This window comes from Ruegeria sp. YTSC199 (assembly GCF_059609725.1).
This window is the reverse complement of record NZ_JBXWMF010000036.1, coordinates 1-53,955: the sequence shown is the minus strand read 5'-3', so window position 1 is coordinate 53,955 and position 53,955 is coordinate 1. Positions and strand designations below refer to the sequence as shown.

At 56.3% G+C, this 53,955-nt stretch carries 50 protein-coding genes and 1 pseudogene; 29 read left to right on the top strand and 22 right to left on the bottom strand.

Annotated elements, in window-relative coordinates; genetic code table 11:
- Window positions 1-376 precede the first annotated feature (376 nt).
- From AC2FEE_RS23340 to AC2FEE_RS23300, 9 genes are read right to left on the bottom strand one after another with little or no spacing between them, the layout of a single operon-like run.
- On the bottom strand, window positions 377-1,105 hold the full coding sequence (locus tag AC2FEE_RS23340; RefSeq protein WP_496867844.1) for a metallophosphoesterase family protein: 729 nt from the start codon (window positions 1,103-1,105) through the stop codon (window positions 377-379).
- Window positions 1,106-1,117: 12 nt separating this feature from the next.
- Window positions 1,118-2,173: an aldolase/citrate lyase family protein gene (locus AC2FEE_RS23335; protein ID WP_496867843.1), complete on the bottom strand. Its 1,056-nt coding sequence runs from the start codon at window positions 2,171-2,173 to the stop codon at window positions 1,118-1,120.
- Window positions 2,174-2,187: 14 nt separating this feature from the next.
- Complete coding sequence (gene hpaH / locus AC2FEE_RS23330; protein WP_496867842.1) at window positions 2,188-2,988, bottom strand: 2-oxo-hept-4-ene-1,7-dioate hydratase; 801 nt, start codon at window positions 2,986-2,988, stop codon at window positions 2,188-2,190.
- Entirely contained in the window at window positions 2,985-3,839 is an 855-nt protein-coding gene (locus AC2FEE_RS23325) for a fumarylacetoacetate hydrolase family protein (RefSeq protein ID WP_496867841.1), read from the bottom strand. The genes hpaH and AC2FEE_RS23325 overlap by 4 nt, the downstream gene beginning before the upstream one ends.
- Entirely contained in the window at window positions 3,839-5,320 is a 1,482-nt protein-coding gene (locus tag AC2FEE_RS23320; RefSeq protein WP_496867840.1) for an NAD-dependent succinate-semialdehyde dehydrogenase, read from the bottom strand. Before AC2FEE_RS23320 ends, AC2FEE_RS23325 begins: the two co-directional genes overlap by 1 nt.
- A 24-nt stretch (window positions 5,321-5,344) precedes the next feature.
- Entirely contained in the window at window positions 5,345-6,187 is an 843-nt protein-coding gene (gene hpaD / locus AC2FEE_RS23315; RefSeq protein ID WP_496867839.1) for a 3,4-dihydroxyphenylacetate 2,3-dioxygenase, read from the bottom strand.
- Between the two features lie 43 nt (window positions 6,188-6,230).
- The gene (gene hpaD, locus AC2FEE_RS23310) at window positions 6,231-7,085 is read right to left on the bottom strand and encodes a 3,4-dihydroxyphenylacetate 2,3-dioxygenase (RefSeq protein ID WP_496867838.1); all 855 of its coding nucleotides are present in this window, start codon (window positions 7,083-7,085) and stop codon (window positions 6,231-6,233) included.
- A gap of 56 nt (window positions 7,086-7,141) precedes the next feature.
- Window positions 7,142-8,653 (bottom strand): 5-carboxymethyl-2-hydroxymuconate semialdehyde dehydrogenase, encoded by a 1,512-nt coding sequence (gene hpaE, locus AC2FEE_RS23305; RefSeq protein ID WP_496867837.1) that lies wholly within the window; start codon window positions 8,651-8,653, stop codon window positions 7,142-7,144.
- A 3-nt stretch (window positions 8,654-8,656) separates the two neighbouring features.
- On the bottom strand, window positions 8,657-9,055 hold the full coding sequence (locus AC2FEE_RS23300; protein ID WP_496867836.1) for a 5-carboxymethyl-2-hydroxymuconate Delta-isomerase: 399 nt from the start codon (window positions 9,053-9,055) through the stop codon (window positions 8,657-8,659).
- Window positions 9,056-9,160: 105 nt separating this feature from the next.
- Here AC2FEE_RS23300 and hpaR point away from each other — a divergent pair, with 105 nt between their 5' ends.
- Window positions 9,161-9,601, top strand: coding sequence for a homoprotocatechuate degradation operon regulator HpaR (gene hpaR, locus AC2FEE_RS23295; protein WP_496867835.1), 441 nt, complete (start codon window positions 9,161-9,163; stop codon window positions 9,599-9,601).
- 67 nt (window positions 9,602-9,668) lie between these two features.
- Here the strand turns inward: hpaR and AC2FEE_RS23290 are convergent, their stop codons facing one another.
- Window positions 9,669-11,021 (bottom strand): aminotransferase class III-fold pyridoxal phosphate-dependent enzyme, encoded by a 1,353-nt coding sequence (locus AC2FEE_RS23290; protein WP_496867834.1) that lies wholly within the window; start codon window positions 11,019-11,021, stop codon window positions 9,669-9,671.
- Between the two features lie 32 nt (window positions 11,022-11,053).
- A complete protein-coding gene (locus AC2FEE_RS23285; protein WP_496867833.1) occupies window positions 11,054-11,833 on the bottom strand; it encodes an IclR family transcriptional regulator in 780 nt (259 codons plus the stop codon).
- A gap of 108 nt (window positions 11,834-11,941) precedes the next feature.
- Here AC2FEE_RS23285 and AC2FEE_RS23280 point away from each other — a divergent pair, with 108 nt between their 5' ends.
- The 16 genes from AC2FEE_RS23280 to fahA all read left to right on the top strand — a co-directional run bounded on the left by AC2FEE_RS23280 (window position 11,942) and on the right by fahA (window position 29,021).
- Window positions 11,942-12,871, top strand: coding sequence for a tripartite tricarboxylate transporter substrate binding protein (locus AC2FEE_RS23280; RefSeq protein WP_496867832.1), 930 nt, complete (start codon window positions 11,942-11,944; stop codon window positions 12,869-12,871).
- Between the two features lie 63 nt (window positions 12,872-12,934).
- Window positions 12,935-13,471 (top strand): tripartite tricarboxylate transporter TctB family protein, encoded by a 537-nt coding sequence (locus tag AC2FEE_RS23275; RefSeq protein WP_496867831.1) that lies wholly within the window; start codon window positions 12,935-12,937, stop codon window positions 13,469-13,471.
- Between the two features lie 8 nt (window positions 13,472-13,479).
- Complete coding sequence (locus tag AC2FEE_RS23270; RefSeq protein WP_496867830.1) at window positions 13,480-15,012, top strand: tripartite tricarboxylate transporter permease; 1,533 nt, start codon at window positions 13,480-13,482, stop codon at window positions 15,010-15,012.
- A gap of 7 nt (window positions 15,013-15,019) precedes the next feature.
- Window positions 15,020-16,504, top strand: a complete 1,485-nt coding sequence (locus AC2FEE_RS23265) for an aldehyde dehydrogenase (protein WP_496867829.1) — start codon at window positions 15,020-15,022, stop codon at window positions 16,502-16,504.
- Between the two features lie 15 nt (window positions 16,505-16,519).
- On the top strand, window positions 16,520-17,815 hold the full coding sequence (locus AC2FEE_RS23260) for an aspartate aminotransferase family protein (RefSeq protein WP_496867828.1): 1,296 nt from the start codon (window positions 16,520-16,522) through the stop codon (window positions 17,813-17,815).
- On the top strand, window positions 17,812-18,744 hold the full coding sequence (locus AC2FEE_RS23255) for a phosphotransferase enzyme family protein (RefSeq protein ID WP_496867827.1): 933 nt from the start codon (window positions 17,812-17,814) through the stop codon (window positions 18,742-18,744). Before AC2FEE_RS23260 ends, AC2FEE_RS23255 begins: the two co-directional genes overlap by 4 nt.
- 22 nt (window positions 18,745-18,766) lie before the next feature.
- Window positions 18,767-20,002: a Tm-1-like ATP-binding domain-containing protein gene (locus tag AC2FEE_RS23250; protein ID WP_496867826.1), complete on the top strand. Its 1,236-nt coding sequence runs from the start codon at window positions 18,767-18,769 to the stop codon at window positions 20,000-20,002.
- Between the two features lie 696 nt (window positions 20,003-20,698).
- Window positions 20,699-21,649 carry an MBL fold metallo-hydrolase gene (locus tag AC2FEE_RS23245; RefSeq protein WP_496867825.1) on the top strand — a complete coding sequence of 317 codons (951 nt, stop codon included), beginning with the start codon at window positions 20,699-20,701 and terminating at the stop codon, window positions 21,647-21,649.
- A 70-nt stretch (window positions 21,650-21,719) separates the two neighbouring features.
- A complete protein-coding gene (locus AC2FEE_RS23240) occupies window positions 21,720-23,342 on the top strand; it encodes an FAD-dependent oxidoreductase (protein WP_496867824.1) in 1,623 nt (540 codons plus the stop codon).
- 5 nt (window positions 23,343-23,347) lie between these two features.
- On the top strand, window positions 23,348-23,536 hold the full coding sequence (locus AC2FEE_RS23235; RefSeq protein WP_496867823.1) for a DUF2783 domain-containing protein: 189 nt from the start codon (window positions 23,348-23,350) through the stop codon (window positions 23,534-23,536).
- Between the two features lie 20 nt (window positions 23,537-23,556).
- On the top strand, window positions 23,557-24,591 hold the full coding sequence (locus AC2FEE_RS23230; protein WP_496867822.1) for a TRAP transporter substrate-binding protein: 1,035 nt from the start codon (window positions 23,557-23,559) through the stop codon (window positions 24,589-24,591).
- 3 nt (window positions 24,592-24,594) lie between these two features.
- Window positions 24,595-25,143, top strand: coding sequence for a TRAP transporter small permease (locus AC2FEE_RS23225; protein ID WP_496867821.1), 549 nt, complete (start codon window positions 24,595-24,597; stop codon window positions 25,141-25,143).
- A complete protein-coding gene (locus AC2FEE_RS23220) occupies window positions 25,140-26,456 on the top strand; it encodes a TRAP transporter large permease (protein ID WP_496867820.1) in 1,317 nt (438 codons plus the stop codon). The genes AC2FEE_RS23225 and AC2FEE_RS23220 overlap by 4 nt, the downstream gene beginning before the upstream one ends.
- Window positions 26,457-26,493: 37 nt before the next feature.
- Complete coding sequence (locus AC2FEE_RS23215; protein WP_170516642.1) at window positions 26,494-27,039, top strand: VOC family protein; 546 nt, start codon at window positions 26,494-26,496, stop codon at window positions 27,037-27,039.
- An 88-nt stretch (window positions 27,040-27,127) separates the two neighbouring features.
- Entirely contained in the window at window positions 27,128-27,760 is a 633-nt protein-coding gene (gene maiA / locus AC2FEE_RS23210; RefSeq protein WP_496867819.1) for a maleylacetoacetate isomerase, read from the top strand.
- Between the two features lie 10 nt (window positions 27,761-27,770).
- Window positions 27,771-29,021 (top strand): fumarylacetoacetase, encoded by a 1,251-nt coding sequence (fahA, locus tag AC2FEE_RS23205; RefSeq protein WP_496867818.1) that lies wholly within the window; start codon window positions 27,771-27,773, stop codon window positions 29,019-29,021.
- A 39-nt stretch (window positions 29,022-29,060) separates the two neighbouring features.
- Here fahA and AC2FEE_RS23200 read toward each other — a convergent pair whose 3' ends face one another.
- The 6 genes from AC2FEE_RS23200 to xylF all read right to left on the bottom strand — a co-directional run bounded on the left by AC2FEE_RS23200 (window position 29,061) and on the right by xylF (window position 34,678).
- Complete coding sequence (locus tag AC2FEE_RS23200) at window positions 29,061-29,489, bottom strand: MarR family winged helix-turn-helix transcriptional regulator (protein ID WP_496867817.1); 429 nt, start codon at window positions 29,487-29,489, stop codon at window positions 29,061-29,063.
- Window positions 29,490-29,541: 52 nt separating this feature from the next.
- On the bottom strand, window positions 29,542-29,847 hold the full coding sequence (locus tag AC2FEE_RS23195; protein WP_496867816.1) for a hypothetical protein: 306 nt from the start codon (window positions 29,845-29,847) through the stop codon (window positions 29,542-29,544).
- Window positions 29,848-30,179: 332 nt separating this feature from the next.
- Complete coding sequence (xylA, locus tag AC2FEE_RS23190) at window positions 30,180-31,487, bottom strand: xylose isomerase (RefSeq protein ID WP_496867815.1); 1,308 nt, start codon at window positions 31,485-31,487, stop codon at window positions 30,180-30,182.
- Window positions 31,488-31,496: 9 nt separating this feature from the next.
- Window positions 31,497-32,300, bottom strand: coding sequence for an ATP-binding cassette domain-containing protein (locus tag AC2FEE_RS23185; protein ID WP_496867846.1), 804 nt, complete (start codon window positions 32,298-32,300; stop codon window positions 31,497-31,499).
- On the bottom strand, window positions 32,300-33,598 hold the full coding sequence (locus tag AC2FEE_RS23180; RefSeq protein ID WP_496867814.1) for a sugar ABC transporter permease: 1,299 nt from the start codon (window positions 33,596-33,598) through the stop codon (window positions 32,300-32,302). Before AC2FEE_RS23180 ends, AC2FEE_RS23185 begins: the two co-directional genes overlap by 1 nt.
- Before the next feature lie 60 nt (window positions 33,599-33,658).
- Entirely contained in the window at window positions 33,659-34,678 is a 1,020-nt protein-coding gene (xylF, locus tag AC2FEE_RS23175; protein ID WP_496867813.1) for a D-xylose ABC transporter substrate-binding protein, read from the bottom strand.
- A 151-nt stretch (window positions 34,679-34,829) separates the two neighbouring features.
- Here xylF and AC2FEE_RS23170 point away from each other — a divergent pair, with 151 nt between their 5' ends.
- Together AC2FEE_RS23170 and AC2FEE_RS23165 are read left to right on the top strand one after the other, a co-directional pair.
- Complete coding sequence (locus tag AC2FEE_RS23170) at window positions 34,830-36,047, top strand: ROK family protein (protein WP_496867812.1); 1,218 nt, start codon at window positions 34,830-34,832, stop codon at window positions 36,045-36,047.
- On the top strand, window positions 36,037-37,548 hold the full coding sequence (locus tag AC2FEE_RS23165; RefSeq protein ID WP_496867811.1) for a CRTAC1 family protein: 1,512 nt from the start codon (window positions 36,037-36,039) through the stop codon (window positions 37,546-37,548). Before AC2FEE_RS23170 ends, AC2FEE_RS23165 begins: the two co-directional genes overlap by 11 nt.
- Here the strand turns inward: AC2FEE_RS23165 and AC2FEE_RS23160 are convergent, their stop codons facing one another.
- From AC2FEE_RS23160 to AC2FEE_RS23145, 4 genes are all read right to left on the bottom strand, one after another.
- Window positions 37,549-38,850 carry a cytochrome-c peroxidase gene (locus AC2FEE_RS23160; protein WP_496867810.1) on the bottom strand — a complete coding sequence of 434 codons (1,302 nt, stop codon included), beginning with the start codon at window positions 38,848-38,850 and terminating at the stop codon, window positions 37,549-37,551. It abuts the gene before it with no gap.
- Window positions 38,840-39,799 (bottom strand): aldose epimerase family protein, encoded by a 960-nt coding sequence (locus AC2FEE_RS23155; RefSeq protein WP_496867809.1) that lies wholly within the window; start codon window positions 39,797-39,799, stop codon window positions 38,840-38,842. The genes AC2FEE_RS23160 and AC2FEE_RS23155 overlap by 11 nt, the downstream gene beginning before the upstream one ends.
- On the bottom strand, window positions 39,796-41,253 hold the full coding sequence (gene xylB, locus AC2FEE_RS23150) for a xylulokinase (RefSeq protein ID WP_496867845.1): 1,458 nt from the start codon (window positions 41,251-41,253) through the stop codon (window positions 39,796-39,798). Before xylB ends, AC2FEE_RS23155 begins: the two co-directional genes overlap by 4 nt.
- A gap of 261 nt (window positions 41,254-41,514) precedes the next feature.
- Window positions 41,515-42,483: a LysR family transcriptional regulator gene (locus AC2FEE_RS23145; protein WP_496867808.1), complete on the bottom strand. Its 969-nt coding sequence runs from the start codon at window positions 42,481-42,483 to the stop codon at window positions 41,515-41,517.
- Between the two features lie 128 nt (window positions 42,484-42,611).
- Between AC2FEE_RS23145 and AC2FEE_RS23140 the strand changes: the two genes are divergently transcribed.
- The 9 genes from AC2FEE_RS23140 to AC2FEE_RS23100 all read left to right on the top strand — a co-directional run bounded on the left by AC2FEE_RS23140 (window position 42,612) and on the right by AC2FEE_RS23100 (window position 52,136).
- The gene (locus AC2FEE_RS23140; protein WP_496867807.1) at window positions 42,612-43,619 is read left to right on the top strand and encodes a TAXI family TRAP transporter solute-binding subunit; all 1,008 of its coding nucleotides are present in this window, start codon (window positions 42,612-42,614) and stop codon (window positions 43,617-43,619) included.
- Window positions 43,620-43,699: 80 nt separating this feature from the next.
- Window positions 43,700-45,913: a TRAP transporter permease gene (locus AC2FEE_RS23135; protein WP_496867806.1), complete on the top strand. Its 2,214-nt coding sequence runs from the start codon at window positions 43,700-43,702 to the stop codon at window positions 45,911-45,913.
- A 4-nt stretch (window positions 45,914-45,917) separates the two neighbouring features.
- Window positions 45,918-47,156 carry an NAD(P)/FAD-dependent oxidoreductase gene (locus AC2FEE_RS23130; protein ID WP_496867805.1) on the top strand — a complete coding sequence of 413 codons (1,239 nt, stop codon included), beginning with the start codon at window positions 45,918-45,920 and terminating at the stop codon, window positions 47,154-47,156.
- 27 nt (window positions 47,157-47,183) lie between these two features.
- Window positions 47,184-47,924 (top strand): aspartate/glutamate racemase family protein, encoded by a 741-nt coding sequence (locus AC2FEE_RS23125; RefSeq protein ID WP_496867804.1) that lies wholly within the window; start codon window positions 47,184-47,186, stop codon window positions 47,922-47,924.
- Between the two features lie 37 nt (window positions 47,925-47,961).
- Window positions 47,962-48,690, top strand: coding sequence for a TSUP family transporter (locus AC2FEE_RS23120; protein WP_496867803.1), 729 nt, complete (start codon window positions 47,962-47,964; stop codon window positions 48,688-48,690).
- A 61-nt stretch (window positions 48,691-48,751) separates the two neighbouring features.
- Window positions 48,752-49,723: a D-cysteine desulfhydrase family protein gene (locus AC2FEE_RS23115; protein WP_496867802.1), complete on the top strand. Its 972-nt coding sequence runs from the start codon at window positions 48,752-48,754 to the stop codon at window positions 49,721-49,723.
- 346 nt (window positions 49,724-50,069) lie between these two features.
- Window positions 50,070-50,744 carry a phosphatidylserine decarboxylase gene (locus AC2FEE_RS23110; RefSeq protein ID WP_496867801.1) on the top strand — a complete coding sequence of 225 codons (675 nt, stop codon included), beginning with the start codon at window positions 50,070-50,072 and terminating at the stop codon, window positions 50,742-50,744.
- Between the two features lie 12 nt (window positions 50,745-50,756).
- Window positions 50,757-51,503 carry a CDP-diacylglycerol--serine O-phosphatidyltransferase gene (pssA, locus tag AC2FEE_RS23105; RefSeq protein ID WP_496867800.1) on the top strand — a complete coding sequence of 249 codons (747 nt, stop codon included), beginning with the start codon at window positions 50,757-50,759 and terminating at the stop codon, window positions 51,501-51,503.
- A gap of 9 nt (window positions 51,504-51,512) precedes the next feature.
- On the top strand, window positions 51,513-52,136 hold the full coding sequence (locus AC2FEE_RS23100) for a class I SAM-dependent methyltransferase (protein ID WP_496867799.1): 624 nt from the start codon (window positions 51,513-51,515) through the stop codon (window positions 52,134-52,136).
- Between the two features lie 242 nt (window positions 52,137-52,378).
- On the opposite strand, the gene bfr is transcribed toward AC2FEE_RS23100, so the two are convergent.
- A complete protein-coding gene (bfr, locus tag AC2FEE_RS23095; protein WP_496867798.1) occupies window positions 52,379-52,864 on the bottom strand; it encodes a bacterioferritin in 486 nt (161 codons plus the stop codon).
- Between the two features lie 735 nt (window positions 52,865-53,599).
- Between bfr and AC2FEE_RS23090 the strand changes: the two are divergent.
- Window positions 53,600-53,955: pseudogene (locus tag AC2FEE_RS23090) on the top strand (transposase); the annotation flags it as partial.

Sequence of the window (53,955 nt, the reverse complement as noted above, 5' to 3'; positions counted from 1 at the left end):
CAATCTTGTCGCCAAAACTGAAGGATTCGCCAAACTCAAACCTCACTGATTGCGATATCTGATTGCAGAAAACGACATAACCCACCTGAAACCGGCTGCGGGCATTCGCTACAAAGAAGAAAGGTTGGGTCTACCGTAAACCTATGACAGAACTGTTTAACGAGAAATCAGCATGTATGTTGCTCCCGATATTCGAGAGGGGTCGAACTGGGCAACGTTGCCGATCATGAGACCTTGATCCAATGAAGCGTCATATGCTCCTCTGATTGCGGAATGAATGGCTGTGATCGCTACTGTCGCATGAGCGAGCGCTTGAACGGCGACCGGATTTTTTAGTAACGCGCTGTCAACAAATACTGAATAATCTTCGAAAAACTCAAGGCGTCAGGGAAGTTCGGCCCTTGTCCTGCAAAATCCAACACTCTGATCCTTCAAAAACCACGGCGGTCAACGATCTGCAATAACCTGCTCCGGTGTCGATGTTTATACGGTTTCCGTGGTGTTCCGGTTTAGCGACGTGGGTATGGCCGTGAACAACCAGCCACGGGTATGGGTCTACGCAGTTCAGAAACTCTTCTCGAATCCAGATCAGGTCATCCTGATCCTGTCGATCTAAAGGAATGCCGGGCCGTATACCTGCATGAACAAACAACAGGTTTTCGTTCAGATGGTAGGGGACCAGCCCTGCCAGAAAATCGATATGTGCCTGCGGAACAGCGGCCTTGGCTTTGTCGTGGACCTGATAGGTTCGATCCCCTTCACTCACCTCAACGCCATAGGATTTCAGCGTTTCAACACCACCTATTCGGGGATGCAGCCAATGATACCCGACCAACAAACGCGCATCATTGCGCGGATAGTTCTCAAGAAACATTGCGCACATCTGGTCGTGGTTGCCGCGCAGGAATGTCCAGTTTCTACCTTCGGATTGCCCTTTTGTCAGAAGATCCAGAACCTCGCGACTGTGCGCGCCGCGATCCGTGTAGTCACCGATAAAAACGATTTGGGCATCAGGCCCGCCGTCTTTTTCTATGCGGGCCAGAGTGTCCTCTAACATGTGCAACTGACCGTGGATGTCGCCTATGGCGTAGATGGGATCAGACATTTTTTGGTGCTTTTATTCAGACCAATTGATGCGGAACTCTTCGCGAAAGGCGAAACGCACCAGATGAGCTTCGATTACATCTTTCCAACGCGCCAAATCGCCTCGCGGACCAGTCACTGCGGTGAGAGTCAGGGTGGTATCGTCCGCTTCGAGGATCACACTGTCTCCATCTGCAAAGATCACGCTGCCCTGCTTTTCATCAAAACTGGCCTCGGCCTTGTGCGACCAGTGCTTGCAGAGCTGCTGCAGGTATTTGCTGGCTGCAGCGGTTTGGGCCGCGCCCGAGGCGATCTGATCCGGCAACAGGCTCAGCCCTGCTTTCGCAGCATTGCGCATTGCTGTTGCAAACAGTGTAACGTCAATACTCGTGGCCACAAAGCTGGCCCCCAAGTCCAGACATTTGCGCTGCATCACCGGATCAAGGGTCAGTATACCCGCCGCCTTGCCCGAAGCCACGATGCGGGTCAGCGCGTCCAACACGGCCTCAACAACATCGGGGTGGCCAGCATTGCCGATATGGCCCATGTCGGCGGCCAGATCGGAGGGGCCGATAAACACCCCATCCACATCGGTCGCCAGAATATCGTCCAGCGCCGCCAGACCATTTTGGTTTTCCACCTGCACCAGCAGGCAAATCTGTTCGTCCGCTGTCTTTAGATAGTCCGGGATTGCGGCAAACCGCGAGGCCCGCGCCAGCGCCGAGCCCACGCCCCGCACTCCGTGCGGCGGGTATTGCACCGCCCGCACCAGTTCACGAGCCTGATCGCCACTTTCGACCATGGGCACCAGAAGGTTTTGCACTCCGGCGTCCAGATATTGCTTGATCATCCAGGTCTCGCCAATCGGCAGGCGCGCAACAGGTGTGCTGCCCGATCCTTCGATCACCTGCACTTGTTCAAGGAGCGAGCGCAGATCGTTCGGCGCGTGTTCACCGTCGACCAATAGCCAGTCGAACTGCGCGGTTGCTGCTATCTCGGCCGTATAGGCGTTGGCCATCCCAACCCAACAACCGATCTGGGGCCGCCCGGCCTTGAGAGCGGCTTTGAACGTGTTCTTCGGCGCAGGCATGTGCAGCGTTCCTTTCAGGCAAATTTGATTTCGACCGAGCCAAACGGCCCGAAGTCGGCATGGATTTCAGTGCCGGGTGGGCATTCGACCGGGCGGATAAAGCTGCCAGACAAGATGACCTGACCGGAATCGATACTTTGGCCGTATTGCGCCATGCGGCGAGCCAACCAAACGACGCTTTCGACCGGGTCGTTCAAAACGCCTGCACCCAGACCGGTTTCCTCGATCTCGCCATTGCGGAAGGTCAACGCACCGACCCAACGCAGATCAAAAGCATCCACAGAGTGCCGTTCCGCGCCCAGCACAAGGCCTGCATTGGCCGCGTTGTCGCTGATCGTATCGAACACCGTGCGTGCTTTGCCAGATTGGGGATCGACCCGTTGAATACGGGTGTCGAGGATTTCGATCGAGGGGGCGACGTAATCCGTTGCGGCGATGATCTCGTCGCGGGTGACGTTTTCGCCGCCAACTGCGGATTTCATGACAAAGGCAATCTCAGCTTCGATCCGCGGCTGGATGAAGCGGCCAGCCGGGACAATTCCGCCATTGTCAAAAGCCATGTCGTCGAACAGGATGCCACTGTCGGGAATGTCGATGTTCAACGCATATTGCATGGCCTTCGAGGTCAGACCGATCTTCCAGCCAATTACCTTGCGCCCTTCTGCCAATCTCTGACGATAGATGGCGTTTTGCACCTCATAGGCGTCATCCATCCCCATCTCGGGGTGGCGCAGAGTCAAAAGGCCGATCTGCTCACGAGTACGCTCTGCCTGCAGCAGATCAGCAGCTGCGCGGTTGTGATCCTCGGGGGTCATACCTGTTCGTCCTCGACAGTGTTGCGCAGCGTGCCGATACCTTCGACCGACACCTCGACCACGTCGCCCGGGGCCAGGTATTTCGGAGGATCGAACCGGGCTCCTGCCCCGGTAGGCGTTCCGGTGACGATGATATCGCCCGGCTGCAGGGTCATGAAGGTCGAGATGTATTCGATCTCGCGCCGGATCGGGAACATCATGCGGTTCAGGGTGTCGTCCTGGCGCAGTTCGCCATTCACGTGGGTCTGGATGCGGGCGTCATCCAGTTGCGCCGCATCGGTGAACGGCACCAGCCACGGGCCGATTGCCCCCGAGTTATCCCAGTTCTTGCCCTGGGTGACGTTAAACTTCGCATGCCGGACCCAATCGCGGATCGTGCCTTCGTTGCACAGGGTCAGGGCCGCGATGTGGCCATAGGCGTCGTCCTGTGAAATCCGACGCCCGGTTTTGCCGATTACGATGGCCACTTCGCCTTCGTAATCCAGCGTGTGGTTTTCCGGCGGACGGATCAGCGGGCGGTCATGGCCGGTGAATCCGCTGGCAAAGCGCGGGAACAGCGACATGTATTTGGGCTGCGCGCTGCCATCCTTGTATTCCGCATTGCGATCGGGAAAGTTCACCCCAACGCAGAGGATGCGGCGGGCATCGGGCATGACCATCTCATAGGTGAGGTCTTTGTGCGTCACCTCTCGGCCCTCGGCAGCCGCGGCCAATTGATCGAACATTCCGGCGGCGATCACCTGGTGCAGGCTGCCGTGATCGGGAAAGGCGTCATTCAGCGCGATCGCGCCTTCATCGGTGATTGCGCCAAAATAGGTTGCGCCATCGGCGGTGTAGGTTGCAAAGCGCATTAGGCCTCCTCGGCGGCATCGATGCCACCCATGCAGATGTATTTGAGTTCCATGAAGTCATCGAGCCCATAGCGGGACCCTTCGCGCCCCAGCCCCGACATCTTGACGCCGCCGAAAGGCGCTTCGGCCGTCGAGATCAGCCCGGTATTTACGCCAACCATCCCGTATTCCAGCGCCTCGGACACACGCCAGACACGAGCCAAATCCCGGGAGTAGAAATACGAGGCCAGGCCAAACTCGGTGTCATTGGCGGCAGCCACGACCTCGTTTTCGCTGTCGAACCTGAACAAGGGCGCGACAGGGCCAAAGGTCTCCTCGGTCGCCACTGCCATGTCCGAGGTCACACCGGTCAGGATGGTGGGCTCAAAGAAGGTGCCGCCAAGCGCGTGGGGTTTGCCCCCAAGCGCAACCCTGGCACCTTTGGAAGTTGCGTCGCCGACATGTTCGGCCACCTTGTCCACGGCGGCCCGGTCGATCAGCGGGCCAAAAATGACGCCCTCGTCAAACCCGTTGCCGGTCGGCAGGGTCGCTATCCTGGCAGCCAGTTTTTCGGCAAAGGCATCATAAACACCGGCCTGCACATAGACGCGGTTGGCACAGACACAGGTTTGGCCGTTGTTGCGGAACTTGGCGATCACGGCCCCTTCGACGGCAGCATCCAGATCGGCATCGTCGAACACGATGAATGGCGCATTGCCGCCCAGTTCCAAACCCAGTTTCTTGATGGTCGGGGCGCATTGGGCGTAAAGCATCGCGCCAATCTCTGTCGAGCCGGTGAAGGTCAGTTTTTGCACGATCGGGCTCGAGGTCATCTCACCCCCGATGTCGCGCGCCGAGCCGGTAATGACCGAGAACAGACCGGCCGGCAGCCCCGCACGTTCGGCCAGAACAGCCAGCGCAATGGCAGAAAACGGCGTTTGGCTGGCGGGTTTCAGCACCATCGAACAGCCCGCAGCAAAGGCCGGACCGGCCTTGCGGGTGATCATGGCGTTGGGAAAATTCCAGGGTGTGATCGCGGCCACCACGCCGATAGGCTGCTTGACGGTAATGATCCGTTTATCCGGCGCATGACCGGGCGTGACATCGCCGTAAGCACGACGCGCTTCTTCGGCGAACCATTCGATGAAACTGGCACCATAGGCGATCTCGCCCTTCGCCTCAGTCAGCGGCTTGCCCTGTTCGGCGGTCAGGATGGCGCCCAGATCGTCCTGATTTTCCATCATCAGATCGTACCACCGTCGCAGAATCTGGCTGCGGTCTTTCGCAGTGCGTTTGGCCCAGACTTTCTGGGCGCGCTGCGCATCGGCAATCGCCTCGGCAGTTTCCGCAGCACCCAGACTGGGGACCCGTCCGATCAGCTCACCTGTTGCCGGGTTGGTAACATCTATCGCGTTCGCAACCCCGGACGCACCCACCCATCTGGACCCGACCAGCGCCTTTTCGGCAAGCAGAGTAGGATCGTTGAGACGTAGTTCAGTCATTCGAATTTCCCTGTGATTCTGGCCTTAAACCGAGAAGCTGATATTGGCCTGCCCCGTTCCCGAACTTCCGAAATACGGGGTGTAGATGTCGATCTCGCCCTTGTAGCTGCCCCAACCAAGGGCCCCGAACAGCAGCGCAGTGTCGTTCATCGCGCATTCACCCGCGCATTTCTTGGCGTAGTCAGGCAGAAGTTCGAGAAATTCCTCAAACCGCCCTTGTTCCCACAGATCCAGCACGCGCATGTCCATCTGGCGGTTGAACTCTCCGTTCACCGTATTCAGACCATCGACCGAACGTTCATTGGGTGTGAAATCATGACTCAGCGAACCCGAGGCCAGGATCGAGACATTCCGGTCAGAGCGCCGGATTCCCTCAGCAATGGCCTCACCCCAGACCCTGTTTTCGGCGATCGACGAGAATTGGTTGACGGCCACAGGCAGAACCCGTGCGTTTACGCCTTCATTGATGAAATACATCGGCAGCAGCGTGCCATATTCCATCCCCATATCGGGATGAGAATGTCCCAGCGCCCGTTCGCCACGCTCACGCAAAACATCGAGGATGGCTTCTCCCAGCTCGTGGTCCCCGCGATAGTCGAACTCCATATCCGCCAGCATGTGCGGCAGTTCGTGGCTGATGAAACGGCCCTTGTGATGCTCTTTCGTGTTCAGGTGAAACCCCTGATTGGTGATCCAGTGGGTGTCGAAAACGACGAAGGTATCGACCTTGCGGTCGATCGCATCCTGACGAAGGCGCGCATAACCATCAATGGCAGGCTGGCGGATGCCCTTGTATTTCGGCATCGTGTGGGACATCCAGATACTTGGCACATGCGTAATCTTCGCGGCCTGTACAATCTTTCCCATGATCGTCTCCTCTCCAAAATAGGTTACGCGCCTGTCGGCCGGTTCAGTTCACCGGGAAGATCACATTTGTTTGCCCGGTCCCGGATGACGGGAAATACTCGGTGACGACCTCGCATTTCGCATCGTAGGCGTCCCATCCCAGCGCACCATAAAGCATGGCGGTGTCATGCATCGACCCTTCGCCACAGCAGAAATTGGCATATTCCCCCAGCATTTTCAGGAATGTGGCGTGATCTCCGGCTTGCCACATGTCCAGAACATGCAGATCCACCTGGCGGTTGAATTCCGAACTGATGGTGAATGTACCATTGTTTGCGGCATAATCCTTGTTCGGCCAGATCTTGTGGCTCAGTGATCCGGACGCGACCAGCAGAACCTTGCTGTCGCTGGCCTTCACCGCCTCGCGGATGGCCTCGCCAACAAGGCGGCTTTCGTCGTGGCTGTGAACGGTACACCAGGCGGCAATCGACACCACTTTGAAGTCCGCCTCGCGGCTCATGAAGCGCATCGGAACAAGGGTGCCGTATTCCAGTTCAAGGCTGTCCACCTGATGGCTGAGCGTATGCACGCCCTTTTTCGTGGCAATGTCGGCAATGGCATCCCCAAGCGCCGGATCGCCATCATATTTATAAGGCAGGTCCTTGATGAATTGCGGGAACTCATTCGAGGTGAAAAGACCTTCGAAATGCTTGTTCGCATTGATGTGGAAACCCGCGTTGACAACCCAGTGCGTGTCACAGATCACCACCGTATCGGCACCCAGTTCCCTTGCGCGCCTTGCGATCTCCCTATGCCCATCAATCGCGCCTTGGCGCGCGCCTTTGACCGGGCCTTCCTGCTCGGACATCAGCATTGTCGGCACATGGGTCATTTTGGCTGCGAGAACGATTTCTCCCATTTTCTCCTCCTGGAGGTTGAGGTGAGCGCGTTTCCAGAACTTGTAAGGGCAGGCTGTTACAGCTTGCCCAACTGCATGATCATGTGCTGACCGGTGGCAAAGCCGACGTGTTTTTGTTCCATATAGAACTCGAACGACCAGTCGCCGCCGTCCCGGCCGATGCCTGATGCTTTTACACCGCCGAATGGCGTGGGCAGATGGCGGACGTTTTCCGAGTTCACCCAGATCATTCCGGCCTCAAGCTTGTCGGTAAAGCGCAGCGCCCGTGTCAGGTCATTGGTCCAGACATAGCCGGTCAATCCATAAGGCGTGTCATTGGCGATCTGCAGCGCTTCTTCTTCGGTCGAGAATGGGATCGAGGTCAGGACCGGGCCAAAGATCTCTTCACGCGCGATGCGCATCTGGTTGTTGGCGTTAGTGAACAGTGTCGGACGGATGAAGTATCCCTCATCACCCAGTTTCACACCACCGGCTGCAACAGTCGCGCCGTCCTCTTTGGCGATGCCGAAATAGCTGGTGACCTTGTTGTAATGCTCTTCGGTTACCAGCGGGCCGATTTCGGTCGCCGGGTCCAGAGGGTGGCCAACCTTGATGTTGTTGACGCGTTCGATCAGCTTGGCCTCGAACTCTTCCTTTATGCTGTCCTGCACCAGTAGGCGCGAGGACGAGGTGCAGCGCTCGCCGTTGATCGAGTAGATCATGAAGATCACTGCATCCAGCGCGCGGTCCAGATCGGCGTCATCGAACACGATGACCGGGTTTTTGCCACCCAGTTCCAAGTGCATCCGCTTCAACGTGTCCGCACCCTGCTTGGTGATGATGCTACCGGTGCGGCTTTCGCCGACAAACGCGATGGCCTTGATCAGCGGATGCTCAGTCAGCGCCTTGCCCGCATCCGGGCCAAAGCCGTTTACAGTGTTCAGCACACCCTTGGGCAGACCGGCCTCTTCGGCGATTTCGACCAAAAGGCGTGCTGACAAGGGCGAGTCTTCGGCCGGTTTATGGACCACCGTACAGCCTGCGGCCAAAGCGGGTGCTATCTTCCAGGTCGACAGCATGAACGGCGTGTTCCACGGGGTGATCACGCCGACCGGCCCGATCGGCACTCGTGTGGTGATATTCATAAGAGTCGGCGATTTCAGATGCTGACCGTCCCGCGCCTGCACCACCTGATCCGCAAAAAAGCGGAAGTTCTCAGCCCCACGCAGGGCCGCCTTGGACATAAAGCGCAGGGTCTGACCCGTGTCCCAGCATTCGCACAGCGCAATTTCCTCGGCGCGCGCTTCTATCGCATCGGCCACGTTCAATAAAATGCGGCGGCGCTCGGTGGCGGGCATGTCGAGCCATTCGGCAAAGGCCGCATTGGCCGCTTTAGCTGCGGTGTCGATGTCATCCGCCGTGCCGTGGGCAACGTCGCAGATCACCGACTTGTCGACCGGTGAGGTAGTTTGAAACACACCGCCAGACCCGGCAACGTCTTCGCCCCCGATACGGTTCTTGATGCCCGTCTTTTCAAACCGCGCCAGAAATCCCGCCAGTTTCTCGATGTTTGTGTCCAGTGCGCTCATGGTTCAGGTCTCCTGCGTGGACGCGCCAAGGTGATCGCGGATTGTACCGGTCTTGGGCGAAAGCTTCGGGTCGATGTCACGCATCTCAAGCGAGAGTGCGATGGAATACTGCGAGAAGGCGGGGGCCAGATAAACTCTGACCGCCTCGAAAATCCGCTGCGTGGCATCCTGCTTGACGTCGTCGGGCCGACCTGCGCGCAGACGGACCGAGATATCGATGAAGCCGTGCGCCGGGTTGCCGTCTGCAATGGCATAGTGATCAACCCGTACGGCACGAACACGAATGCCTGGCATCGGAAAGCTGTCGATTTCAGCAGCCGTTGCTCGTATACACTCGCACAGGCCGCCCATGTCGACGCTATCCTCCAGATTTCCGGAATATTCGACGTGAAAATGTGGCATGTGCTCGCTCCCATTAATTAACATGTTTAGTATTTTGCGGCCACGCTGTCAAGAACTTGTCTTGTTAATCTTTGCAATTTCAGAATTGGCGCTTTAGAAGGCGGCATGAGCACGCAAAGCCACACAAAAAGTACAGCCCGATCCCTTCCGATTGCACTGTTACGCGCGCGGGAAACCGTTATGGCACCAATCCGGGACATGCTTCACGACATACAACTAACCGAACAAAAGTGGCGTATCCTGAGGGTTTTGGACGAGCTGGGCGAAGTCGAGCAAAGCACGATCGCCCACGAAGCCTGCCTGCTGCTGCCAAGCCTCACCCGTATTCTGCGCACGATGGAGGCCGAGGGCCAAATCACCCGCCGACAGGACAACGAGGACAAGCGACGCACCATGGTTTGTATCACCGATGCGGGCCGCTCGGTTCTGGAAAACAACCTCGCCACGTCGCTGGCGATCTCCAGCAATATCGAGGCCCAGATGGGCCGCGAGAAACTGGATCAATTGCTGGACCTGCTTGAAGAGTTGCAGGCGGTCAAAGTTTGAATCGGCTTCCGGCTCACTGAAGGATCGGATGCGGCCCTGCCCGTTGCGGACAGGGCCACTTGCACGGTCACAGAGTGGCGAGACCCGTATCCAATGCCGACAGGATCTTGGCCACATCATCGGACGTGATGATCAGGGGCGGAGACAGGATGATGTTGTTCCCGGACACGCGCACCATCACACCGTCTTCGTAAGCCGCTTTCTGAACCTGCAGCGGCAGGTGCTTGGCTATAGGTGCCTTGGTCGCACGGTCTGAGACCAGCTCCAGCGCACACATCAACCCCTCGCCTCCGCGCACATCTCCGATCACGTCGTATTTCTCAGCCAGCTTTTGCAGCCCGGCAAACAACTCATCCCCGCGCGCGGCGGCGTTTTCCCAAAGGCGCAGACGCTTGATCTCGGATAGTGCGGCCAGGGCCGCCGCTGCACCGACCGGGTGACCGGAATAGGTATAGCCTTGATCCACCGACGCCTTGCCGGTTGTGTCACTTTCAAACACTTCGGCGACCGCCCCCGAGATCATCACCGCTCCAAAGGGGAAATAGCCATTGGTGATCGCCTTGGCCGTGGTCATGATATCGGGCTGCACACCCCAATGCCGCGCACCGCTTTCACTGCCAGTGCGACCAAAGGCTGTGATGATCTCGTCCGAGATCAGCAGAACACCGTGTTTCGAGCAGACCTCTCGCACCATGGGCATGAAGCTCTTGTGCGGCGGGATAACCCCCCCTGCCCCCAGAACCGGCTCCATGATAAAGGCGGCAACGGTATTTGCCCCCTGAAATGCAATCTCGGCCTCAAGCGCTTTGACGCAGAGCTGCGCCAGGCGTTCGGGATCGGTCTCATCAAACGGGTTGCGATAGGTCCAGGGGGCGGGCACATGAAAGCAACCTGGCATCATCGGCTCATAAATCGCGCGAAACTTTTGATTTCCGTTGACCGAGGCCGCAGCGAAATGGGTGCCATGATAACCCTGCTTCAGGCTGATGAACTTGGTTCGCCCGGCCTCGCCGCGCACCTTGTGGTACTGCCGCGCCAGTTTCAGAGCTATTTCAACCGAATCCGAGCCACCCGAGGTAAAGAATGCACGAGTCAGGCCGTCGGGTTCGAAGAACTGCGCCAGTTCATAAGATAGCTCAATCGCCTTGTCGTTGCTGGTTCCGCGAAAGGTCGAATAGTAGGGCAGTGCATTCAGTTGATCGGCGATTGCCTGTTTCACCGGCTCACAGGAATAGCCCAGATTGACGTTCCAAAGCCCCCCGACCGCGTCCAGCGCCTTGTGACCATCGACATCAGTAATGCTGACACCTTCGCCGCCATTCAGAATGGTCGGCGGGTTCTTCTGACTGTCGGCGGGGTGCGCCATCGGGTGCCAGAAATAACGCGCGTTGTTTTCTTTCAGAAAGTTCGAGTCCTTCATGTCTCGGGTCTCCGGGGTTTGTGTCCACCCGCTCAAGGATGGAATTCGGTTGGAAAAGTGTCGGGGAGCTGACCGCCGAAGTTTGCGGTAAGGTCAGTTGTGAGAGCGTGCAGGGTAGTCAGTATTTCGGGCAACCGTTCGTCTCCGGCGCGACCTTCGGGAACGGCAATCGCTATGGTTCCCAGCGCCACCTGATCAATGCCGAATATAGGCGCCGCATAGCCATAGACACCATTCTCATAGCTTCCATTGCTGTTGGCCCAACCAGATTGGCTGATTGTCGCGATCCGCTCTTTAATCTCAGCCGGGTCAGTCAGCGTGGTTTCCGTGTATCGCGATTGCTTTTCCTGTCCGAGACGGTCCAGCAAAAAGGGCGGGCCAAAGCTGAGCATGCACAGGCCCGAAGCGGTCGCATTGATCGGAAGAAGCTCGCTGGGATCAAGGCTGACTCGAACGCTGTGTCGTGTCGTTTCAACCACCAGGGCGGTTTGCAGCGCATCCTTTTCCAGCAGTGAAAGGTGAAGGCTTTCTCCAACCTCCCGCATGGCGGCCTGCATTCTTTGACGGGCACTTTCTATCCCGGGACGGGCGATTTGACGCAACGCCGCCAGACGCAGCGCGGCGGGTCCGACCGCATAGGATTTGGTCATGGGGTTTTGCTCGATCAGCCCGTACTCTTCGAGCGCCCGCAGATGACGCAGCGCGGTGGCTTTGTTCAATCCGGACAACCGCGCAAACTGACTCAGCCCAATTTCTGGCCGGGCGTTTGAAAAGTAGTTGAGCATTTTCAGGGCGTTCAGGGCAGTACCCATATGATTCACATCCTCCCGTTAAGGTATTACTTGACAGAACTCACTTAACAAAGCAACATTATTATTGTTAACGCGGATCAAATAATGAACCACTGACGGGAGGTGTCAATGAAGAAAGTTCTAACAGCCGCAGCACTTGTTGTTTCTGCAACCGCCGCACTGGCCGAGTATCCGGAGAAGCCAGTCTCTTTTGTCGTTCCCTGGCCCCCGGGTGACCTGGAAGACGTGTTGACGCGTCTAATCGCGGACGAGTTCCAAGCTATGTACGACGTACCCGCCGCAGTCGTGAACAAGCCCGGCGGCGGTGGTGGCCCCTTCCCCGGCGCTGTCGAGGTCGCAACTGCTCCGGCAGATGGCTACACGATCGGCTCTTTCGTCATCGGTGTACCGGTCATAGGCCCGGAAATTGGCATTCCTGAACTCAACCCCAACCCATTCGAACCGATTGGCATCTTTCTGACCTACCCGTTCGTAATCGCCTCCAGCAAAGACGCGCCTTTCTCGACCTGGGAGGAACTGGTGGCACATGGTAAGGAAAACGACTTGGCGCTCGGTCACTTCGGCTCGGTTCTGCCGCCCACACAAGTGACCTTCGCGGCCGCAGTCAGCAGCGGCTTTGATTTCGCCAGCGAAGCTGCATTTGACGCGCTGGACTGCAACACCTTGGCTTCAGGCGACGTGGACGTGATCAACACGACGCTTCAGCTCGTACTTCCTTGCTTGGATCAGGTGAATGTTCTGGCAAGCATCGGCGGTGAGCGGATTTCGCTGGTCCCAGACACTCCGACCATTGTCGAGCTTAACCCCGAACTACCTTTGGCGCTGTGGAACGGGCTGTTTGTCCACAAAGACACTCCGGCAGAGGCGCGCGAAAAGATCACGGCGGCAGCGCAGAAAGCGCTGAACTCTGACAAGGCCAAGCAACTTGCCGCAGAAACCGGTGCGCTAATCTACTGGCAGGACCCGGATGCCTCGAAAGCGCAGATCGAACAGGACAAAGCCTCCTTCTCCAAAATCGAAGAGATTCTAGGCGAATAACGCGAAACTGGCCCGGCACATTAAAAAGTTGTCGGGCCTTTTTCTATCCAACAGGAGGCCAAAATGATCGCAAAGACATTGCAAGACATGTTCAAACGATACCGCCGACCCGGCGATGTTGTTTTTGCATTAGCTTTTCTGGTTTTTGCCGTTTTCCTTCTGACCCAAATGGGCGAACAGACCGAAGTTGTCAAACGCACCAAATGGTTTGCGCAACCCGGCTTCTGGCCGAAAGTCTCGCTTTGGGCAATGTTCCTGTTTGCCTTTCTGCACTGGCTCAGCTCGGCCATGTCAGACCGTATTCCGGGTCGCTGGCCCGAAGTCGCGTTCTGGTTTCGGTCCTTTGAATACGTTGCCTATTTTCTGATCTATGTCGCGGTTGTTCCGCTTTTGGGATACCTGCCGGCGTCCGTTTTATTCGCGGTTTTCCTTGCAGTTCGAACCGGGTTCCGAAGCGCCGGCGCCATTGGCCTTGCGGCGGCATTCGGTGTTGCGGTGACGGTCATCTTCCGTGCCTTTCTGCAGGTCAAAATTCCCGCAGGTGCCGTCTATGAGTACCTGCCGGATTCCGTGCGCGCCTTTGCGCTGACTTATCTCTGAGGTTCGCTATGGAAACGCTTCTGTCCGGTCTTTCTATTCTCACGCAATGGCAAGTGATCGTCGCCCTACTTATCGGCTCGATCGGTGGGGTCATCATCGGCGCGCTGCCTGGCGTGGGCGCTGCGGTGGCCATCGCCATCCTATTGCCAGCGACATTCGCCTTTGAACCCATTGTCGGTCTGACTCTGTTGCTGGGTATCTATGGCTCGTCCATGTACGGCGGCGCCATTCCGGCCATTCTGATCAACACGCCAGGCACGGCGGTAAACGCCTTGACCACCTATGACGGCTATCCGATGACCAAACGCGGACAGGGGCATCGCGCGTTGTCGCTTGCCTATTCTGCATCTTTCTTTGGTGGTGTTTTCGCGATTATCTGCCTGATGATCTTGTCGCCTGTTCTCGCATTGGTCGCACCTCATTTCGGCAGCCGTGAGATCTTTCTGGCAGCACTCTTGGGGATCATTCTGGTGATTCTGGCCCACCGCGGACAGATTTTTGCTGCCGGCATGCTGGCGGCCTTCGGGATCTTTCTGAACACCGTCGGGCTTGAGCCTGTCAAATACACCCGCCGCTTTACCTTTGACCAAAGCTGGCTGGCTTCGGGCGTCGATCTGATCGTGGTCGTTCTGGGTCTGTTTGCAATCAGTCAGGCGCTGCTGCTGTTGCTGGAAAAGAACCACGCACCGGGTGAAACGCATGTCAGCGGCAACATCTTTGCTGGCCTTAAGGAACTGCTGGGTATCAAACGTGTCGCCACCGTGTCTTCCAGTATCGGTGTATTCATGGGCATGGTGCCGGGCACGGGTGAGTTTACTTCGCAATTCCTGTCCTACACCTATGCGCAGAAGACCTCGAAAGACCCCGACAAATTCGGTGACGGCTCGCCCGAGGGGCTGGTCGCTTCCGAGGCCGCCAACAACGCTGTTCCCGGCGCGGCCATGATTCCGCTGCTGGCGCTGGGTATCCCGGGTGAGGCGCTGACTGCGATGATGTTGTCGGTGTTCTATGTGCACAACGTCATTCCCGGCCCGCAACTGTTTGAAAACCAGATGGACTTTGTGATGGCGCTTTACATGGCGCTGATCCTGCTGAACGTCATCGTTCTGGTCTTCCTATTGTTCTCGACCAACCTGCTGCTGAAAATCATCCAGATCCCAACCCGATTCCTGGGCATCATGATCCTGATTCTGGCCTTTGTGGGCGTCTATAGCTTGCGCAACTCAATCACCGACTGCGCCATTGCCGCCGGCTTTGGTGTGTTCGGCCTGATCCTCAAACGGCTGGACCTGCCGATTGTCCCGATCATCCTGGGCATGGTTCTGGGCGGCATCATGGAGGTCAAACTGCGCAGCGCCATGGCGCGGGTCAAATCCCCGCTCGATTTCGTCGACCGCCCGATTGCGGCAATTCTGACGGCGATGATCGTGCTGATCCTGCTGCTTCACTTTCGTACCCTGTATTACGAGTTCCGCAACAAGCTAAAACCCCAGCCAACAGCACAACCAGTCGATTCCGATCACCCCAATCAGCAAGGGTAACCCTGCCATGAACCAATCCGATATTGACACCCTCCGATCTCAGGTTCTGTCGCCCCGGGGTCACTTCATCGGGGGATGCTGGGTCACTGCCTCGGAAGGTGGCCATCGCAACGTGCTGTCGCCGATTGATGGTACGATTCTGACCCAGATTGCCGAAGGTACCCCAGCGGATATGGAGGCGGCAATTGCTGCTGCACGGGCGGCGTTCGAAGACGGCCGCTGGTCGCGTCGTTCTCCTGCTGAACGCAAGAAAGTGCTGCTGAAACTGGCCGATCTGGTCGAAAAGCACGCCCTAGAACTGGCAGTTCTCGGTGTGCGCGACAATGGCACCGAGATCACCATGGCCATGAAGGCCGAGCCGATGTCCGCGGCCGGAACGTTCCGCTACTACGCCGAGGCGATCGACAAGGTTTATGGTCAGATCGCCCCCACGGCGGACAGCGTTCTGGGCCTGATTCATCACGCGCCTGTTGGTGTGGTCGGGGCGATTGTGCCCTGGAACATGCCGCTGATGATCGGCGCGTGGAAGCTGGCTCCGGCACTGGCCACCGGCAACTCTGTGGTACTGAAACCGGCCGAAAGCGCATCCTTATCGCTGTTGAAACTGGCCGAATTGGCCGCCGAGGCCGGATTGCCTGACGGAGTGCTGAACGTCGTCACCGGCTCGGGCCGGGTGGTGGGCGAAACGCTGGCGCTGTCGATGGATGTGGACATCATGGTGTTCACCGGCTCGGGTGAGACAGGCCGGCGGTTGCTGGAATATTCGGCACGGTCAAATATGAAACGCTGCTATCTGGAACTGGGCGGCAAATCCCCCAACATCGTCTTCAATGATGCGCCTGACCTGAGTGAGGCCGCCAAAGTGTCGGCGGGCGGCATCTTTCGCAACGCGGGCCAGATTTGCATCGCCGGATCGCGCCTGCTTGTGCAAGAGGACATCCACGACGATTTTGTTGCCGAACTGGTCAAACACGCCGAGGCGATGCGCGTCGGCAACCCGCTGGATCTGGACACGCAAATCGGTGCGGTTCATTCACTGCCCGAACTGGACTCCAACCTGGAATTCGTCGCCAAGGCCGAGGCCGAAGGCGCCGATCGCCGAACCGGCGGCGGGCGTATCCTTGAAGAAACCGGCGGTTACTATATGGCGCCAACCGTGATGACCGGGGTGAAGTCCACCCACAACCTGTTCCAGAATGAGGTGTTTGGTCCGGTTTTGGCCGTGACGTCCTTCAAGGACGAGGCTGAGGCGCTCCGACTGGCCAATGACTCGGTGTACGGTCTGTCCTCGGGCGTGTGGACGTCAAACCTTGGCCGCGCGCACCGCATGATCGCGGGTATCCGGGCAGGCGTTGTCCACGTGAACACCTATGGCGGGTCTGATTTGACCGTACCGCTGGGCGGTGTTCGCCAATCGGGCAACGGGCATGACAAGTCGTTGCACGCGCTTGAGAAATATCTCGACCTGAAAACCGCTTGGATAAAACTCTGACCAAAGGCCACCCGAATGACGCTTTCTGCGAAATCCGCCGAGCTTGTTGAACGCCGATCCAAATTGCTGGGCCCAAATGTTTCAACTTTTTATGATGAACCGCTTCATATCGTGAAGGGTGAAGGTGTCTGGCTGTGGGATGCGGACGGGCGCAAATACCTGGATTGCTACAACAATGTGCCGCATGTCGGTCACTGCAATCCCCGCGTGGTCGATGCGATCTGCCGTCAGGCATCGACGCTCAACACCCATACCCGTTACCTGCATGACGGTATTCTGGACTATGTCGAGAAACTGACCGGCACAATGGATGCCTCGCTGGACACGGCCATCCTGACCTGCACCGGGTCCGAGGCGAACGACATCGCCCTGCGCATGGCCGAAGGCATGACCGGCAAGCGCGGCATCATTGCGACCGATGCCACCTACCACGGCAACACTTCACTTGTCAGCCAGCTAAGCAAATCGAATGTGCCGACGGTTGGCTTTGGTCTGGATCAGTATTTCCGGTTTGTGGAAGCCCCTGACAGCTATCGCAATCCGGACCCGGACGGTCGCAAGTTTGCCGATGCCGTGGCCGAACAGATTTCCGAACATGAAAAGTCTGGCATCGGCTTCGCCGCTTTGGTCGTCTGCCCCTATTTCCTGAACGAAGGCTTCCCCGACCATCCAGATGGCTGGCTGAAACCCGTGGCCGAGGTGGTCCACAAGGCCGGGGGCCTGCTGATCTGTGACGAGGTGCAATCCGGCTTTGGCCGCACCGGCACCCATATGTGGGCGCATCAGAAAATGGGAGTGGTGCCGGACGTCATGACCATGGGCAAACCAATGGCAAATGGCCATCCAGTGGGTGGCGTGGTGACGCGCAACGAAATCCTGGCCACGTTCCGCAAGGGCTATCGGTACTTCAATACATTCGGCGGCAACCCGGTCTCCTGCGCGGCTGCGATGGCGGTGCTGGAAGAGATCGAAGACAAGAACCTTGTCGCCAATGCCAAGGCGGTGGGAGATCACGCCCGCGCACGGATGTCGGCGTTGCAGCGCAAGTACGATTTTATCGGCGACGTGCGCGGCTCGGGCCTAATCTTTGGGGCTGAGATGGTGCTGGATCGGAAAAGCAAGGAACCAGCCAGCGAGTTCACCGACCGGGTAATCAACGCGATGCGGCACCGAGGGGTTATCCATTCGAAACTCGGCCGCCACAAGAATACGCTCAAAATCCGGCCGCCCATGCCGTTCTCGAAAGAGAATGCCGATCTGCTATTCGATACACTGGACGAGGTTTTGACCGAAACCCCGCCGACCCTATGACCCCGATTGTCGAGCAAGCCCTGACCCTTTGGGGCATGGAAGGCGCCGAATGGTTGCTGGTCGCGGCCCGTGAAAACCATGTCTACCGGGTTCAGGCGGGCACTAGAACCTTTGCTCTGCGCCTGCACCGCAAAGGGTTGCATTCGGATGCTGCCCTGCGGTCTGAATTGCAGTGGATTGCCAAGCTTGGGGCAAAGGGCGTCGGTGTCCCCACGCCCGTACCGACCAAAGATGGCTGCTATCTGCATCTGCTGGACGGTATTCAGGTCGATATGCTGGATTGGCTGCCCGGTCGTCCGCTGGGATCGACCGAAACCGGGATCGACCATGACGACCGTAACGGGATCTTTCAGGTTCTTGGGCGTGAGATGGCGCGGCTGCACAAGATCAGCGATGCCTGGACACGACCTGAGGATTTTGCACGCTGGTCCTGGGACCGCGCCGGGTTACTGGGGGACACCCCTCTGTGGGATCGTTTTTGGGAGAACGCGACGCTGTCTGAAGAGGATCGCGCCTTGTTCACCGCATTTCGTGAAACAGCAGACCATGACCTGCGGAATGTCGAAAGCCAGCTGGACTATGGCCTGATCCACGCCGATCTGGTGCGTGAAAACGTGATGGTCCAAGGCAGCAAAGTCTGGCTGATCGACTTCGACGATGCCGGGTTCGGGTTCCGCCTGTTCGACATTGCGACGACATTGCTAAAAAACCTGCACGAACCGGACTATGACGTTCTGCGAGACGCCCTTCTTGTGGGGTATCGGTCGGAACGGGAGCTCAACACCGGGCACCTCGATCTGTTCATGGCCCTGCGTGCAGTGACCTATGTCGGCTGGATATCGTCCCGCATGGACGAAGATGGATCAGAAGCGCGCAATATGCGGTTCACGGAAACCGCCCGGGGACTGACAACGCGTTACCTCGGATAACACGCATGGACGGGAGGAAAACATGACCAAAAAGACGATCCTGCTGATTGGGACATACGACACAAAAGAGCCCGAAATGCGGTTCATCGAAGGCGCCGTACGGGCGCAGGACGCGGATGTGCTGACGATGGACGTCTCCGTCCTAGGCGATCCGGAAACGCCGACCGATATCTCGAAACACGACGTCGCCGCCGCCGAAGGCATGTCCATCGACGAGGTGATCGCGCTGGGGGACGAAAACAAGGCATTTCGTGTCATGTCTGCCGGGGCCGCCAAAGTGGTGGCAGAAGCCTATGCCGATGGCCGCTTTGATGGGATGCTGGCCACCGGCGGAACCATGGGTACCGACCTTGCGCTGGATTGTGCGCAAGCGCTGCCGATGGGTGTGCCGAAATACATCGTCTCAACAGTCAGTTTCTCACCGTTGATCCCACCACACCGCTTGGCCCCGGACATTCAGATGATCCTTTGGGCTGGCGGTCTGTATGGCATGAACTCGATCTGTCGGTCCTCACTTGCCCAGGCCGCAGGGGCTGTGGTCGGCGCGGCCAAAGCCGCCGTCGCGCCTGGCCGCAGCAAACCCCTGGTCGGCATGACCAGCCTTGGGTCGTCCTGCCTGCGCTACATGAAAACCCTGAAACCTGCACTCGAAAAGCGTGGCTTTGAAGTGGCCGTGTTTCATTCGACAGGTATGGGCGGTATGGCCTTCGAGAAACTGGCCGCCGAGGGCGCCTTTGCCTGCGTCATGGACTTCTGCATGCAAGAATTCGGCAATATGCTGGCAGGCTCTGTTGTCTCAAGCGGAGAAGATCGCCTGACCAATGCCGGTTGCGTTGGCACGCCACAAATGGTCGCCCCGGGCGCGCTTGACCTATTGGACTTTGCGGGCTGGCAAGAGATCCCGGACCAATATGCAGATCGCCCCTTTCACGAGCATAACCGCCTCATCAAAAGCTCGGTTTTCAATGGCGAGGAACGCCGTGCCTGGATCCGAGAACTGGCGAACCGACTGGAAGCTGCAACCGGGCCCGTCCACTTCTTCCTTCCGGTTCAAGGCGTCGAGGCATGGGACAAAGAGGGTGAGGAAGCTCATGATCCCAAAGCGCTTTCAGATATGGTTGACGAAGCCCGCAAAATCATGCCGGGCCGGGTGCCGATGACCGAACTGGATGTCCACATCAACGACACCGCATTTTGCGATGCGGTCTTAGCTCAATTTGATGAGTGGGTTGAAAGTGGGCTTGTAAGCCGCGACTAGCGATCTTGGGGGTATGGGCAAAGCGGAAGCTGCTCAGATTGCATCCCCGCAACTGCTGCTTGCGGCTCAGCTGCTAGTCTGTTTCAGCCGGGTGTTGCTGGAATGCGAGTAGGTACAGCCTTTGCGGCACAGCGAAGTTGATCCGGCGCCCTACTCCGAGCTGAAGATACTCGAGATCGAAATCAAACAGCGCCGCGTACTGTCAGATGATCAGAGCGAGGTTGCGTTGATGCAGGTACGGTTGCGGGCTTCCACTTTTCCCAACTGGCTTTCTGCCCTCTTCCTTCGCAATGACGACCGAGATGATTTCCTGCATTGCAATGTGCGGTCGGATACCTCTGAACATCACTTATGGACAAGGAAGCAAATTCAATTCCGCTCAGAAGCCAGATAACTGCGAATCGACTGTTTAGGCATCTTTCCAACCGAACAGAATATCCGGTCGAAGCTGTAACGGGCTTTCCGCAAACTCCGGTTCAATCTTTGTTGCAACGGCTCAAACCCACCCAAGCGAGCCTCTAAGGGAGTCAGGCAAGTTATTGATAACAAGGGAGCGGGCGCTCCTGCATCATTTAGATTCGGTTTATCGTTGACTTTCGTTTCAAATGAAACGAGATTGTTGCAAATGTAACGATGTGGCCGAATCCTCAAGAAACGAGCCGAATTCCAGCTGCATCGCGTCTTTGGAGGATACTCATGGCCAAGGCATTCGCGTCCCAGGGGGACATGTCGGAAAAGAAAATTTCGTTCACCGAGGTTGGCGAAGGGTTGTATGCCTTCACCGCCGAGGGCGATCCGAATTCAGGCGTTATTATCGGCGATGACAGCGTGATGATCGTCGAAGCGCAGGCCACGCCGCGTCTGGCCAACAAGGTGATCGAATGTGTGCGCTCCGTCACCGACAAACCGATCACCCATGTGGCGCTGACCCATTATCACGCGGTCCGCGTTCTGGGCGCCAGCGCCTTTGGCGCGCAACAGATCCTGATGTCGGACATGGCCCGCGCGATGGTCGTAGAACGGGGCAAGGAGGACTGGGACAGCGAATTCCAACGCTTCCCTCGCCTGTTCGAAGGGCATGAGAGCATCCCAGGTCTGACCTGGCCTACCACCACCTTCAGTGACACGATGACCGTTTATCTGGGCAATCGCCGGATCGATCTGATGCATCTTGGCCGCGCACATACCGCAGGCGATATCGTCATTCACGTGCCCGACCAGAACGTTATGTTCACCGGTGACATCGTGGAATACCACTCGGCCTGCTATTGCGGAGACGGGCATTTCAATGATTGGGGCGACACACTGGACCAGATCAAATGGTTCGACGTCGATGCCATCGCACCGGGTCGCGGGGATGCTCTGATCGGCAAGGACATGGTGAATGCCGCCATCGAAAACACGCGTGATTTCGTCGAAAGCACCTATCGACCGGTGTCGAAGGTTGCGGCCCGTGGCGGGTCTTTGAAAGAGGCCTGGGACGCCGTGCGCGCCGAATGCGATCCGAAATTCGCCGACTACGCGATTTACGAGCATTGCCTGCCCTTCAATGTCGCCCGCGCCTATGACGAGGCCCGCGGCATCGACACCCCACGCATCTGGACCGCTCAGCGCGACCTTGAGATGTGGGAGGCCCTGCAGGGATGAGACAATTGGCCCGGCCGTTCGGCCGGACACCCAATCAAAGTGAAACGCGCGCAGCTAGAGGACAAATCCGATGTTCGATGATAGATACACGCTTGCCTACAAGCGTTATCCCTATGAGAAATCGACCGATCAAGACGCCGCATCACCGGTCCGCCACCCTGTCGTGGTGATGGGCGGTGGGCCGATTGGCGTGGCCACCGCGCTTGATCTTGGGCGTCAGGGTATTCCGACACTGGTGCTGGACGACCACGAAGGCGTCGGCATGGGATCGCGCGCGATCTGTTTTGCCAAACGTTGTCTTGAGGTTGCTGGCCGCTATGGCTGCGGCAAGCCGATGGTCGACAAAGGGGTGGTATGGAACCTCGGCAAGGTCTTTCACAAAGACGACCAAGTTTTCGAGTTTAACCTGCTGCCCGAAGAAGGCCATGAATATCCCGCCTTCATCAACATGCAGCAGCCCTACTACGAAAGCTACCAGCTCGACCGCTTTGAGGAGTTGCAGGCGCAGGGAGCCCCGATTGAGATCCGCGGCAAGAACCGCGTGGATGCCGTCAAAGTGCACGACGATCACGTCACCCTTTCCATCATGACGCCGGATGGCTCCTATACGCTCGAAGCGGACTGGCTGATCGGGTGTGACGGTGCCTCTTCACCACTGCGCACGATGCTGGATCTGGATTTCACCGGCAAAGTGTTCCAGGACAGCTTTCTGATTGCCGACATCAAGATGAAAAACGACAGCTTTCCGACCGAACGCTGGTTCTGGTTCGAACCGACGCATGGGTCGGGTGCGTCCACCTTGCTGCACAAGCAACCCGACGATGTCTGGCGCGTGGATTTCCAGATCGGCTGGGATGTCGACCGCACCGAAGAGATGAAAGAGGAGAACATTCGCCGCCGTCTCGACGCGTTCCTGGGCAACGGTGTCGAATATGATCTGGTCTGGTCCTCCATCTACACTTTCCAGTGCAAACGCATGGACAGTTTCCGCCGCGGTCGGGTGTTCTTTGCCGGGGACGCAGCGCATCAGGTGTCGCCCTTTGGCGCACGCGGAGCTAACTCGGGCATGCAGGATGTCGACAATCTCGGCTGGAAACTGGGCATGGTGATGCGCGGTGAAGCCCCAGAAAGCCTGCTGGACACTTACGACGCTGAACGCATCCATGGCGCGGATGAAAACATCCTGAATTCGACCCGTTCGACGGATTTCATCACACCAAAGTCCGAAACGAGCCGCATTCTGCGCGACGCCGTGCTGTCGCTGTCTGAAAAGTACGAATTCGCGCGCCCCATGGTGAATTCTGGTCGCCTGTCGGTGCCTTGCACCTATGACGGGTCGCCGCTCAACTCCGCAGATGCCCTGAACGGCCCCGCGCAGTCGCGCCCCGGATCGGTTTGCCCCGATGCGCCGCTGGGCGACGATTTTCTGCTGTCCAAACTCGGCGACGAATTCATCCTTTTGACCATCGACGCCGATGCCCCTGACATGATCGAGGAAGACGGTGTTCAGGTCACGCGCCTGGCCCTTTCGGTCAAGGATGACAAAACCGGCGCTCTGAAAAAGCGGTATCTGGGCGAGGCCGACAGCGCGGTCTACCTGATCCGCCCGGATCAGCACGTGGCCGCTCGCCGGCCTGGCTTTGACGAAAATGCAATCCGCGCTTCGATCCGGCGCGCGGTCGGCAAGGAGTAGGCCCCATGACTGATTTGATCCTGACCCCCAACATTTATGGCGTCGATGATTTCTACGCCGAACTTCTGGCCGCTCATGACGGGCTGGAAAAAGAGCAAAGCGACGCACTAAGCGCCCGCCTGATCCTGATCCTGGCCAATCACATCGGTGAACGCTCGGTTCTGACCGAAGCGCTCAAAGCCGCCGAAATCTGAGACTTCATAGGGAGGAAACTATGAAACTGAAGCTGAAAACCCGCGCCCTCGCCTGTATTGGCGCAACATCCATCGCCCTGTCGCTCGCGTCGAGCGCGATGGCCGACACCACACTGGCCCTGTCCAGCTGGCTACCACCGCGCCACCCGATCGTGTCGGGTGCGATCAAACCCTGGGCCAAACAGGTAGAAGAAGTCACCGAAGGACGCGTGACAGTCCGTGTTCTGGCCAAACCATTGGGTCCGCCACCCGCGCATTACGACATGGCCGCCGACGGTATTGCCGACATCACCTATGGCTTGCACTCCTTTACCACGGATGATCGTTTCTCACGGTCGCGGATCGGTCAGTTCTCTTTCATCGGTGACGACGCCGTGGCTGGCTCCAAGGCTTTCTGGAACGTGTATTCCGGTCCGCTGGAAGCCCAGAAAGAGCATGAAGGTACAAAGCTTCTGGGCCTGTTCGTGCATGGTCCGGGTATGTTGCATAACAACGTTCGGCAGATCGAGACAGCAGATGATTTTGCCGGTCTAAAGATCCGCGTTCCTGGCGGCTACATTTCCGATCTGATGTCTGGCCTTGGGTCGACGACACTCTTCATGTCCTCGGGTGAGGTCTATGAGAAGCTGTCGCGCGGTGTGATTGACGGGGTGACCTTCCCTTATGATGCTTTGGCCGCATTCAAGCTGACCGAAGATGTCAAATATACGATGCAAGTGCCCGGCGGTCTCTACAACACAACTTGGTTCATGGTCATGAACGAAGACAAGTGGAACGAGATTTCCGCTGAGGATCAAGCCGCGATCGAGGCGATCTCGGGCGAGGCTTTTGCCACGCTGGTTGGCGAAGCCTGGATCGGAGCCGATGAAAAAGGCAGCGCAGCTGCTGAAAAGGCTGGGATCACGGTTTATGAAGCTCCCGCTGCCGTAGTTGATGCGATCAAGTCCCGGGCGGCGGACGCAGAAGTTGCATGGTCCGAGGCGATCTCGGCTGATGGTTACGACGGAGCGGCTGCCCTCGAAGAACTGCGTAAGCAGGCTGGCGTGGACTTTTAATCTATGGAGCGGCTTCGCCATCGTTTCCCCGACCAGCCCCCGGAAGAGGGGCTGGACATCGGGCTGCTGCTTGACAGGACGCTTGGTGCCGGTGCCGCTCTGATCCTGTTCTGCCTCATCCTCATCACTTGTGTGGATGTGATCGGACGTTACTTTTTGAATGCACCGCTCGCTGGTGCATTCGAACTCACAGAAATTCTGCTGGCTGCCTTGGTTTTCCTGGCGCTGCCGCTAACGACAGAGCGGCGTGAGCATGTCGAAGTCGACCTGCTGAACATGGTCCTCGGCAAGCACACCCAACGCCTGCTTTCGGCTTTCGCCGGGCTGTTTTCGGCAGCCCTTCTGGCCACTTTCGCCTGGCGGCTCTTCACCCATGCGGCCAAGTCAGCCCATGACGGCGCAGTCAGCAACGCGCTGGAGATTCCGCTGGCGCCCTTTGGCTATCTGGCAGGCGTTTCCTGCATGGTCTCGGCCTTCATCGCCTTTCTGCGTGGTTTGCAGCCGCCGAAAGAGCGCAACAACAACCAAACCCCGCCGGAGGCTCTGCCATGATTGAATCGCTGGTCGGTTTTGCCGTCCTTCTGGGGCTGATCCTTTTGCGAGTACCGATTGCCTTTGCCATGGCCGCAGTCGGCGGGTTCGGCTTTGCTTATATGCGCGGCTGGGAACCGGCTTGGGCGATGACCGGCCAAGTGGCTTTCGATACCGCACTGTCCTACAGTCTGTCAGTCATTCCGCTTTTTATCTTCATGGGCAACGTGCTGGCTGGTTCCGGCGTCGCGCATGGCCTGTTTGCGGGTGCTGACCGGCTGTTCGGCAAGCTGCGCGGTGGCCTCGCCATGGCATCCGTCTTCTCTTGCGGTGGCTTCTCCGCGGTGTGCGGGTCCTCGCTGGCGACGGCTGCGACCATGTCCAAAGTCGCGATGCCGTCGATGCGCAAGTTTGGTTATGATGACCGGCTGGCTACCGGGTCGATCGCGGCGGGTGGCACGCTGGGCATCCTGATCCCACCCTCGGTGATCCTGATCATCTATGGGTTGTTGACCGAAACCAACATCGCCAAACTGTTCATCGCCGGGATCATCCCGGGCATCATCGGAGTAGTGCTGTACCTCGGCGCGGTCATGGTTGCGGTTCGCGTGAACCCTGCCCTCGCGCCAGAGGAAGAGAACACCGAACCGATGAGCCGGACCGATCTGATTGGCGTCTTCTGTGTGCTGGGCCTGTTCCTTTTCATCATGACTGGGATCTACGGCGGGTTTTTCACACCGACCGAGGCGGCAGGTATGGGCGCAGGCGCATCGGTGCTGATCGCTGTGGCCTTGCGGTCCATGACATGGGGTGGATTCTTCGCTGCCACGATGGATTCCATCCGAGCAACTGCGATGATCTTCGCCGTCATCATCGGGGCCGAGCTGTTCACCAATTTCATCAACTTCGCCGGTCTGCCCGATGCGCTGTCCAGTTTTGTGATCGACAATGAAATGCCGGTCTGGGCCGTGATCGTGTTCATCATTCTGGTCTACATGGTGCTTGGCTGTGTGCTGGAAAGCCTGTCGATGATCCTGCTGACGGTGCCGGTCTTCTATCCGCTGATGTTCGAGTTGGAGTTCGCAAACGAACTGTTGCTCGACCCCGAAAACGCGCTGATCTGGTTCGCCATTGTCGTTGTTGTCGCAACCGAAATCAGCCTGATCACACCACCGGTCGGCATGAATGTCTTCGTGCTTAAAGGCGTTCTGCAGGACGTGTCGCTGGCAACCATCTTCAAGGGCGTCCTGCCCTTCTGGATCGCCGACATCCTGCGGCTGGCCCTGCTCATCCTCATTCCCTCACTGTCGCTCTGGCTTGTGGGATTGATGTGAACCATCCAGATCCAACCCCTTCGGAAAGGAGGACACGATGAAAATCGAGAAAATTCACCACGTTGCCTATCGCTGCAAGGACGCCAAGGAAACCGTCGAGTGGTACGGAAAGATGCTGAACATGGATTTCATTCTGGCAATTGCCGAGGACCATGTGCCCTCGACCCACGAGCCGGACCCCTACATGCATCTGTTCCTGGATGCCGGTGATGGCAACGTCTTGGCGTTCTTCGAGCTACCTACCAAGCCCGAGATGGGCCGCGACCCGAATACTCCGATCTGGGTTCAGCACATCGCCTTCAAGGTCAAAGACCGCGCAACCCTGATCGAGTTCAAAGAGCACCTGGAGGCCAACGGCGTCGAAGTTCTTGGAGTCACCGACCATTCGATCTTCCATTCAATCTATTTCTTCGATCCCTCAGGCCACCGGATCGAACTGGCCTGCCCCGACCCAGAGGAAGAAGCGATGCTGGCACGGATGGACGAGGTGAAATGGCTGATGCTCGAAGATTGGTCGAAAACCAAGAAAGCACCGAAACACGCTGATTGGCTGCACGCCAAAGAGCTCAACAAAAGCGCCTGATGCACCTTCTCGCGCCGGATGTCTGATCCGGTGCGGGACCTGAAGCCGTCGGGTTTTGACAACGCGCTAAGACTTGCTGGATGAGGTCATGAAACTTTACTCCTATTGGCGTTCTACGACCTCATACCGGGTCCGGATTGCTCTGAATCTCAAAGGTCTCGGCTATGAAACCAGCCCGGTCAATCTGGTCGCCGGTGAGCAGTGTTCACCCGACTACGCGGCACTTAATCCTTGCAAGGGTGTTCCAACCCTTGTTCTTGAGGACGGCACTGTTCTGACCCAGTCGCTTGCGATTATCGAATATCTGGACACTATCGTCCCTGAGCCTCGGCTATTGCCGACAATACCGCTCCAACGCGCCCGCGTTCAGGCCGCTGCACAGACCATAGCGTTGGACATCCACCCGGTGAACAACCTCAAGGTCCTGACCCACCTCAAGACCCATATGGGGCTTTCGGCAGATGGCCAGCTTGATTGGTTCCGCCACTGGATGACTGAAGGATTTACCGCCTATCAAGCACTGCTGCCAAAGCGGACGGCGTTCAGTTTCGGGGATTGTCCCGACCTCGCCGACATCTGCCTCGTAGCCCAGCTTTATAACGCGCATCGCTGGGGCGTCGATATGTCCCCCTTCCCGCGCCTTCTCGAGATCGAGGAACGCGCCCTTTCCCATACAGCGTTCAACGACGCCCGCCCCGAAAATCAGCCCGACGCGGCTTAAAGGTGTAACCATGACGAAACTCTTGCCCTCTTGGGTCGAAAGCGCCAACTCTGCCACGACCGACTTTCCGCTAAACAATCTGCCCTACGGTGTTTTCAGAACCGACGCGGGCGCGCCGCATTGTGGCGTCGCTATTGGAGACATGATCCTCGACGTTACGCAGATGGAAGTGGACAACAAACTTGATCTGCCCGAGGCGTCAGTGTTTTCGAGCGGGTCATGGAATGGATTCATGGCGCTTGGGGCTCAAGTCTGGAGCCAATTCCGCGCTACTCTGACCGAGACACTGGCCGCAGGATCTGCCCGTCAGCACGAACTGACCGCCTATCTTGTTCCGATGGCCTCCGTCACGATGGCTATGCCGTTCGACGTCGCCGAGTACACGGATTTCTATGCAGGCCGCAATCATGCGTTCAATGTCGGCACCATGTTCCGTGGCCCTGAAAACGCCCTGCCCCCGAACTGGCTGCACATACCGATCGGCTATAACGGACGTGCGTCATCGATCGTGGTCAGTGGCACGGACATACGGCGCCCGTGGGGCCAGCTCAAAAGCCCTGATATGGACGCGCCTATCTTTGCCCCGTCCCGGCGATTTGATCTGGAACTGGAGATGGGCGCGATCGTTGGGCAACCTTCCGACGGACCTGTATCGGTTCAGCAGGCCGATGACATGATCTTTGGCTATGTCCTTCTTAACGACTGGTCCGCGCGCGACATTCAAGCCTGGGAGTACCAGCCGCTTGGCCCGTTTCAGGCAAAGGCCACCGCGACCACGATTAGCCCGTGGATCGTCACCAAAGCGGCGCTGGAACCCTTCCGCACCTCAACCCCCGAGCGCGAAAAAGAACTACTTCCTTATTTGCAGGAACCCGGCCCGATGCTTTATGACGTCGCCCTTGAGGTCGGGCTGGCACCTGATGGTACGGCAGAGACGATTATCGCGCGCACCAACTACAACGAGATGTATTATTCCGCGGCCCAGCAACTTGCCCACCACACGACCAGCGGCTGCCCGATGCGCGTGGGTGATTTGCTGGGATCAGGCACAATTTCCGGCCCGGAAAAGGAAAATCGCGGCAGCCTACTGGAACTTAGTTGGGGCGGCAAAGAGCCTCTGACCCTGGACAGCGGAGACGAGCGCAGCTTTCTGGAAGACGGTGATACGCTGACCCTGCGCGGTGCCGCGCATGGTAAGGATTATCGTGTCGGGTTTGGATCCTGCACGGGCACGCTGCTATCGGCCAATGATCGGCCGTGACGGAGATGGGCAGAGGTCATTTTGACCTCTATCCTCTTTTCAGTCGGCTTTGGCCACTATCATAAGCGCCGAAATTCCCTGCTCCAGCGCTTCGCGATCCTCTGGCGTCAGCGCATCAAGCATACGGTTGGCCCGTTCCCGCACCTTTGGCTCTAGATGCTGAAACTGGCGAAACCCCTCGGGCGTGCAGCGATAAACCCGGATTCGACGATCCTCATCTGAGGTTTCGCGAACGATCAGCCCCTTTTCATCAAGGCGTTTGGCCGCCCGGCTGACCTGTACTTTGTCAAGTGTCGTCCGCCGTGCGAGGTCCAGCGACGTCATGCTTTCTACATTTGCCAGTAGAAACAGCAATCGCCATTCCTCACGCGACAGGCCCAGTTCGCGTTCATAGACGTCCGTCAGGTTTCTTGAGAACGCTTCGGACGCTACAGCCAATCGGTATGGAAAAAAATCATCGAGTTGCATGCTTTGCGTAGAATAAGCCAATATCGTTTCACCTGCAACGATATGTTCGCCGTTAGATCCAGCAATATTTCATGAAACAGACCGCCTCGAAACAGGCGGTGGACGGTATGGAAACATCTGGGTCGACAGAGGTATTGCTGACAACCACCCTGTCCTCGCGGCGTTCGACATCCAGTTTGATCGCCCCTATCAGCGGCACGAAGGGACCACGCACCACGGTCTGCCCAAGGTGAATAACCATATCAATCTTGCCATATTCGGACTCGACCGCGTCCCACAGGGCAATGCACTCACGTACAGTTGCGCGACGGGTTCCGGCAGACAGGTAATCTTTGGGCAGGCCTGCACGTTTGAGCACCCGTTCTGGCGAGATTTTCAACACCTGCGTCGCGGTGCAGATGCTATTGGAAGCGCGTCTTCATTGTTGGCCTTTGGTGTCCTGCAATGAGCCTTCGCTGTTCCCACTCGAAAATCCAGAGGGGACAAGAGGCCTTGGAGCAACTTGGCAACCCCTTGGCATGATTGGGCAGTCTCACAAACGACGTTTGCTAGCAAACGAACCTGACTCACCACGATAATCCTCAGGAAGCCTGGCGCACTTGGGTTTCACTCTGGGTTCTGTCGCAAGCGTTGCCGCCTCCGGTTCAGAGCGTCTGATCAGACCGGTACCTATGTGTCAGTTTTCCTTGTTCACACAAATCTGTTCACATAGTTTTCTAGCATTTCCTGGCGGCCCGACTTTGGCTCAGGATTGATCCTTTCATGAACAACACGAGCGGCGATTTCTTCCAGACTGCTGTCCAACATTGACGCCGCTCCGGGTGCGCTCCAACCAGAGTACCGTTCTGACTGCGCTCGTTCCAAGCCGCCGTCTTCAATCATTGCGGCCGCAGCTTTCAAGCCTCGTGCACAAATGTCCATTCCACCCACATGGGCTGCCACAAGATCTTTCGCATCAAGCGACTGCCGACGTATTTTGGCGTCAAAATTTGTGCCCCCGGTTGTAAATCCACCAGCTTTCAAAATGTAGTAATATGCCAAAGCAACCTCTGGCGTGTTATTCGGGAACTGGTCCGTATCCCACCCAGATTGGTAGTCGTTGCGGTTCATATCGATCGAACCCAACATGCCCTCTGAGGAGGCGACAGCGATTTCATGCTCGAAGCTATGCCCGGCAAGGATCGCGTGCCCCTGCTCAAGGTTAAGCTTTACTTCGTTCTCCAACCCGTATTTCCGAAGAAATCCGATGCAGGTTGCCGCGTCGTAATCGTATTGATGCTTAGAGGGCTCCTGAGGTTTGGGTTCCACAAGAATGGTGCCCTTGAACCCAATCTTGTGCTTGTATTCCACTACCATGTTCAGAAACCGGCCCATGTGGTCCAACTCGGTTTTCATATCCGTGTTCAGCAGAGTCTCGTACCCTTCACGTCCGCCCCAGAGCACATAGTTTTCGCCACGCAGTTTATGGGTCGCATCCAAGCATGATTTTACAGTTGCTGCGGCAAACGCGAAAACGTCGGGATCAGGGTTAGTGCTGGCACCAGACATCCACCGGCGGTGGCTGAACATATTGGCCGTCCCCCAAAGCAACTTAGTACCAGACACCTGCATCCTTTCACCGATATAATCGGTGATTTCTTCCAGGGTTCTCAGGTTGTCGGCAAAATTGCCCTGTTCGGGCCGGATGTCAGCGTCGTGCCAGCAAAAATATGGCTGGCCCAAAATCTCGAACATTTCGAAAGCGATGTCTGCCTTCAGACGGGCTCGCCCCATATCATCCTGCGGGTGCCATGGGCGTTCCAAGGTCGCTCCTCCAAAAGGGTCTCCTCCTTCCCAAGCAAAAGAGTGCCACCAAGCCACCGCGAACCGCAAATGGTCTTCCATACGCTTACCCATGACAATTTCGTCCGGATTGTAATACCGGAAGGCCATCGGGTTCTTACTGTCCACGCCTTCAAACTGGATCTTTTCGATCCCATCAAAAAATCCGCTTGGCATTTCTGCCCCCTACTCTGCTTTTTGTGCTGGCTGCTTGCCGAGAATGATCATCGACAAAAGATCGTCATCAGTTACGTCTGCGATATCGACCGTCCCCACCAGTTTTCCGTTCTTCATGACCGAGGCGCGATCGCACAGTTCCATAACGGCATGCACGTCGTGATCGATCAGAAATATCCCGATGCCTTGCGCCTTTAACTGGTGGATCAGATCCGCCACCATCTGAGTTTCATGCGGCCCAAGCGCTGCTGTCGGCTCATCCATGATCAGAATACGCGCATTGAAGTAGACAGCCCGAGCGATCGCCACTGATTGTCTTTGCCCACCCGACAATGCGGAGACCGGGTCATTGAACTTCTGAAAGTTCGGGTTGAGCTGCGCCATAATCTTTCGGCATTCTGCCTCCATGGCTGCGTCGTTGACCAAACCAAAAGGCGTCGTCATCTCGCGCCCCAGGAACAGGTTCGATGTCGCATCCAAATTGTCGGCCAGCGCGAGCGTCTGATAGATTGTTTCAATGTTGTTTGCTCGCGCGTCACGGGGATTGCCGATCTCGACCGGTTTGCCATCGATCAAAATCTCGCCATGGTCCATTTGATAGGCACCAGACAGCACTTTGATCAGCGTGGATTTTCCGGCTCCGTTGTGCCCCAGCAAACCAACGACTTCACCCGGATAGAGATCAACTGACACATGGTCGACAGCCTTGATCCCCCCGAAGGAAATCGAAATATCGCGCATCTCGACCAATGGCGGAGCGCTAGAGCCACGTCCAGAATTGGAGCGGGTATTCTGCGTATCCAGAGCTTGCATCATTTTGCCCCCAGTCGCTTGCGGTAGACGATGTCGATATAGACGGCCAGCACAAGAACGCTGCCGACCACGATGTTCTGAAACGGCGCGTCGACACCAACCATGGCCATTCCTGATTGAAGCGCTTGCATGATCAGTGCGCCAAGGATCGCGCCGTAAATAGTGCCGACGCCACCTGACAAAGCGGTTCCGCCGATAACTGCGGCGGCGATGACCCTTAGCTCGTCCAGCGTACCGATATCGTTCGAATGGTTCGCTAGGCGCGCCGAGGCGACTACAGCTGAAACGGCACACAAAAAGCCCATAAGAGCAAAAATCTTCACGGTCAGCAGCCGGGTATTGATGCCGGAAAGTTCTGCTGCATCCGGGTTGCCGCCGGTGGCAAAGATGTATCGGCCAAACCGGGTTTTCCGCGCAACGATCGTCAGTGTCACCGCAACGATAATCAATATCAGCACCGAAATTGGTATGCCGTAACCCACAACAAGCCCTTCGGGCATCGTCTCTCCGCGCGCTTCGAACATGCGTTGCAGTCGGCGCGTTGGAATGGCGTAACTATTAACGATGAAAACGTATCCGAGGATCGCAATCGCGATTATCCCAGCCATAGTGGTCTCGGCCCAGATCGGTTTGACAGGGAAACCGTGTGCGGCCTTTGCCCGCCGCCCGCTCCACAAGGCCCAGATAGCGATTGCTGTAGCGAATAGCCCGAATAGCCAGCTTGTCGTTGCCCCCAATGTTCCGTTTGTACCGCCGAACATCAGGAATGTGCTGTCCAGCGGACCAATGGTTTGACCACTGGTCAAATACCACGCCACATTCCTCCAGACCAAAAAACCACCGAGAGTGACAATGAAGGCCGGTATCGTAAGATAGCCAACCATCCAGCCGTGGAACGCACCAATCAGTGTGCCTACAAACAGCCCGACCACAATAGTAATCGCCCAGGTTGCTGGGTTGTTCAAACCCATTCCTAGCATGTGAGGCAGCAGCTCGGTTTGCGTCATCGCCATCACGGCCGAAGTTGTTGCCAAGAGCGCTCCGACCGACAAATCGATGTGCCGCGTGACGATGATGAACACCATCCCACACGCCATAATTGCCACCGAAACTGTTTGGATGGACAGGTTGAACAGGTTGCGAGGTGTCAGGAATCGACCATCTGTAAAGATATTGAACCCGATGCAAAGGATGACAAACGCGCCGATCATACCCAAAAGCCGCATATCCAGTTCCAACTGCTGGAACAGGCTGGGTTTTGCTTTTTCTGGCATCGGCTGAGACGAAGTTTCGGTCATTTCCGATCTTTCATATTCAGCAATGGTCCCCGGCCCAAACAGGGCCAGGGACTTTGAAGTTTAGTTGCAGGGAGCAGGGCCGTTTTCAACGCCCTGGCAAAGGTCTTCCAGTGGGATCCATCCGGCATCTACAACCACTGACAGGTTGTCCTTGGTGATCGGCACTGGTGCAAGGAAGACCGAGTTCATCTCTGTGCCCCCGGGTGACGTCCAGCTGACGGCCCCGTCGACATCTGCAGGACTTGTTCCGCCACTCAGCGCGACCGCGATCTCGCCGGCGGCCTTACCCAACTCACGCGCATCCTTCCAAACCGAAACGGTCTGAGTTCCCAATGCAACCCGGTTCAGCGCCGCGTGGTCACCATCCTGGCCAGAGACCGGAATGCCTTCCATGCCCTGCGCTGTCAGTGCGGCCACAACGCCACCTGCAGTTCCGTCATTCGAAGCAACGACCGCGTCCACGTTGTTTTCACTGGCCGTCAAAATCTGCTCCATGTTCCGTTGAGCATTGGCTGGCAGCCAACCATCTGTGTAGGCCTCGCCAACAATGACGATGTCACCACTATCGACCGCTGCGCCGATGATTTCTTGCTGGCCGCCCCGCAGGAAGTCGGCATTTGGATCGGTTGGAGAACCTTTGATCATGACATAGTTGCCCTTGGGCATCGCCTCAAAGACTGCGCGGGCTTGCATTCTTCCGACCTCAACGTTGTCAAAAGTCAGGTAGAACGCACGATCGTCCTCGATAAGACGGTCATAAGCGATTACCGGGATACCTTCATCGGCCGCCGCCTGCACAGCCGGTCCAATTGCCTGCGCATCTTGCGCGAGGATGATAAGCGCGTCCACACCCTGTGCGATCAGGCTTTCGATGTCTGAAAGCTGCTTGGCGGAAGATGACTGTGCATCGGCCGAAACATATTCAGCGCCCCCTGCTTCAAGCGCCGACTTAATGGCCGCTTCGTCCGTCTTCCAGCGTTCTTCCTGAAAGTTGGACCAGCTTACACCGACGACCGGCTCTGCGAATGCAACCGAGGCCAATAAGGTGGCCGCAGCTGAGAAGCTGAGAATTCTTTTCATGATTTCCTCCCATTTGCTGAGCCATCGCATCACGATTCGCGGCTCTGACAGTTCTAATTACCATATTTATTTCAGCCGGTAAAATATTTAGTCTACAAGAAACGCTAAATCTCAAATAGATTGGACCAACAGCAAGATTCGCGAGTACAAGATGCTGAAAAGCAAAGCCTCACCGATTTCTTTGGAACAAAGACATACAACCCGCCTGCGGGTGTTGGAGCATATCAGAGCAAAGGGCGCCGTTCCGCGGATCGAGATCGCAACGGCCTTGCAGACCAGCCCTGCAACAGTGACTGCAGCGACTGCCGATCTCATTTCAGCGGGGCTAGTCAAAGAGATTGAAGGCGAAACGCAATCCAAGTCCGTGAAAAGAGGCCGGCCTAAGGTTTTGCTGCAATTGGACGGTCAGTCTTTCCTTGTGGCGGGACTAAAGGTGGCACGCCAGATGATCTCGATCATTCTGGTCGATTTTGAGGGCAACGAAGTTACTTCACACAAGTTTCCCTTAAACAACGCCAGAATGTCGCCTGCAGAGTTTGTTTCGACCATCCACATTGCGCTTAGTGAAGCCTGCGCAAAAATCGATGGCTCTGTTGAGCAACTGGCAGGCATCTCTATCGGGGTAGCAGGCCATGTCGATGCAAGCAGAAACTTTGTTCATTGGTCATCATCGATAACCGAAAGAAACATTGATTTCAGCCGCTTACTCTCAAACCAACTGCCTTGCCCCACATTCGTAGAAAACGATGCCAACCTTGTCGCCAAAGCCGAACAGCTATTTGGGCTGGGCAAAGGTCTGAAAAATTTCCTCGTCGTCACGATTGAACATGGTGTCGGCCTTGGCATCGTTCTCGATGGCAAACTGTACCGCGGAGAAAGAGGTTGCGGAGCTGAGTTCGGACACACCAAAGTGCAGCTTGACGGAGCCCTGTGTCAGTGTGGTCAACGCGGATGTCTTGAAGCCTATGTCGGGGACTACGCATTGGTCCGGGAAATGACAGTGACAGGACAAAATAATGAACTAAAGACCGTGTCCGACATACAGGATCGCGCCATTTCCGGCGATGAAAGAGCGGCTTCGGTACTTGCCCGCGCGGGTCAGATGTTCGGACTTGGCCTGTCCAATCTGATCAACCTGTTCGACCCAGAGTGTATTATCGTATCAGGCCCGCAAAAGAGCTTCGAACATCTTTGTACGGATGAGGTTATGGCCCGCATCCGAAGTGGCGTCATCAGCGTCGACGCGCCTTTGCCTGAAATCAAAGTGCACCATTGGGGCGACCTTATGTGGGCCAAGGGCGCAGCCGCGTACGGGATTGAACAAATCTCGATCCTTAAAGTTAAGGAACTTGCAGCAAATGCGATTTGACCTTGCGGCATTATCGGTTTTCGCCACAGTCGCCAGCGCGGAGACAAAAATCCCCGAGTTTGTCAGCATTGAAATACCGCCGCATGTTTACGATGGCGGCTGGGAACACTTCGTTGGCGGCGGCGTGGCCGTGTTCGATTGCAACGGGGACGCACTGCCCGAATTGTTTCTGGCAGGCGGATCAAATCGATCTCAATTGTTCAGAAACACATCGCGGGAAGAGATCTCTTTTCAAGCTCAGACGCCTGACCAGCTTTCCTTGACCGGGGTAAGCGGGGCGTATCCATTGGACGTGGATAGCGACGGCCTAATAGATTTAGCAATCTTGCGTGTAGGCAAAGACCTCCTTCTCAAAGGCCATCCGGGCTGCCAATTCAGCCCTTTCGAAAACCTTGGTTTTCAGTCCGAGGATCACTGGACGACGGGTTTCTCGGCCACTTGGGAACATGGGCAGTCTTTACCAACCTTGGCGTTTGGAACTTATGTCGATCGGTTCGACCCCGAAGGCCCATTCCAGTCTTGCGGTCCGACCCTGCTTTATCGCCCCGAGGAGGGCAGTTACCGACCGCCACAACATCTTGAACCAGGGTTTTGTTCGCTGTCCATTCTGTTCTCGGATTGGGCCCGAAACGGGCGCGCGGACCTTCGCGTCAGTAACGACCGCCACTACTACGTGCGGGGTGGTCAAGAGCAGCTTTGGGCCATGGAACCTGAACCACGGCTGTATGCGCTCGAAGAAGGGTGGCTACCCTATTCAATCTGGGGAATGGGGATCGCCTCACGGGATCTGACCGGAGACGGTTTTCCCGAGCTCTATCTAACGTCTATGGGCGACCAAAAACTTCAGGTTTTTGATCCTGAAACTAACGGCCCAACTTGGCGCGACGCTACTTATGAAATGGGCACGACAGCCCATCGGCCTCATCTCGGTAATGACGGAAGGCCATCAACCGGGTGGCACGCACAGTTTGGTGACGTGAATAATGATGGTCGGGACGACATATTCGTCGCCAAAGGCAATGTTGAACAAATGCCGGACGCCGCTATGAACGATCCCAACAACCTTCTTTTGCAAAACTCCGATGGTTCGTTTTCCGAAGCCTCAGCGAACGCCGCTGTTGCGTCGATGGCGAAATCTCGCGGAGCGGCCCTTGCAGACTTAAACAACGATGGGAGTATGGACCTTGTGGTCATCAACCGTGGTTCGGAACTAGAAATCAGCCAAAACACGTCACAGGGCGGAAATTGGTTGTTGCTTGATATCTCTCAGAACCAATCTAACCGTGCAGCTGTGGGCGGGTTTGTCGAAGTCAGAACCTCGCAGGGTGTTCAGACTCGCGAGATAACAGTTGGCGGCGGCCACGCCAGTGGTATCGCCGGGCTTCACCATTTTGGGCTTGGGAGTGAGGATCGAGCGCAGGTTCGCGTGATCTGGCCGGATGGAGAGGCAAGCGAATGGCTGGAACACCCCTACAACCAGATCACTCGAATTCACCGTTGATCATCGATCCACTGGCAGACCGCTTGGAACCTGATCAGGTATACCGAGCCGCTCGGCTGGGTCTTCGAGGCTTTTCAGAAAGCTGAGAAGCATGACGATCTCTTGATCTGTCAGGGCGACTTTTGCCAGATTGTTGCTTTCGGCGATCGCGTCCAAGTGCTGTTCGTCCAACAGAGGACTTTGATCTTCAGAGCCCGGAAAGGCTGGCAGCAGGGCCATCTCAATCGAGTAGTTTCGTAAGGACGTCACCGGGTCCAGATGGTGGCGCACCATATCCTCAAGCCGGGCGTATGCTCCGCTATGCCCATACGGAGCTGTCAGCGTCACGTTGCGTAGAGATGGCGTGCGAAACGCGAACCCATCTTTGGGGTTACCAGTTACACGAAGACGACCGTCGTCTCTGACGTGGTTCTCAAATCGCGCCGCTTTTCCCGGACCGATCTGCGGCATCGCAATCGAATGAAACTTGTGATCAGTCTGGAACCAGCCCGAGTGGCAATTGCTGCATCCCGCTTTTCCATAGAACAACTCCATGCCGAGTTTGGCATCCTGCGACAACTCGACCTCACCACGCATTGCGCGATCAAATGGGCTGTTATCCGCGCGCCACTCGAAGGCAATAAAATCAGCGATTGCATTGGCAATTGCCGTGAATGTGATCCCATCATCTGGCGAGATTTCTTCAAACCTTTGGCGGTATTCAGCAATAGCTGCGACACGTGTCGCTATCAGGTCCCACGCACCGCCTCGCTGTGTCAGAAAACCAAGGCGAACCGCTTTGCTCACATCATTCTCGGAATAGTGACCGGCCATTTCGTCCGCCGATAAAACCGGGAACATTGCTTGTGCCGCCAGCGCCGACTTGAAACCGGATCTCATGTGTGTGCCCAGCGGTGTTCTAATACCCTCAGGTTGCGTTGGGTCTGAATCCAGTCGGCCATCATGGAAAAACGTCTTAAATTCAGTGGCCCCGAGGTTCCACAGCCCGGGTGAATTTCTCGGAATACGTTGCTCAGGGGTGTTCTCTGGGTCCAACCTGCGCTCTGCGCCTAGCCCAATCCCTCCTTCTCCAATGCCAAGGGAAAGGCCGTCTGAGGTGCCAAGCCTGGGATGATGACAGGTTGCACAGCTGATATTTTCGTTCCCTGACAATATCGGGTCATAAAACAGCAAACGCCCAAGCTCGACACTCGCGAAATCTGGTTCAAGAAACTCTGGCAGCGGGCCAAACGTCTGAGCGTTCGCGCCACCAAGGCTCGCGATCGACACGCTGATAGTCAAAAACAGCGAACTAGCTCTCATTTTGAACCTCAGAAATTTCTAACGTAAGCACCTGTCGGTAGGGTGTCTCAGGGGTGCAGATAACTGAAGGAAACATTGGGATATTGGGTGCGTTAGGGTAACCCGATGGCTCAATGCACAAACCGGACGAAACACAAAGTGACTTTGCCTTTTTGTACCCCGAATAGATCTGCGCTCCGGGTTGGTCGGAATAGGCACTTAGCGTAAGACCAGAGGGTGCCGTGAATTTAGCGACCGGAACCGATGGGTCATGATCGTGATCGAAGCAGAAGTAGTGATCGATCGTCTCCGAAACACATCCAATTGTTTTGGGCGTTGAAAAATCCAGTTCGCTTTCTTTGGTCGCACGCACTTGGCCCGAGGGAATTCCCTGATCGTCGATTTCCAAGTATCGGTTTGAAGCAAGCTTCAGCTTGTGCGCATCAACTCCCTCTGAACCACCCAAAGTATAGTAATTATGCTGCGTCAAGCTTATCGGAGTTGGCCGGTCAGGCTGCGCGGCCATCGAATAAACCAAACGCGGAAATTGCAGGCTGATCCTAACCTCAAACCTTACTTCGCCGGGAAAACCGCTTTCCCCGTCGCGTGAGACGTAACTTAGAAAAACCTCATTCTGAGCAATCCGTTCAATGTTCCAGAATTGCTTGGAGAGTCCGTCCTCGCCACCATGCAAGTTGTTTTCGCCTTCGTTGGCACTTAGCTGGAAAAGGGCGCCTCCCAGGTTAAACCCTGCACCACCAATCCGATTTGCAACCCGCCCGACAATCGCGCCCATGTAACGGGTATCGGTCAGATACACTTTCGGATCTTCGAACCCAAGAATGAGCGGTACGCCCTTGTACCACCAGCCCTGCGTTATAGCCCCGTAGTTCAGGACTGAAAGGCGCATTGCTCCATCGGCAAGAAGAGCCGTTTCAATCTGACCAAACGTATTCGTTTCTGGTTTCATCTTGCTGAAAGTGGCGCGAGCGCCGCGTAGTACTGCTTGTAGCGCCTGTATGCGTCTTCGTAGGTGTCAATCAGGTCGTTGCGAGGTTCGATTCGTTCTTCGATTTCAGGTGGAATCATGATTTGTGCCGGATCGGCGCCGTTGGCGGCACATATTGCGAGGCGTGCAGCGCCCATTGCTGCACCGAATTCGCTACCTTTGGGCACGTCCAGTGAAACCTGCAAAACTGTGGCCAAGGTTTCCAACCAAAACCGGGATCGCGCGCCTCCCCCAACCGCCATCAGGTTATGCGGCTGGGTTCCGGTGCTTTTCAACGCTTCCAGACAATCTCTCATTGCAAATGCAACGCCTTCCATCACGGACTGGGTTAAGTCATTAGGTTCGGACGACACGTCTACACCCAGAAATGCGCCCCGGATTCGACTGTCGTTATGCGGTGTCCGTTCACCTGAAAGATATGGCAGAAAAGTGATCGATGAAGGCCCATTCAACTTGCCGGGTAACGCTGCAGCGAGTTTTTCCACCGGTTCACCCAAAGTTCGCGACAACCAATTCATACTGTTAGTTGCGGAAAGTATGACGCCCATTTGTATCCACCTATCGGGGACGGCATGACAAAAGCAATGCACAGCAGTTTCCGGAGCAGGCGCACAGGATTCTCTCGCAACCAGCAACACACCGGATGTTCCAAGTGAAACGAACCCCGCACCGTCGTTAATGCTCCCGATTCCGCAAGCTGCGGCAGCGTTGTCGCCCGCACCGCCTGCAAGGACAACCGGAGTCGAAAGCCCCCACTCCTGTCTCAACTCAGCCTTGAGCTCTCCACCCGGATCGCTGCCCTCGATCAAGCGAGGCATTTGCTCGGCCCGCATGTGACCCATGGAAAGTGCTTTTCCCGACCACTGCCGCGTCTGGACGTCCAACCAGGATGTTCCCGCGCTGTCTGACACGTCCGAAATGTACTCTCCCGTCAGCCAAAACCGCAAATAATCTTTCGGCAACAATACTTTGCCTACCTTTGAGAACACATCTGGCTCGTGCGTACGCAACCACTCGAGCTTTGGCGCTGTAAACCCCGGGAATACTATGTTCCCTGAGATTGTGCGCATCCCCGGCGTTTGATCCAGTATCTCTGCCTCATCAGCGGACCGCGTGTCATTCCAAAGAATACAAGGTCTTAGCACCTCACCACTTTTATCCAGAAGTGTCGCACCATGCATGTGCCCGCTTAGGCCAATACCGCGCAGTTTGGAAAAAGCCTGCTCGTTGTCTGCGCGGATTTTCCCAACAACCTCTTGGCAAGCGTTGATCCAGTCCAGAGGGTTCTGCTCAGACCAACCGGGATTTGGCGAAGAGGTCAAAATGCTGACTTCGGCATCACCAAAGACAAGGCCGGTGTCATCTACCAGAATCCCCCGGAGACCCGACGTTCCCAAATCCAATCCCAAGTACATTCGACACCACCCCCAGGAATTTATTTTACCTACTGAAATTAATATATGTAGAGGTCTTGTCAAGGCGCTGACAGAAAGGGGCTTTCAGTCAGAATTGAATTCTTCTTAGTCACACCAGTGAGGCCGCCCCTTGTGCCGCGCCAAGCCCCACCACTAGGCAAACGCGGCAGAGCGCATCTTCTTGCGAAATCCATACCGGTTGAATGCGATTGTAGCGTATTGTTACAGCACCAACAGCAGATGGATGAAGAAGCCAGCAATTCAGCTCCGAGCGGCTACGGCTTCATCAATACATACAGCATTAGGGTTGGCGTTCACCTGCTCCAACATCCTCAAAACTTCGGCTTTCCAACCTGCTTTGATCTTTAAAGCTAGCTGAGACGGTGGTCGGTGGTCAGGCTCAAGGAGCGCGTATTCATATCTGAGCGGTTTCTCGAAGGGTAAGAACGTAACCTTTCCGTTCGAAAGGTGTAGCTCCCGTTCAGTCGCTACGGTCAACGGATCCACGATCGAATAACACTGACCTGAGCTCACAAAGGGTATCAACGGCAGAAAGTACTGACAGGTCACCGTTGGATTGTAGTTAGCAGATACATCCTGAAATTCTTGCCGAATTTTACTTTGGAATGGATGAGTGGCATGCAGCCCCCCCATAGGAACCCCGTCGAGATCGGAAATTGTTAAGATTTTGCGGGAAGCAAGCGGGCTGTCACGATCAACGGCACAAAAACAATCCGCCCGGATCAGCTCGGCAGAATACTGAGGCTCTTTCCTAGCCGAGTATTCAAAGTCCGCGAAGCCGAAATCTATATTCTGCGTCCCGGCAAGCTCCATAATCTGCGGCGAGCTGCGCGTTGACAAAGTGATGCGTATCTCTGGGTTCTCACCGACCGATTGGCTAATAAAACGTGGGAACAAAAAAGCGGACGGGCCCGGCATTGTTGCGATATTGAGGCTGCCGGAATGCCCTTTGATCAGCCCTTCCATTGTGCTGGAAATCGTCGCAAGACGGTCCAGAATACCGGTGGTCTCAGCCAGTAGATAATGCGCCTCAGGCACCGGCACCAGCCGCCTTCCCTTGCGTTCGAACAATGGCAGGCCCAGCGTCTTTTCAAGGTTCTTCAACGCAAGACTTATCGCAGGCTGTGTGCGGTTCAGTTTCTTGGCGGTCTGAGAGATGGAGCCGGTTTCCATCACCTCGCGGAATACGGTGAGCTGCGTCAGGTTCATTCTCACTATATAAAGGAAACCTTAGTTTTCTGAAATATAACAAATTTGTATTTATGCGAATTGTCTTTAGGCTTTCAGGATCGAAGTTCGGACCAACCGAATCCAACGAACCAACAACGGAGACAACGATGAAATTTGTGAAATGCTTGACTGGCCTTGCATTGGTAGGCGCACTGGCTGCCCCCGCACTGGCACAAGACCCGACCTTTTTCCGCATCGGCACCGGTGGCGCTGGCGGCACCTATTTTCCCATTGGCGGCACCATCGCCAACGGCATCTCAGCCCCTCCGGGCTCTCGCCCGTGCGAAGAGGGCGGGCAGTGTGGCGTTCCCGGCCTGATCGCCATTGCGCAATCCACCACCGCATCAGTCTTCAACAACGCCGCCGTGCAAAACGGTGAGCTTGAAGCCGGTCTGGCCGCGGCCGACGTCACGCGCTCGATGTATCTGGGCGAGGGCAAGTTCGAAGGCAAGCCTCATCCCAACCTGCGAGTCGTGGCCAACCTGTTCCCTGAAGACCTGCATCTGGTGCTGCCAGCCGGTGAGACGATCAACGATCTGGGCGATCTGGAGGGCAAACGCGTTGGAATCGCGCAAGCCGGTTCAGGCACACAGGTTGCCGTACTGCAAATGCTGGACGCTTGGGGCGTCAACCGCGACAACATGGACGAAGCCGAGCTGAACAACAGCCAGAGCGCCGAGCGTCTGGCCGATGGTCAGTTGGACGCCTATTTCTATGCCGCGGGCTGGCCGGTTGCCGCGATGGTGCAACTCTCCTCGACCAAGGGCATGAACCTGCACTCGTTCAGTGATGAGGATCTGGCCAAGATCAACGAGATCATTCCCGCCTATATCCCCTCGGCTATTCCGGGTGGTGTCTACGAAGGTATTGACGGTGAAACCAAGACCCCCGCGGTCAGCGCGATGCTGGTTGTTTCGTCGGACCTGTCAGAGGATCTGGTCTATCAATTGACCAAGGCCCTGTGGAACGACAACACCCGCAAGCTGCTGGATAACGGCCACGCCAAGGGTAAGCAGATCACTCCGGACACAGCCTTGGACGGTGTCGAGGCGTTGGGTGTTCCGCTGCATCCGGGCGCCGAGAAGTTCTATAAAGAAGCCGGGCTTCTTCAGTAACCACACCTCACTGACACCTGTCGACGGTGCCCCTGCGCGGGGCACCGTACTCTGGAATTTTGCAAAATCGGGGGGCCATCATGTCCGAGACCCAGAAACTTGATGACCACGAACTGACGGCCGAGGAACTGGCCGCTATTGAGGAACAGTTCGACGAAGGCGCCGCCGTTCGGCAGGTTACGCCCACCACTGGCAAAGTGCTGCGTGTCGTTGCCCTGATCTTTGCGTTCTATGAATTCCTCACCGCAGGTTTTGGCCTGCCTGCCGATCACTGGCACATGGGTATCTATTTGGCCCTGTTGTTCATTCTGGTCTACGCGACAATCCCGATTATCGGGGCCAAAAGCCTCTATGCCCTCAAGGTCAGCCGGTTCCGCATCGGCAACATACCCCTTTATGATCTGGTCTTCATGGCGCTCGGCATCGTTGCGGCGCTCTATGTCGGTATTGCCTGGCGTGGCATCCCGGCACTGGGAATCGAGGAACAGACGTTCCGCATGGGCAACCCAAACGCATATGACGTGTTTCTGGGTGTCGTCATCATCCTTCTGGTACTGGATATTGCGCGCCGCACGCTCGGCTGGGTGCTACCGCTGATCATCTGTGTGTTTATCTCATACGCGTTGCTAGGGCCGTATTTCCCCGGCTTGCTGCAGCACCCCGGCGTGAACTTCAAAACCTTCGTTTCGTCGATGTATTTCCCGCAAGAAGGCATCTACGGCGTCACTCTCTGGGTGGTTTCGACCATCGTGTTCCACTTCGTCCTGTTCGGCGTGATCGCGCAGCGTACCGGGTTGGGGCAGCTTTTCATCGACAACGCAACCATTTTGGCGGGCCGTTATACTGGCGGTCCGGCAAAAGTGTCGGTGGTATCCTCGGCCTTCTTCGGCACGATCTCGGGTTCTTCGGTGGCCAATACCGTATCAACCGGCGCGCTGACAATTCCCAACATGAAGCGCCTTGGATACCCCGGCCACTTTGCAGGCGGGGTCGAGGCCGCGTCCTCGGCTGGTGGACAAATCACGCCGCCGATCATGGGGGCGGCGGCCTTCATCATGGCCGAGTTCCTCGAAGTGCCGTACACGACCATCGTGATTGCAGCAATTTTCCCGGCGCTTCTACACTATGTCGGCGTCTTTGCCGTTGTTCACCTGATGGCGCGGAAGCTGAACCTTAAAGGTCTGACCAAAGACCAACTGCCGCAGCTCCAAGCCGTCTGGGCCGAGGGCTGGGCAAATATTGTGCCGCTTATCGGTCTGCTGGTGGTATTGTTCACAGGCTATACGCCATTTATGTCAGCCTTCTGCGGCATTTCTCTTGCCGTGATCGCGGGCATGTCGCGCATCAAACAGCCACCAACGCTGATCTATGCCGCAGCATTTCTCGCCTTCGTGTTGTGGAAATTCTCAGATGGTGGATTCGACCTGACCATGACGGCGATCCTGTGTGCCCTGTCCGTGGTTGCGACGCTCAACCCGCAGAAACGGATCGAAGTGCCCGAGATGCTGGCCGCAGTGGAACTGGGTGTGAAATACTCGCTGGCCGTGGGTGCGGCGGCTGCCGCGGTGGGCATCGTGGTTGGCGTAATCAACACTACCGGTATCGGCTTTCGCATCGGCTTTATGGTAACGCAAGGCGCGGGCAATCTGGCGTCAGATCTCTACAACATGATCTCGTTCGGTAGTTTCCAGCTGTTTGCAATGGAAGACCTTCAGCTTTTCATCTCGCTGGTATTCATCGCCATCGTTTGCATCCTGATGGGTGCAGGCATCCCGACCACGGCTCTCTACATCATGCTGGTTTCGGTCGCGCAGCCTGCGCTGGCGCAACTGGGCGTACCGCCAATCGCTAGCCACCTGTTCGTGCTTTATTACGGCGTGGTGTCTGAGATCACGCCTCCCGTTTGTACATCAGCTTATGCGGCAGCGGCCATTGCCAACTCGAACCCGTTCCGAACAGGGTTGTCCGCCTTTACCCTTGGGCTGGGCAAAGTGATCGCGCCAATGGCCTTTGTCTACGCCCCGGTTCTGCTGTTTGTGTCCTCAACCGGGTTTGATCTGTGGGAGTTCACATATACCGCAGCTAGCTGCATAGCCGGTGTTATTGCCCTGTCCGCAGCAGTGGTCGGTTACTGGCTGAAGCCACTGAACCTCGCGTCGCGTGTTCTGATGGCAATCGCGGGGGTGATCTTCGTTGCCCCGAGTCTGACAGCTGACCTAATAGCACTGGCAGTGGCCTCGCCGGTCATCGTCACCCAGTTGATCGCGCGTAATCGCAGCCAATCTCCGGCCTGATACGATGACAGAGCAAGTTACCATTATCGGCGCAGGGATCGTCGGTATCTGTTGCGCACTGTCTCTACAAGAGCGGGGCATAACGGTCCGTCTTGTAGACCGGGGTGACCCGGGGCAAGAAACCTCGTTCGGCAATGCGGGCGTGGTGTCACCCTGGTCGATCATTCCGCAGGCCGTTCCAGGCATTTGGAAGAAACTACCCCAAATGCTGTTGGACCCGAAAAGCGCACTGTCTGTCCGGGCGGGATTCTGGCCGAAGATGATCCCATGGGGGATGCGCTTTCTGGGTAAGTCCGGCGAAAAGTCTGTGCGCGAAGTCTCAGACGCGATGGAGGTTTTGTGTCGTCCCTCCATTGATTTGTACCGTCGGCATCTGGATGGCACCGGACACGAAGACCTGATCGCCGATAGCTTCTACGTACATGCATTCCGCAACCCGGAAGAAGCCGACCTGGACGGGCTTGGCTATTTGATCCGCCGGGAAAAAGGCGGCGATTTGGAGCGTATTGGCGGTCAGGAGTTGCGGCGCCTGGAACCCGCACTGACAGAGGAGTTCAAGGCCGCGATTGTGATCAAAGGTCAGGCCCGCGCGACATCTCCCGGGCGTGTGGGCGCAGTTCTGGCTGAAAAAGCACGCGCGCAAGGCGCCGAGATTGTACGGACTGAAATCACCAAGCTGACCCGCGGCGAGGACGGCGATTGGCAACTGGCCACGTTGGGCGAAACACTGCGCGCGCGCCATGTTGTCATTGCCGCCGGAGTGTGGTCCGCTGACCTGCTAAAACCACTGGGGCTGCCCGTGCCGCTGGCTGCTGAACGAGGATACCACGTTGAGTTTCCCATGCCCTCAGCCGCTCTGAACAATTCGGTCATGGACGTCGACGCAAAGGTGGTTGCAAGTTCGATGCAAGGCGGCCTGCGGATCGCTGGCACGGCCGAATTTGCCAGCATCAATACCCCTGCCGATCCGCGCAAGGAGTCGATACTGACCGAACAGGCCAAATCCATGGTTCCGGATCTTGATACAAGTCAGGCCCGGTTCTGGATGGGACGGCGTCCCTCTTTCCCTGACAGCCTTCCCGCAATTGGGCCGCTCAACGGCAGCGACGGGCTCTACGCTGCGTTCGGGCATTCTCATTACGGGCTTATGATGGCCCCGAAGACCGGTGAGCTTGTGGCCGATCTCGTCTCAGGGCGCAGGCCAAATATCGATCTGGCGCCCTATTCGTTGGCCCGGTTTTAACTTCCGCATCGAAAGGACTTGAACACCATGCCAGTTTACACGGGCGGACAGAATATCTGCGGGGCTTCGATCGGGGTCTTGTGCCTTGAAAGCTATTTCCCGAAACCGCCCGGGCACATAAAGAACCCGTCCAGCCTGCCGTTTCCGGTGCTCTACGAAATGATCGACGGTGTCACTGTCCCTACCCTACTGAACAATCCAACACCCGAATTGCTCGCTCCGTTCATTGAGGGCGCACAACGGCTCGAGGCCGAGGGTGTTCGGGCCATCACGGGCAGTTGCGGTTTTCTTGCCTTGTTTCAAAAGGAACTGGCGGCGGCAGTCTCCGTGCCTGTCTTCGCATCCAGCCTGATCCAGGTGCCCCTTGCATTTCACATGACCGGCGCAAACGCTCCGGTGGGTGTTCTGACCGCAGATGCGTCCGCCTTGACACAGAGGCATTTCGAAGGCGTTGGGGCCGCCGATATTCCCGTCGCAGTGCAAGGGTTAGAGGACACCAGCGAATTCGCTGAGGTGATTTTGCGAAACACGCGCACCCGCATGGATACTGATCTGATCGAGGACGAAGTCCTAAAAGCCGCGCTGCGATTAAAGCGCCAAGCACCGGATATGCGATCACTGGTACTGGAATGTACAGATTTGCCGCCATATGCCGCGCGCCTTCAGGAAGAGCTGCAACTTCCAATCTTCGATTTGACGACACTGGCGCAGATGGCGCATACCGTTGCGACGCGCAAAGCCTACGCCGGAATCATGCCTTGGGCGTAAAGGGACAGCAGTACTGCGCGGGACTTGGGGGAAATAAGTGTCCGTTGACCTTGCCATCCTGATGGCTGCCATCGGCCTTGGCGCAATGCTGCAAGTCGGTGTGGGCATTGGGTTTAGTATTATTGCAGGCCCGCCGATGATGATCCTGCTTGGTACTTCGACGGCAGTTCCCGTGCTACTGCTATTGAACACCGTTGTTTCAGCGGTAGCGACAGACCGGCACGTGCTGAAAGCCGACAAACAGACAATTCGCACGGCGATCATCGGATGCCTCGTCGGTGTGATTGCAGGCCTCGCAGTCTACCCCTTGCTGAGTGAGGCGTTTGTCCTTGGCTTGACGGCCAGCCTGCTGTTGATCGGGCTTATGACGACTTTGCTGCCCTTGCGCCGCTCCATTGGAACAGCGGGATTTTCAACTGTTTCAGGGTTGTCTGGGCTGGCAACCGTTTGGGCGGCAACACCGGGTCCTCTTATGGTTTTCGGATTGATTGCAAAAGGCCGCCCAGCCAAAGAAGTTGCAAAGCTGGTTCAACCCATTGCGCTGGTGGCATACGGCATCGCATTTTTGTTGCACAGCGTTTCAGAGGCGCAAGTTTTCAACTATGGCCCGCAGCTATGGGGCTTCCTCGCGCTCACGCTGATTGGCAGCCTTCTCGGTCGCGTAGTAGGCCCTTGCTTACCACAATCGCTAGTCACAACGGCTATCCGCGTGGTTTCTTTGATTGCGTGCAGTGTTCTCTTTCATCGCGCATTTACGATCGCATAAAATCGAAGGGCTGACGATGACGAAAAAAAACAATCTGGACAGGTATCCTCGGGTTCAACTCATGACCGGTCCAACCCCCTTGGAGCGGTTGGACCGACTGTCTGTGGAATTGGGCATAGACCTTTGGCTGAAACGCGATGACCTGACCGGTCTTGGCTTTGGCGGAAACAAAACGCGGCAACTCGAGTTCTACTTTGGCGATGCGCAGCAACAAGGTGCCGATACCATTCTGATCACCGGCGCCGTTCAGTCCAACTTTGTTCGATCTGCGGCAGCTGCAGCGGCCAAATTGGGTATGCAATCCGTCCTGCAACTGGAAGAGCGTGTGCCGGATATGAGCGAGGAGTACTACAGTTCCGGGAATGTTCTGTTGGCACAAATTCTGGGCGCTGAGCAATTGAGCTATCCCGAGGGCGAAGATGAAGCCGGTGCCGACGCTGCGTTGCATGCACGCGCCGAAGAACTGAAGGCTCAAGGGCGCAAACCCTATGTCATTCACTTGGGATTGAACCATCCACCCTTGGGTGCCTTGGGTTATGTCGTCGCCGGACAGGAATTGTGCCAGCAGATGCCGAGTTTCGACGCAGTCGTTGTTCCGTCAGGTAGCGGTGCAACACATGGAGGCATGTTGACTGGAATAGAGCTGGAAGAAAATGCCGCCACTGTGTTCGGAGTCTGCGTGCGCAGAGATCGCGATCAGCAAAAGGTCCGAATGAATACCGTTCTGCAGAAACTGGCGGATTTGTTGGATATCGACGCAGTGCCATTGCAGGACAAGGTCAACGTTCTGGATGAGGCGCTGCCTCCCGGCTACGGCAAACTAAATGGAATGACGCAGGCTGCATTGGAAAAGATGGCTCGTACCGAAGGAATATTCCTTGATCCCGTCTATTCTGCGAAAACTTTTGCGGGGTTGTTGCATTTGGTGAGCACGGGAAAAATTCAACCGGGGCAGAAAGTTGTCATGTTGCACACGGGTGGCCTGCCTGCACTCTTCGGATACCAAAGAGAGTTGATAAACAACCAATCCTGAGAAACAAACCGCTGAAGACAGCACCACCAGCGACTTCCGACTTTTACCCCAGTCCCTGTCAGTGCTTCGGTAATGGTGAAGAGGTATGCTGGGTGACTCCCTTATATCGCTGTCTCTGCGTGAAGCATTTCCTCATCATCCGTTACCTCTGCCTCTCCAACTGTATGCATCAGTTGCGTTGTGAGATCCAAATGACTGGCGGTCACGAAGTAGATTTCGTGTCTTATGCAACAAAAAAACTTAACCACGTTGCCATCGATTTGGTGCTGGCCGTGGTAGTCACACTTGCGTTCCTTACCAATCCACTTATGAAAGAGCCGTCAATTGACCTGAGGGAAATTTTGCGATGCGCATGCGCGATACGTTCATCAAGCCGATGCACCCGGAAGGTATTCGGTTTGTCGCAATCTTTGCCGCCATAACGGTCGGCCTATTTCTTCTGTCCGAAGTGCTGGGTTGGATTGGCGTCGGCCTCACAGTCTGGTGCTACTATTTCTTTCGGGATCCGGAACGCGTGCCTCCGACAGGAGAAGGGCTGATTGTCAGCCCTGCGGACGGGGTGGTTTCGCTGATCGAAGCGGCGGTGCCGCCGAACGAGCTTGGAATGCCCGATGCGCCTCTCACCCGTGTCAGTGTGTTCATGAGTGTATTCAACTGTCACGTGAACCGGACGCCCATTGAAGGTGAGGTTACCGCGGTTGCTTACCGCCCCGGCAAGTTTTTCAACGCATCCCTGGACAAGGCCAGTGCCGACAACGAGCGCAACAGCCTGCGTATCCGTATGACGAACGGTCAAGACCTGGCCGTTGTCCAGATTGCCGGCCTGGTGGCCAGACGGATCGTCTGCTTTGTAAAACCCGGCGCCGCGCTGCAAACCGGAGAGCGATTTGGGTTGATCCGCTTCGGGTCACGGCTGGATGTCTATCTTCCCGATGGGGTGGACCCGCAGGTACGTGTCGGGCAAACGATGATTGCCGGCGAGACCGTCCTTGCCAGTTTGCACATACCCGAAGAAAAGTAGGTAGTTGGATCAGTGGCAGAACCATCCGAACAGGGAGAGAAAGGGTTTGCGCTGATCCATTTGCTTCCCAATGCGTTAACCATAACGGCTATTTGCGCGGGCCTGTCAGCAATCAGATTTGGAGTTCAGGGCAACTACGTGCTGGCGGTGCAGCTCATTATTGCCGCCTGTGTTCTGGATGGGTTGGATGGACGTATTGCCCGCCTGCTCAGCAGTGACAGCAAACTGGGGGCCGAGCTAGACTCACTTGCAGATTTCCTGAACTTCGGAGTGGCTCCGCCGCTCGTTCTCTATTTCTGGGCCTTGCAGGATATACGCAGTGCTGCGTGGCTTGCAGTCCTGTTTTTTGCGGTGTGCTGCGTCATGCGCCTTGCCCGGTTCAATGTGGGTAGCAAATCTGAGACCTGCGATCAGGACAGCGCCTATTTCGAGGGCGTCCCCGCCCCTGCTGGAGCCCTGCTGGTCATGATGCCAATGTATCTGTCCTTCGCTTTCGCGGATGCCCCATTGCTGCCCAGTATTTTTATTTGCCTCTACATGGTGACAATCGGTCTTCTGCTTGTAAGCCACATACCGACTTGGTCGTTCAAGACCACAAGAATCTCCCGTGAAAACGTAAAGTACTTCCTCATCGGCGTCGCCGTTGCAGGTGCCGCGCTCCTGACCTTTGCCTGGGTCACGCTGATCGCACTCTGTCTCACATATGTGGTGGTGGTCGCGTGGGCATGGTCCGACAGGAAAACTACTTCTAACCGTTAAGGACTCGATATGGACATCAAAGCCGTTCAAACCTCCTATGCTCGTTGGGCACCCGTCTATGACAAGACGTTTGGAGCCATCACCAATGCCGGGCGGCAACACGCGGTTGAATATATCAACAGACGCGCTGGAAAGATTCTTGAAGTTGGCGTCGGCACTGGGCTGTCATTGGAGCATTACGGGCCCGAGACGCAGGTGACAGGGATCGATTTCAGCGAGGAGATGCTGCAAAAGGCCCGCAAAAAGGTAAAGGCTATGTCGCTCAGTCATGTCACCGAGTTGAGGCAAATGGACGCCCGCGCGCTTGATTTTCCAGAAAACCATTTCGATACGGTTGCGGCGATGCACGTTCTGTCCGTCGTTCCGGACCCGGAAAGGGTGATGACGGAAATAGCCAGGGTCTGCAAACCGGGTGGCAAAGTGGTGATTACAAACCATTTCCAACGAGACCGGGGACTGCTTGCTTCTCTGGAAAGGGTTTTTTCGCCACTTGCAAATACAATCGGCTGGCATTCCGATTTTGAGATTGAAACGGTGCTGAAAGAGGATGCGCTTGCCGTCGAAGAACAAAGACAAATTCCTCCGCTGGGCATGATGACTTTTTTGGTATTGAAGAAAACAATGGTCGCGTAACAGTCTTCTAAAAGAAGGTTTTGCGGCCCTAAACACGGAACCGAGCAACATCCTTTCCGCCCGCCAATTTAACAAATTCTCTCTTCTGCGAGTCGAATTTGCAACCGCGGGGTGCGCGCATTGAAGTGTCATAAATCCGCGATCTTCCGCGAGATAATACGACATTCGTGGGGCGATGATGCTTTACCGAAGAAAATTCTGGATTTTTCGGAAAGTTACACGCCATTGGGTGTCAGCGCAGTTTAGTCGGCATCTTCCATCTTGGTGGCGTTCAGTTGAGCAAACAACTCGGGTCCGACGCGGTCATAGAGTTCCAACTGCGTTTCGAGGAAATCAATGTGGCCTTCTTCGTCTGACATCAAGCTTTCGAACAAACCCATGGAAACATAGTCACCTGCGGCTTTGCAGACATCTCGCGCTTCCTTGTAGAGGGCACGAGCGCTTATCTCAGCAGCCAAATCACATTCCAGAGTTTCTCGTGGATTCTCTCCGATCCTTAGCGGGTCCAGTTTTTGCAGGTTGGGATGGCCCTCAAGAAAAATGATCCGCTCGATCAATTTGTCGGCGTGTTCCATCTCCTCGATGGATTCTTCCCGGCTTTTCTTGGCCATGCTCCCAAGTCCCCAGTCATCCTGGAGGCGGTAGTGAAGCCAGTATTGGCTGACGGCTGTCAGTTCGTGCCGAAGCGCTTTGTTCAGATATTCGATTACCTTTTTGTCACCCTTCATAAATGGCCTCCATGGCTTCATGATCGCCTTGCTTGGACGAGGTTTTCGGTGGCTGATCTTAACATTTTTTAGAATTGTTCCAAAATCAACAGATTACCCTTTACCTTCAGTTAACTAACCAAAATTCCGACGATTCTTGTTAGTTTTATCCTGGGAACTGGCAAAGCGCGATCGTCATTGCTTCCGGGCTGAGTACGGTGCGATCCCCCCGGCACTGCAATGCCGAACCTGCCGGGTTTTCGCATTTTGCAGATCAGTTGGTGTACGGATTAAACCTTAGTACCATTGTCAGGTATTGCGTGTTGAAGTGGTCCCATATCAAGATGCAGGCAATCAATTGAAATCCAAAGGAAGACGTCCTCCCTCTCAATGCGCCCGAGCTGCAGGAGAGGACGATGCAGATCGTCAATCATCTACGCGTGGTTGCACTGTAGTGCCGATCGTCCTCGCGTGTTTATTTGGATCAGGCTTGCGCCCTGCTGCTGGCTGGACCGCGTGTTCGAAGCGGTAAAAAGAGTGACGACGACAGTTTCCGTTTTCTCACTCGATCCCGAAACCCTCACTGGACGCAGCAAAACCTGGCCTTTTTTGATCCGGTCGATTTCCGAGCAATTACATGTTTTAGCATTAATCTAAAGCCATCCTGGAATTCTTTTCTGATCTTTTAGCTAGGGTCAGGATGCATTGATTTTGAAAGCGCTGCATAATTCACGGTTCGAAAAACGGAGCGGTGATATGAGCGACCTTTTCTGGCTGACTGACAAGCAGATGGCCAAACTTTCCCCTTTCTTCCCGCGGTCGCATGGCAAGCCACGGGTCGATGACAAGAGGGTGCTGAGCGGGATTATCTTCATCAATCGCAATGGGTTGCGGTGGCGTGACGCTCCCAAAGAATACGGACCGCACAAGACGCTTTATAGCCGGTGGAAGCGTTGGAGTGAGAAAGGTATCTTCGCTCGGATGATGGTCGGCTTGGCAGCCGAACACGGCGAGGAAAAGACCGTGATGATCGACGCGACCGATCAGCCTTTTTGTCACCGCTGGCCAAGTCAGTGACTACATCGGTGCGCGAGCGCTACTGAGCAGTATTC

Bases quoted from the DNA above. Each gene is read 5' to 3' on its own strand.
- AC2FEE_RS23335 (WP_496867843.1), bottom strand. From the start codon at position 2,173: ATGCCTGCGCCGAAGAACACGTTCAAAGCCGCTCTCAAGGCCGGGCGG.
- AC2FEE_RS23265 (WP_496867829.1), top strand. From the start codon at position 15,020: ATGAACCAATCCGATATTGACACCCTCCGATCTCAGGTTCTGTCGCCC.
- AC2FEE_RS23125 (WP_496867804.1), top strand. From the start codon at position 47,184: ATGCCAGTTTACACGGGCGGACAGAATATCTGCGGGGCTTCGATCGGG.
- AC2FEE_RS23145 (WP_496867808.1), bottom strand. From the start codon at position 42,483: ATGAACCTGACGCAGCTCACCGTATTCCGCGAGGTGATGGAAACCGGC.
- hpaD (WP_496867839.1), bottom strand. From the start codon at position 6,187: ATGGGAAAGATTGTACAGGCCGCGAAGATTACGCATGTGCCAAGTATC.
- bfr (WP_496867798.1), bottom strand. From the start codon at position 52,864: ATGAAGGGTGACAAAAAGGTAATCGAATATCTGAACAAAGCGCTTCGG.
- AC2FEE_RS23225 (WP_496867821.1), top strand. From the start codon at position 24,595: ATGGAGCGGCTTCGCCATCGTTTCCCCGACCAGCCCCCGGAAGAGGGG.
- AC2FEE_RS23165 (WP_496867811.1), top strand. From the start codon at position 36,037: ATGCGATTTGACCTTGCGGCATTATCGGTTTTCGCCACAGTCGCCAGC.
- AC2FEE_RS23280 (WP_496867832.1), top strand. From the start codon at position 11,942: ATGAAGAAAGTTCTAACAGCCGCAGCACTTGTTGTTTCTGCAACCGCC.
- AC2FEE_RS23290 (WP_496867834.1), bottom strand. From the start codon at position 11,021: ATGAAGGACTCGAACTTTCTGAAAGAAAACAACGCGCGTTATTTCTGG.
- maiA (WP_496867819.1), top strand. From the start codon at position 27,128: ATGAAACTTTACTCCTATTGGCGTTCTACGACCTCATACCGGGTCCGG.
- AC2FEE_RS23185 (WP_496867846.1), bottom strand. From the start codon at position 32,300: ATGCAAGCTCTGGATACGCAGAATACCCGCTCCAATTCTGGACGTGGC.
- hpaD (WP_496867838.1), bottom strand. From the start codon at position 7,085: ATGGGAGAAATCGTTCTCGCAGCCAAAATGACCCATGTGCCGACAATG.
- AC2FEE_RS23325 (WP_496867841.1), bottom strand. From the start codon at position 3,839: ATGCGCTTTGCAACCTACACCGCCGATGGCGCAACCTATTTTGGCGCA.
- AC2FEE_RS23340 (WP_496867844.1), bottom strand. From the start codon at position 1,105: ATGTCTGATCCCATCTACGCCATAGGCGACATCCACGGTCAGTTGCAC.
- AC2FEE_RS23275 (WP_496867831.1), top strand. From the start codon at position 12,935: ATGATCGCAAAGACATTGCAAGACATGTTCAAACGATACCGCCGACCC.
- AC2FEE_RS23200 (WP_496867817.1), bottom strand. From the start codon at position 29,489: ATGCAACTCGATGATTTTTTTCCATACCGATTGGCTGTAGCGTCCGAA.
- AC2FEE_RS23215 (WP_170516642.1), top strand. From the start codon at position 26,494: ATGAAAATCGAGAAAATTCACCACGTTGCCTATCGCTGCAAGGACGCC.
- AC2FEE_RS23260 (WP_496867828.1), top strand. From the start codon at position 16,520: ATGACGCTTTCTGCGAAATCCGCCGAGCTTGTTGAACGCCGATCCAAA.
- AC2FEE_RS23135 (WP_496867806.1), top strand. From the start codon at position 43,700: ATGTCCGAGACCCAGAAACTTGATGACCACGAACTGACGGCCGAGGAA.
- AC2FEE_RS23270 (WP_496867830.1), top strand. From the start codon at position 13,480: ATGGAAACGCTTCTGTCCGGTCTTTCTATTCTCACGCAATGGCAAGTG.
- xylA (WP_496867815.1), bottom strand. From the start codon at position 31,487: ATGCCAAGCGGATTTTTTGATGGGATCGAAAAGATCCAGTTTGAAGGC.
- hpaE (WP_496867837.1), bottom strand. From the start codon at position 8,653: ATGAGCGCACTGGACACAAACATCGAGAAACTGGCGGGATTTCTGGCG.
- hpaH (WP_496867842.1), bottom strand. From the start codon at position 2,988: ATGACCCCCGAGGATCACAACCGCGCAGCTGCTGATCTGCTGCAGGCA.
- fahA (WP_496867818.1), top strand. From the start codon at position 27,771: ATGACGAAACTCTTGCCCTCTTGGGTCGAAAGCGCCAACTCTGCCACG.
- AC2FEE_RS23180 (WP_496867814.1), bottom strand. From the start codon at position 33,598: ATGACCGAAACTTCGTCTCAGCCGATGCCAGAAAAAGCAAAACCCAGC.
- AC2FEE_RS23235 (WP_496867823.1), top strand. From the start codon at position 23,348: ATGACTGATTTGATCCTGACCCCCAACATTTATGGCGTCGATGATTTC.
- AC2FEE_RS23320 (WP_496867840.1), bottom strand. From the start codon at position 5,320: ATGACTGAACTACGTCTCAACGATCCTACTCTGCTTGCCGAAAAGGCG.
- hpaR (WP_496867835.1), top strand. From the start codon at position 9,161: ATGAGCACGCAAAGCCACACAAAAAGTACAGCCCGATCCCTTCCGATT.
- AC2FEE_RS23300 (WP_496867836.1), bottom strand. From the start codon at position 9,055: ATGCCACATTTTCACGTCGAATATTCCGGAAATCTGGAGGATAGCGTC.
- xylB (WP_496867845.1), bottom strand. From the start codon at position 41,253: ATGTACTTGGGATTGGATTTGGGAACGTCGGGTCTCCGGGGGATTCTG.
- xylF (WP_496867813.1), bottom strand. From the start codon at position 34,678: ATGAAAAGAATTCTCAGCTTCTCAGCTGCGGCCACCTTATTGGCCTCG.
- AC2FEE_RS23140 (WP_496867807.1), top strand. From the start codon at position 42,612: ATGAAATTTGTGAAATGCTTGACTGGCCTTGCATTGGTAGGCGCACTG.
- AC2FEE_RS23255 (WP_496867827.1), top strand. From the start codon at position 17,812: ATGACCCCGATTGTCGAGCAAGCCCTGACCCTTTGGGGCATGGAAGGC.
- AC2FEE_RS23130 (WP_496867805.1), top strand. From the start codon at position 45,918: ATGACAGAGCAAGTTACCATTATCGGCGCAGGGATCGTCGGTATCTGT.
- AC2FEE_RS23230 (WP_496867822.1), top strand. From the start codon at position 23,557: ATGAAACTGAAGCTGAAAACCCGCGCCCTCGCCTGTATTGGCGCAACA.
- AC2FEE_RS23240 (WP_496867824.1), top strand. From the start codon at position 21,720: ATGTTCGATGATAGATACACGCTTGCCTACAAGCGTTATCCCTATGAG.
- AC2FEE_RS23250 (WP_496867826.1), top strand. From the start codon at position 18,767: ATGACCAAAAAGACGATCCTGCTGATTGGGACATACGACACAAAAGAG.
- AC2FEE_RS23100 (WP_496867799.1), top strand. From the start codon at position 51,513: ATGGACATCAAAGCCGTTCAAACCTCCTATGCTCGTTGGGCACCCGTC.
- AC2FEE_RS23155 (WP_496867809.1), bottom strand. From the start codon at position 39,799: ATGAAACCAGAAACGAATACGTTTGGTCAGATTGAAACGGCTCTTCTT.
- AC2FEE_RS23110 (WP_496867801.1), top strand. From the start codon at position 50,070: ATGCGCATGCGCGATACGTTCATCAAGCCGATGCACCCGGAAGGTATT.
- AC2FEE_RS23285 (WP_496867833.1), bottom strand. From the start codon at position 11,833: ATGGGTACTGCCCTGAACGCCCTGAAAATGCTCAACTACTTTTCAAAC.
- AC2FEE_RS23220 (WP_496867820.1), top strand. From the start codon at position 25,140: ATGATTGAATCGCTGGTCGGTTTTGCCGTCCTTCTGGGGCTGATCCTT.
- AC2FEE_RS23160 (WP_496867810.1), bottom strand. From the start codon at position 38,850: ATGAGAGCTAGTTCGCTGTTTTTGACTATCAGCGTGTCGATCGCGAGC.
- AC2FEE_RS23115 (WP_496867802.1), top strand. From the start codon at position 48,752: ATGACCGGTCCAACCCCCTTGGAGCGGTTGGACCGACTGTCTGTGGAA.
- AC2FEE_RS23170 (WP_496867812.1), top strand. From the start codon at position 34,830: ATGCTGAAAAGCAAAGCCTCACCGATTTCTTTGGAACAAAGACATACA.
- AC2FEE_RS23245 (WP_496867825.1), top strand. From the start codon at position 20,699: ATGGCCAAGGCATTCGCGTCCCAGGGGGACATGTCGGAAAAGAAAATT.